The sequence below is a fragment of the Gemmatimonadetes bacterium SCN 70-22 genome (assembly GCA_001724275.1).
Classification (GTDB): domain Bacteria; phylum Gemmatimonadota; class Gemmatimonadetes; order Gemmatimonadales; family Gemmatimonadaceae; genus SCN-70-22.
Window position 1 is genome coordinate 57,672 of sequence record MEDZ01000012.1, and the last position, 57,671, is coordinate 115,342.

A 57,671-nucleotide genomic window follows, 5' to 3' on the forward strand; every position below is an offset into this window, starting at 1 on the left:
ACGCGACCTCCATCGAGGTGCGCAAGCTCGACTTCGTCGGCAACCACACCTTTCGCAGCAGCGAGCTCGCCGACGGCGTGGCGACGACCCAGTCGTCGTTCGCCCGCCGCTACTTCCGCTTCTTCGGCAAGCGCTACTGCCTCGATCCCGCCACCGTCACCCAGGACTCGTTGCGCCTGATCCTCTTCTACCGCAACGCCGGCTTCTCGTCGGTCACCGTGGGGAAGGAGATCACCATGCACGGCCCGCGCGCCGCGCACCTGCGCTTCGTCATCACCGAGGGGCGGCCGATCCTGGTGGACAGCGTCACCTACCAGGGGTTCGAGGGCGTCCCGCAATTCGACCGGCTCGTGCGCGGCATCGAGATCAAGGTGGGCCAGCGCTTCGACAAGTCGGTGGTGCTGGCCACGCGCGACTCGCTCGCGCGCCGCCTCCGCGACCGCGGCTATCCGCTCGCCGAAGTCCTGCGGAGCTTCGACACCGATACCGCCAGGCGCACGGCGAGCGTCGAGTTCAGCGCCGCCACCGGCCCGCGCGCGCGCCTCGGCGCCGTCAACGTCAACATCGAGGCCCCGCCGGGTGAGCACCCGCGCATCGACCCGCAACGCGTCAGGTCGGTGCTCGGCATTCGTGAGGGCCAGCTCTATCGTGAACGCTCGCTCGAAGCGGTCAAGCGGAGCCTCTACCTCTCGGAGGCATTCCGCCACGTCGACGTCCAGGTGGACTCCGCGTCGCTCGTGGACGCGGTCGACTCGCTGGTCACCGTCAATGTGCAGCTGACGGAAGGCGACCTGCGTGCCGCGCGGGCGTCGATCGGATGGGGGAATCTCGACTGCCTGCGCACGCAGGGGAGCTACTCCAACTACAGCTTCCTCGGCGGGCTGCGGCGGCTCGACCTCAACGGCCGCCTCTCCAAGATCGGGGTCGGCAAGCCGTTCGACTTCGCCAGCGGCTTCTGCCGCAGCGAGGTGCAGAACGACATCTTCAGCGACACCCTGAACTACTATGCCGGGGTGACGCTCTCGCAGCCCTCGCTCTTCGGGCTGCGCACCGTCCCCACCATCACCCTCTACAGCGAGCGCCGCTCCGAATTCCAGGCGTTCCTGCGCGACACCCCCTTCGGCGTCCTCGGGTCGGTGCAGCAGGGAATCGACGGCCCCCTCCCCCAGAGCTTCTCCTACCAGCTCGAGTACGGGAGCACGTTCTCGTCGCCGGCCTTCTTCTGCGCCGTCTTCAACGTCTGCGAGCTCGAGGTGCAGGAGCGCCTCCTCGCCCGCAACCGCCTCGCGGTGGGCGGCTGGAGCCTCACGCGCAACCGGGCCGACGACTTCGCGAATCCCACGCGGGGGTCGGTCCTGCGCTTCGAGCTGCGCCACGCGTCGCGCGCCATCGGCTCGAGCACCGACCAGCAGTTCAATCGCGCGGTCTTCGACGGCTCCTTCTACCGCCCGGTCTTCGACGGCGGCGTCTTCGTCATGCGCCTCCGCGGCGGCACCGTGCTGGGGCGCCGCCTCTCCGTCGGCGGGAGCCGCAGCTTCGTCCCGCCGCAGGAACGCCTCTACGCGGGCGGGCCCACCACGGTGCGTGGCTTCCGCCAGAACGAACTCGGCCCCTCCATCTACGTCGTGGAAGACACGTTCACGGTCGTCCCGGGCGCCGGCGACACGTCGTACTTCCGCATCGACCAGTCGGGCGGGCGCCTGCGCGTCGTCCCCTCCGGCGGCGACAACGTGGTGATCGCCAACGCCGAATTGCGCCTGCGCTCGGTCTTCCTCCCGGAGCTCATCCAGTACGCGCTCTTCGTCGACGCCGGCGAGGTGTGGAACCGCGGCGGCAACACCGCCAGCCAGACGCAGGTGCGCATCAAGATCACCCCGGGGGTGGGCGTGCGCGTCTTCACCCCGATCGGACCGGTGCGCGTCGACATCGGCTACAACCCGTACCAGGCGCCGAGCGGGCCGGCCTTCTACAGCGCCTCGCAGCGCGTGGGCGACGCCGTGGAGCGGGCGCTGTACTGCGTCAGCCCCGACAACCTCCTCCCCGTCGTCCCGGGCGAGGCGCGGCCCGGAGGGGGAACCGCCCTTCCGGTGCAGGCGCGCGGCGCCTGTCCATCGACGTTCCAGCCCGCCCGCCGCACGAGCTTCGGGAGCAGGCTGACGTTCAACTTCTCGATCGGGCAGGCGTTCTAGCCATGTCGCGCCGCCGCACCGTCGTCCTCGCCTCGGCCGCCACGCTGTTCGTGCTGGGCGGGCTGCTGGCGGCCGTCGTCGCGGCCATCACGCAGACGCGCTGGGGGCGCGACCAGATCCGCGAGCAGGCCATGTCGTTCATCAACGCCCGGATCCAGGGCAAGATGTACATCGGCCACCTCCAGGGGTCGCTCTTCTCCGAGCTGGTCGTCGATTCCTTCGCCATCCGAGAAAAGAACGACTCGCTCTTCGTCTCCACCGGGCCGATTGCGATCCGGTTCGACCCGCGCGACCTCCTCGACCGGCGCATCGTCGCCTCGGAAGTCATCGTCGAGCGCGCGGTGGTGCACATCCTCGAGGATTCGACGAAGACGTGGAACTTCCGGAAGATCTTCCCGCCAGGGCCCAAGGGAGCGCCGAAGCCGCCGGGGGTGCACAACTTCGGCGATTACATCTTCATCAACGCGGCCCGGATCAAGGACGGAACCTTCCTCCTCACCATGCTGTGGCACCCCGACGATTCGCTGCGCGGCGCCAGGCGCGACAGCGCCGTCGCCCATGCGCTCGGGCGTCGTGACAAGCGCATCCGGCAGGTGGGGAGCCACTACCAGACGGAGCGCAGCTGGACGAACCTCGCGCTCGAGCTCGGACCGTCGCGGATCGACGACCGCAGCGCACTCGGGCGGCAGTTCGACGTGCAGCGCCTCGACGCCGACGAGTTCGACCCGCCGTTCCAGTTCCGCGACCTGCGCGGGAAGGTGCGAAACAAGGGCGACTCGCTCTGGGCCGACGTGCCGCACTTCCGCCTTCCCGGCTCCCGCGGGTCGATGCGGGGGAAGGTCTGGTGGGGGAGCGACCTCCCCACCCGCTACGACCTCACCTTCGTTGCCGACACCCTCGCGCTGGCCGACGTGGCCTGGGTCTATCCCACCCTCCCGACCAAAGGCGGAGGGCGGGCCACGCTGCACATCGGGAACGCGGCCGACCTGCACGTCCTCGAGTATGCGCTGCGCGACGTCGATGTTCGCACCATGAACTCGCGCCTGCGCGGGACGATGACGTTCGGCGTCGGTGGTCCCGTTCTCGCCGTGACGGACATCGACCTCCGGGCCGACCCCATCGACTGGATCCTGATCGAGCAGTTCACGGGCGAACCACTCCCGTACCCGTTCAAGGGGACGATCGACGCCACCGTGAAGGCCACGGGGGGGCCGGTGAACCGCTTCAAGGTGGATGACGGCCGGTTCTTCTTCCGCGATGCGAACGTCCCGGGAGCAACGGCGCGGGGCCAGGTGCGAGGGGAGCTGGACATCCTGTTTCCCGCCCTGACGAAGTTCCGCGGGTTCGACGTCGCCCTCGACCACTTCGACCTGCGGACCATGCAGTTCGTGAACCCGTCGTTCCCCAGGCTCTTCGGGCTCGTGTCGGGGACGGCGCGGCTGGATTCGCTGTGGACCGACCTGCGCTTCCGCGATGCGGACATCACGCACCGATTCGAGGACGGCGAGCCGTCGCGCTTCACGGGCAACGGGCGGGTGACGATCGGGGAGCAGTTCCTCACCTACGACCTCGCCCTCGATGCCAAGCCGCTCGCCCTCACGACGGTGGCGCGCGCGTATCCCGAGGCGGAACTGATCTACCGCGGTTCCTACGCCGGGCCACTGCGGGTCCAGGGACAGGCCGATGACCTCGCGATCGTCACCGAGCTGACCGGGGCGCCGGGGACGCTCGCCTACGACGGCCGGGTGGATGCCGACTCCGTCGGGGGCTACGGCTACCACGGAACGCTGCGGTTCGCCGATCTCGACATGCGGCTCCTCCTCGACACGGCGGCGGTGCCGCACACGCGGCTCAACGGGACCGCCGATCTCGATGTCGTCGGCGACTCGCTGGCCAACTGGGAGGGGCCGGTCGATGTGGCGCTCGACCGGTCGCTCGTCGATTCGGTGCGCATCTACACGGGAGGCCGCGCGCGCATGCGCTTCGGCGGGGGACGCGTCCGCCTCGACACCCTCCACGTCGAGACCGCGCTGGCCTCGATGGCCGGTCGTGGCGGGCTCGGCCTCTTCCCTTCGGAGCGCGACTCGCTCGCGTTCACGGTCGCGGCCGACTCATTGGGCGCGCTGCGCTATTACCTCGTGCAGGCCAGCGGCAGCGACAGCGTGGCCCTCGATCGCGCACGGCGTGATTCGCTCGGCGCGGTGGTGACCGGTGGCGGGGTCCTCTCGGGGTCATTGGACTCGCTCGACGTGCGCGCGGCGCTCGACGTCCGTGGGCTGACGTACGGAACCGTCGGCGCCAGGGTGGCGCGCCTCTCGGCGGACTTGCAGCACGTGATGCTCCCCGGCATCAGCGGGAAGGTCACCGTGAATGCCGACACCATCGCGCTGGGCCCGGTCTCCGTGGCGAACGCGGGGCTCGACCTGGCCGTGCGCAGTCGCGAACAGGTGGGCTTCGGGGTGCTGACGACGCTGTCGAACGGCCCGGTCCTCGAGTCGCGCGGGGCGTTCGGGATGCAGGGTGACACCACGCGGGTGTCGCTCGACGCCCTGCACGTGGGACTGGAGGGGCGCGATTGGACGCTCGCGCACCCGGCCGGCCTGTGGTTCACTGGCGATGCCTTCGCCATCGACACGTTGCGGCTGTCGGGGAGCCGCGGCGGGCGGATCGTGCTGGCGGGAACGGCGCCGGCCGACGGCCAGGTCGCCTTGCGCCTCGCGATGGACAGCGTGTCCCTGGCCGACCTGGCCAACCTGGCGCAAGCCAAGGGGGTGCTCGGCGGGTGGTTGGCGGCGCGCGTCGACGTCGCCGGAACTCGCGAGCAGCCGACGATGGTGCTCACGGGCTCCGTGACCGGGGCCAAGGTCGGAGAGGTGAACGTCGCCCGCGCCGCCCTGCAGGGCGCCTACGCCGACCGACGGCTGCGCCTGGGGGTGGACGTGCTGCGCCACGACACCAGCGTCGTCTCGATTCGCGGCAACCTTCCCGTCGACCTCGCGCTCGCCTCCCGCGACCAGCGGCTGCTGCGCGATACGCTCCGCGTGTCCGCGCGATCCACCGATCTCGACATGGCCGTCGTGGAGAGCTTCATCCCGGCCATGAGTGACGCCCGTGGGCGCCTGTCGGCGGACTTCTCGCTCGCCGGGACGACGGACCATTCGGCGCTCGAGGGGTTCCTTCGCGTCGACTCCGCCGCGGCGACGATCCCCGACCTCGGGATCCGCCTGCGCAACGCCAACGTCGATCTCGTCGCCTCGCGCGACACCATCCGTGTGCGCCGCCTCTCGATGGTGAGCGGCGAGGAAGCGCGCGACTCGCTCTGGGTCACCGGGTGGGTGGCGCGGAGCGAGCGGGAAGGGGCGGCCTTCGACGTCTCGCTCGGCGCCCGCGAGTTCCAGGCGATCGCCAACCGACGCGTCGCCGAGCTCTCGCTCTCGGCCGGACTGAGCCTCAGCGGTTCGCTCGATCGGTCGCGGTTGTCGGGGAGCGTGACCGTGAACCGCGGCGTGATCGTCATCCCCGAGTTCACGGGGAAGAAGCTGATCTCGCTCGACGATCCGGAGCTGTACAACGTCGTCGATACGACGGTCTTCGCGAACCGGGCGCTGCTCCCGAAGGCTCCGCCGGCCTTCGTGAACAACCTCACCGTGGAGAACGTGCGCATCGCGATGGGCTCCGACGTGCGCGTCCGCTCGGAGGAAGCCGACATCAAGCTGGGCGGGGCGGTGAACGTCACGGTCGGGGCCCGTCGCGAGGGTGATGCCCCGCAGCTGGCGCTCGACGGCGCGCTGCAGACGGAGCGCGGCTACTACCGGCTCGACCTCGGGGGGCTCGTCCAGCGCACCTTCAACGTCGAGGGGGGAGAGCTGCGCTTCCTCAACGAGACCGACCTCAACCCCATCCTCAACATCAGCGCCCTCCATACCGTCCGGCAGATCTCGAGCACGTACGGCGGGCGCAACGACGTGCGCATCCGCGTGCGCGTGCAGGGGACGCTCATCCAGCCGCGCTTGCGCCTGGAGAGCGCCGACTCGCTGCAGCTGTCGGAGTCCGACCTGATCTCGTACCTCGTCGCCGGTGTGCCGTCGTTCGGGATCGGCGGCGGACTGGCCGAGAACCGCCTGACGGCCTCGTCGATCGCCCTGAGCACGCTGTCGAGCTACATCTCGGCCAAGTTCTCGGGCGGGCTCTTCGACTACGTGAGCATCCAGACCGCCTCCGACCAGCTGCGGCAGTCACGCCAGGGGCTCCTCAATGGCGTACAGTTCGGCATCGGAAAGCAGCTGGGTGAACGGACCTTCCTCTCGCTCACCACGGGGTTGTGCCGGCTGGGGGCCTCGGGTGGGCAGCTCAACCCCGTCGACCTCGCCAACTCGATCGGCGTCAAGCTGGAGCAGCGCCTGACGGCGGGCTACGGCTTCTCCTTCTCGCTCGAGCCGCCGCTCAACGAGCTGTTCTGCGGTACCGGGACCGACCGCAGCTTCACCACCACTCGCCGTCAGTACGGCTTCGACATCTTCCGCGCGTGGCGGTGGTAGCCGTCAGGCGGGCCTTGGTGATCGTGAACCCGGGTTCACGGCGCGGGGCATCGTCGCTGGACGCCGCGACCCGCGCGTTTGCGCGCGCGGGCGTCACCTGCACCGTGCACGCCACCGCGCATCCCGGGCACGCCGAGCAGCTGGCGCGCGCCCACGCGCACGGTCATGACGCGGTCTTCACGCTCGGCGGCGATGGGACGGTGATGGAGGTGCTCCACGCCCTGCAGGGGAGCGGCCAGCCGGTCGGGGTCCTCCCCGCCGGCACCGGGAACCTGCTGGCCCGCGCGCTGGGCATCCCGATGTCGGTCCGCAGGGCGGTGGCGGCGCTCGTGGCGGGTGAGACGACGCGGATCGACCTGGGGCGGCTCGAGGATGGCCGCGTCTTCGCGATCGCGGCCGGAGTCGGGGTGGATGCGGCGATGGTGCAGGAGACGAGCGCGCGAGCGAAGCGCCGGTTCGGGGTGCTGGCTTACGTCGTGACCGGGACGCGAGCGGCGCTGCGGATGGACGCGTTCGCCTTGCGCGCGACGGTGGATGGCGTCGCGCACGAGTTTCGGGCCACGGCGGCGCTGGTGGCGAATTTCGGCACCCTCCTGGGCGGGCTCATCCGTCTGGGTCCCGATGTCCGGGAGAATGACGGAATGCTCGACTTGTGCGTCTTCTCCCCGGCGAGCGTGCCCGACGCGCTGCGCCTGGGATGGCGCCTGATGCGCCACGATTTCCGGCCTGACCGGTCGATGCATTTCCTCAGGGGACGGACCATGCACCTCGAGACTTCTCCCCGCCGCGCCACGCAGGCCGATGGCGAGCTCCTTCCGGGCGCCACGCTGCACGTGACGGTGGCCCCGCGGGCCGCGTGCGTGCTGGTCCCCTCCGTCGCGCGTTAGGCAGGCGACCGGGTGCTTCCCGCCGACGTGCGCGATCGCGCCACCCCCCCCGACCTCCCGGAGCGGGACGAGCTGGCGTCGCTTCTGGCAGCGCTCCCCCCCGCGTCGGCCGAGCGCGTACGCGCCCTGGTCGAGCGCGGGCGCCGGCACGAGCGGCGCCTCCAGCTCTTGCAGCAGGCGGCCGGCTCGCTGGCGCGCACCCTCGACGAGGACGACATCCTGGTCGAGTTGGCCCGCGTGGTCCGGCGGGCGGTGGCGTGCGAGGGGGTGATGGTGGCGCGCGTCGACCTGGACCGGGCGCTCGTCGAGGTGGTGCACCACGTCGTCGACGATGCGATCCTCCCCCCGCGCGCGATGCCGCTGGGGAGCGGTCCGGTGGGTCAGGCCGCGCGCAGCGGGACGCCGGTGCATGTCGCCGCCTACGCGTCGGGGCGCCTCGCCCTCTCCGAGGCCGGTGACGTGCTGGTCGATGGCCTGGCCGCCGCGGCGGTCCTGGTGGTCCCGATGATGCACGGACGGCGCCTCCTCGGCGTCGTGGCGCTGCACGACCTGCGCGAGGACGCCTTTGGCGTCGAGGCGCGCGAGGTGGTGGCGATGCTCGTCCGCCACGCGGCGGGCGCGCTCAGCAACGCGCAGCTCTTCGCCGAAAGCGAGCGCGAGCGGCGGCAGAGCGAGGCGATGGCCGAGATCGCGCGGGCCGTGGGCGAGTCGCTCAAGATGGGCGAGGTGCTGCGCCTGATCCTCCGGCACGCCATCGCCCTGCTGCAGGCCGAGGGGGCGACCGTGGCACTGCGCGAGGGCGACTACCTGCACTTCGTGTCGGCACTGGGGAGCACGGAGCTCCTGTCGGGGGTGCACGTGCCGGTCTCGGGGAGCCTGTGCGGGCGCGTGGTCACGAGCGGCGTGGCGGTCGTCTCCAACGACATGCACGCCGAGACGGGGGTGCACCGTCCCACGCTGCGCCTGGTGTCGACGCGCAAGTCGGTCATCGTCCCGCTGATGACGGCGCGCGGGATTCTCGGGGTCATCGGCGTGTACGACCGTGAGGCCGACTTCACGACCGACGACGCGCGCGTCCTGCAGCGCCTGGCCGACCAGGTGGCGGTGGCGGTGGTGAACGCGCGCCTGTACGAGGAGGTGCGCGAGGCGACCCGCGAATGGTCGGCGGCCTTCGAGTCCATCGGCCTCGGGATGTGCCTGGTGGATGATGAGCAGCGCATCACGCGGTCGAACGGGCGGGCATTGCAGCTCACGGCCGACGACGCGTTGCTCACGTTGATGGGGCGTCCCTTCCACGAGACGGTCCTCGGCGCACGCCCCGATCCGTCGCATGACCCGCTGGCGCGCGCCCTCGCCGACGGCGTGCATGCCCGCGCGGCCTGCGAGACCGCCGACGGGCGCTGGTTCGACGTCCTGGCCGTCCCGCACCCCAACGGCGGCGCCATCGTCACCTTCGATGACGTGAGTGCCCAGCGCTCCATCTGGGACCGCTACCGCGACGCCGCGTCCGCATCGGAAGCCCGCTACCGCCACCTCTTCGAGCGCGCCACCGACGTGGTCGTGACCGTCGGGATGACCGGGGCCATCACGTCGGCGAACCCGGCGGCGTGCGAGGTCTTCGATGCGCCGGGCGAGCTGCTGCTCGGCCGCGCCTTCCACCCCCTCGTGGCGCCCGCCGATGTCGACCGGGTCGTCGCGGCCCTCGGCGAGGCGCGCCAGGGCGGCGCGCAGGAGTTCGAGTGCCAGATCGTCAGGCGCAATGGCGCCACGCGCACCCTCGACGTCTCGGCCACGCCCATTCGCGAGGAGCAGGCGATCGTCGGCGTCCTCCTCGTCGCGCGCGACATGACCGCCGATCGCGCCCGCGCCGACGTGCTGCAGCGCAGCGAGGCCCGCTATGCCCTGCTGGTCGAGGCGGCGTCGGATGCCATCTTCACCGTCGACGAGGAGGGGAACTTCACCTCCGTCAACCGGGCCTTCGAGGCGGCGACCGGGCACGGGCGCGACGCCGTGGCCGGGCAGCACTTCTCCCTGATGCTCGATCCGCGCGATCGCGAGGCCACCTGGGAACTCTTCGTCGCCGCGCTCCACGGTCACCGCGGATCCCGCGAGGTTCGCTACCTCGACGCGGCCGGGCGTGCCCGCTGGGGATCGCTCGTGGCCTCGCCCATCGTCGAGCGCGGACGCGTGACCGGGGTCATGGGGGTCGTGCGCGACGTCACCGCCGAGAAGCGCCTCCTCGACGAGCTCCTCCGCCGCGAGCGCCTCGCCAGCGTCGGGCACCTCCTTGGCGGCGTGGCGCACGAGATCAACAACCCCCTCTCGGCCGTCCTCGCGTTCAGCGAGCTGCTGCTGGAATCGTCGGCCGACGAGCGGCGGACGCACGAGGGGCTGGTGACGATCCGCGAGGAGGCGCGCCGCGCCTCGCGCATCGTGCGCAACCTCCTCGACCTGGCCCGCGAGCGCCCCGTGCAGCGGGCGCCGTTGCGACTGGCGGACGTGGTGGCCAATGCCCTCGCCGTGCGCCGCTACGCGCTGGGCGTCGCCGGCGTGGCCCTCGACGAGGACCTCCCCACGGACCTCCCCACGACGTACGGCGACGCCGGCCGGTTGCAGCAGGCGGTGCTCCACCTCATCACCCGCGCCGAGCACGCGCTCCGCGGCTGGGGGGGCGAACGGCGTCTCTCGCTGCAGCTCTCCCGCGTCGCCGACGCGCTCGTCCTCGTGGTGCGGAACACCGGCCCGGGGATCGCCGCCACCGAGATGGAGCACCTCTTCAGCCCGCGCATCCCCTCGCGCGACGGCGCCGACCTCGCCGGGCTCGGGCTCGCCGTGGCCGAGGGGATCATCCGCGAGCACGGTGGTCGGGTGCACGTCGACTCCACCCCTGGCGAGGGCGCGACCTTCGTCGTGCAGCTCCCGATCGTCGCCCCGCCTGACGAGGCCGCGCCCGCCGCCCCCGCGCCACGCGAGGACGGCCGCGCCCTCCTCGACGTCCTCGTCATCGACGACGAGCCGACCATCCGCGCCGCCCTGAAGCGCGCCCTGGAATCGCTGGGACATCGCGTATCCCTTGCGGCCGACGGCGAGGAGGGACGGCGCGCGCTCGCCGAGTCCGACTTCGACCGCATCCTGCTCGACCTTCGCATGCCCCGGCTCGGGGGCGCAGCCCTGCTGGCGGAGTTGCGCGAACGCCGCCCCGAGCTAGTCTCCCGGGTGATCATCCTGACCGGGGACCTGGAGGGTGAGGACACCCACCCGATCGTTCGCGAGAGCGGCTGCCTCACGCTGCACAAGCCGTTCGCGCTCGAGGACGTACGCCAGGCGCTCGTCGCCACACCGATCCCGCACCGCTGACCCGATGGCCGATCTCCTGATCGTCGACGACGAATCGCCGCTGGCGATGAACTTCACCAGGTTCTTCGAGCGCAAGGGGCACACCGTGCGGCGAGCGGCATCGGGCGAGGCGGCGTTGGCCCTGTGGCACGAGCGACGCCCCGACGTGACGCTCCTCGACCTGCGCCTCCCCGACATGTCCGGCTTCGACGTCTTCGCGCGCATCCGGCACGAAGACCCGATGGTGATCATGGTCTCGGGCTACGCGGACATCTCGATGGCGGTGCGCGCCGTGCAGGATGGCGTCGAGAACTTCCTCACCAAGCCGGTCGAGCTCTCGCACCTCGGCGTCGTCGTCGATCGCGCCCTCGAGAAGCTGCGCGTGCGCCAGCTGTCACGGTACCTCACGGCGAGACGGGCAAGCAGTCGCCACATCGCCATCGGCAGTTCCCCGCGCATGCAGGAACTGGCCCGGCAAGTCGACCTCCTGGCCGCCAGCGACCGGACGACCGTTCTCCTGCTGGGAGAGAGCGGGACGGGGAAGGGGAGGATCGCGGAGATCATCCATGCCAACTCGTCGCGCGCCCCTGCCCCGCTCCTCGAGGTGAACTGCGCCGCCCATGCAATCGAGTCGCTCGACGCGGAACTGTTCGGCGCCGACGAGCCCAGCCGCGGTGCGGTGCGGCCGGGCGTCCTGGAGATGGCCACGGGGGGGACGCTCTTCATCGACGAGATCGGCGCCCTCCCCCAGCCGCTCCAGCCGAAGCTGCTGCGCGTGCTCGAAGGGAAGCCCTTCCGGCGCGTCGGGGGGACGCACGAAGTGACCGTCGATGTGCGCGTCATCGCCGCCACGAACGTGGATCTCGTCAGCGAAGTCAACGCGGGTCGCTTCCGCGAAGACCTCTACTACCGGCTGAGCGTCATGCCCCTCACGCTCCCGCCGCTGCGGGCATGGGCGCGTGAGGACCTGGTGGAGCTGCTGGCGCGCCTCATGGAGGAGCTGGCGCCGCACCTGCCCGGCGCCCCGCGCGAGATCGCCGAAGAGGCGCTCGATGCGCTGCTGCGCTACGCGTGGCCCGGGAACATCCGCGAGTTGCGCAACGTGCTGGAGCGCGGGATGATCGTGGGACGCGGCGAGCCGCAGCTCGCGCTGCATTCCCTCCCCCCTGAGTTGCGCGCCCCCTCCCACGCCGGTGCGAATTCCGAGCGCCACGAGGGACGGTCGCTCGCCGAGGTGGAGCGCGAGCACATCGAGCGGACGCTGCGCCGGCACGACGGGAATCGCACGCACGCTGCCCGCGAGCTCGGGATCTCGCGGGCCACGCTCATCAAGAAGATCAAGGAATATCGGCTCCCCAACGGGGTGAGCTGACCACCATGGGGAACGCGTGAACAACGCGTGAACAACGCGCGAGGATGGCGATGAACACGCCCCACGAACACGACGCGATGACCTGCCGCGCCTGCGGCAACGAGGAGCGTGCCTCCGAGGGGTACCCGTGCAACGGATGCGGCACCTTCATCTGCGTGATCTGCAGCATGAAGGGGGTAACCCTCTGCCGGAAGTGCGCCGCCGCCGGGCCGATCGCGAATCCGCCGCCGCCGCGTCCCTGAGCGCGGCGGTCGGGACGCGAGTCGGCCGCGCCCCCGGGCGCGGGCTCAGGACACGAGTCCGCCGCGCGGTGCGACGAACTGCGGCGGGGCCGCGCGCACCAGCAGCGCGACCTCCGCGTGCGGCGTCGCGTCCAGCGCGATGCGCATCGTGTATGCCCCCGATTCGTTCAGGGGGAGGTCGATCGCCGCGATGAGCGGCAGGTCCATCTCGGTCGCCATCGGCGGGATCCCCTCGACCTCGATCTCGCCGTCGGACGACCAGAGCTCGACCCCGCTGGGGTTCACCCAACGCAGCGATACGGTGTGGCGGCCGACGTCCGCCGCACCGCCCTTGAGGCGCACCACGAGGTGGGCGCGGGGGTGGAGTGCCGGGAGCTGTCCCACCTGCACCGCGTCGAAGACGCCAAGGATGTTGAGCTTCCCTTCCTGGGAAATGTTGGCCGCGTCGGCGAAGAGTGCGAAGGAGACATGCATGCCCAAAGCTACCCGGGCCATCTAGCTTTGGGCATGGCTGTCAGTGCTGCGGAAATCGTCGCCCCGGGCGACGCCCCATCGCGCGAGAGTGAAGCGCGCTGGACGACCGACATTCTTCTCCTCCTGATGGCGACCATCTGGGGGATCAACTTCTCCGTCCTGAAGTACGGGACGCAGTTCGTCGCCCCCCTCGCCTTCAACGGGACCCGCATTCCCATCGCCGCCGCGACCCAACTGGGGATCGCGAGGGCGATGGGACTCCCGCGCGTCCCGACCCGCGAGGCCCGGGAGCTCATCCTGCTCGGGATGCTGGGCAACGGGGTCTACCAGATCCTCTTCATCCTTGGGGTCGTCCGGTCGCGCGTGGCCACGGCAGCACTCATCGTGGCATCCACCCCGGCGTTCATCGCGATCCTCGGCCGGATGCTGGGCACCGAGCGGCTCACGCGCCGGCAGTGGGTCGGGATCGTCTTCCAGATCGTGGGGTGCTCGAGCGTGGTCCTCGGCTCGGCACGCGGGGGATCCGGGGCCGACTCGGCCCTGGGCGTCGTCCTCCTCCTGGGGGCGTCGGTGAGCTGGGCGGTGTACTCCGTCGCCCTCCGTCGCGTGGCCCAGCAGGTGCACGCCTTGCAGCTGGGTGGGCTGACGATGCTTGGCGGGGCAGTCGTCACGACGCTCGTGGCCATCCCGGCACTCGTCGCCACCCCCTGGCTCGCCCTCCCCGCCGGGGCCTGGGCCGCGATTCTCTACAGCGCCCTCATCGCGATGGTCTTGGCCTATCTTTTCTGGTATCGCGGCCTGCGCATCCTCGGCCCCACCCGCACGGCGGTCTACTCGAACCTCCAGCCGGTGATCGCGGCCATCGTGGCGTACTTCGTGTTGCGTGAGGTGCCGACCCTCCCCCAGGTCGTCGGCGCCGCCTTCGTGATCTCCGGACTCCTCCTCACCCGCCGCTAGCGCGTCGCGGCCGCCCCGCTCGCCGTCTCGTCTTCTCGTCTTCTCGTCTTCTCGTCTTCTGCCTTCATGAAGCTCGTCCTCTTCGACATCGACGGCACCTTGCTCTGGACCGACGGCGCGGGGCGCCGCGCGATGGAGGGTGCCCTGATGGAAGTCTTCGGCGCCACCGGGCCGAGCGCGTACCGGTACGACGGCAAGACCGACGTCCAGATCGTTCGCGAGCTGATGCGCGAAGCCGGGGTGCACGACGCGCTCATCGACGAGCGGCTCTCGGAGGTGCTCGAGCAGTATCTCGCACGCCTGGACCACGAGTTGGCGCAGCACGAGCCGGGGGCGCACCGTCTCGAGGGAGTGCTCGAGCTGCTCGACGCCATCGAGGCGCGCACCGATCGCGTCCTGGGGTTGCTCACCGGTAACCTCGTGGGTGGTGCGCAGCGCAAGCTCCGCGCGGTCGGGATCGACCCGGCCCGCTTCCGGATCGGCGCGTTCGGCTCGGATCACGAGCACCGCCCCGAGCTGCCGGCCATCGCCCTGGAGCGCTCGCGTGCATCGTTGGGCGACATCCTCACCGGCGATCGGCTGGTGATCATCGGCGACACGCCGTCGGACATCCACTGCGGGCGCGGCGTCGGGGCGCGGGCCATCGCGGTCGCGACGGGGCGCTACTCGGTCGACGATCTCTCGGCGCACCAGCCGGCCGCCGTCTTCTCCGACCTGCGCGACACGACCGCCGTGATGCGCGCCATCGACGAGGCGTGAGGTGGAGGGGGAATCGCTCGCCCCCCGGCGACTCGGCGCCGTCCGGTCGTGCCGCCGATGACGCCTGAGCCGGCGGCTCGTCTCGCCTTCACCTCGCTTCACGCCGCCGGACGTTGGCGAGGGCGCGCGTTGCACGAGTCGGTCACGGTGTTCATCGAGGCCCGGGAGGTGGTCGTGCGGCTCGAGGCGACGGGCGAGGAGCTGGCGCTCGCGCTCCCGTCGCTGACGGGCGCGGCGTGGCGCGCGGGCGTCCTGTCGGTGCATCAGGGCGGCGAGGAGTTGCAGCTGGCCGGGGGGGATGCCCTCGATCGGGCCTGGCATGCGATCGCCAAGCGTGCGTGCACCCTCCCCGAAGTGGCGCGCGCCCTTCGCGCACTCGGCACGCGTCCCGCCGGGGGCGCGCGGCCGGATGAACTCGGCGAGGCGCGTGCGCGCTTCCTGGCCCCGCTCATGCAGGCGCGTCGCCGTCTGGAGGGCGACGAGCCCGTGGAGTGGCTGGTTGCCGGCTTCGATGCCGCCGCGCTCGCCGAGCGTGTTCGCGGGGCGGTCGCGGCCATCGCCCGCGAGCGACACGAGGGACGCCCCGCCCACCGTCGTGCCCTCGAGGCGCGCCTCCTCGATGCCTGCGAACCACTCATCGCAGCGCTCGACGGCGTCCGGGAGGCGGCGGCTGCCCTCGAGACGGGCGGCGACGCCCAGCGCTTCGTGCATTGGCGCCGATGGGCCGCCCAGCTGCGTGCCCTGTTTGCCGAGGCAGACCGCGCCTGGCGAGCGATGACCACGGTGCTCGCGGGAAGCGATCGCCCCTCTCCTCCGGCCGGGTCCGGCAGATGAGCGTGGGCGTCCCCCCCCTCTCACGATGACGGCCCCGACCGTGCATCATTGCCCGTCATGGTAGTCGGACTAGGGCTGGATATCGTCGACGTGGAACGCGTCACCCGCATGCTCGAGCGCGAGGGCGAGCGCGTGACGTCGCGCCTGCTGACCGAGCGCGAGTGGGCGTATTGCGCCGGGATGCATACGCCGGCGCAGCACGTGGCCGCCCGGCTGGCGGCGAAGGAGGCGGCGTTCAAGGCGCTCGCGGGGACGGAGGAGGCGCGGGGGATCGGGTGGCGCGAGATCGAGGTGGTGCACGATGAGCATCGCCGTCCCTGCGTCGTGCTGCACGGGCGAGCCGCCGAACGCGCGCGCGAGCTGGCGGTGAGCCGGACCCTGGTGACGCTGTCGCATTCCCGGCAGACGGCGGGGGCGGTGGTGGTCCTGGAGCGCGACGACTAGCCATCGATGGAAAGTGCCGATAACTTCACTCGGGATAGCAATGAGAATGACTCTCAATCGTATGAGAGCAGCCTCACCGGACGCCCGGAACACACCGGTGCCCGGTTTCCTTCCCGAACGCACGCGCCGCCTTGCCGCGCCGTGGTAGCCCGGTGCTGTCGCACCGACCATATGCCCATCACTCCGATCGTCGTGCCTGGTTTCCGTCGTTGGTCTTCGATGTTCGCGGTCGTGATGGGCATTTTGGTCGCCACGGCGAGCGGCGCGCCGGCGCAGGAGCGCCCCGCCAAGCGCCTCGCGAGCATCGTCGGTGTCGCGGTCGAGGAGTACGCCAAGGCGGTCGACGCGAACGGCCGGATGATCTCGGACATGGAGTACGAGGAGGCGGTCTCGTTCCTCGGCGATGCCCGCGACGTGGCCCAGCGCCTCAGCGGCGACAAGGCCGCCCAGGCCCAGGCGCTCCTCGATTCGCTCGCCGGCGTCGTGGCCGCCAGGCGCCCGCCGGCCGACCTGGCCGCCCTGCATGGGCGCTTCATGGCATCGTTAGGCGCCGATGCGGCCCTCGACCTCCCCACGCGCCGCGTCGACCTCGCGGCGGGGCGCGCCATCTACCGGGAGCACTGCGCCGCCTGCCACGGCGCCACCGGGGGGGGCGACGGGCCCAACGCGGCCGGGATGAATCCGCCGCCGCCGGCGGTGGGGGACGCCGCGACGATGGCCGACGTCTCGCCGGCGCTCATGTTCCGCATCACCAGCGTAGGCATTGCCGGGACCCCGATGGCCGCGTGGGCCGACAAGCTCACCCCCGACCAGCGCTGGGACGTCATCAGCTACATCAACACGCTGCGCGCGCCGAAGAGCCACGCCCCCGGTGAGGGGATCTACGCGCAGCGCTGCGCGGGATGCCATGGCGCATCCGGCGCGGGCGACGGTCCGCTGGTCGCCGCGCTCACCAAGATCCCGGTCGAGCTGAACGCATTCGCCTGGCAGGCGGAGCGTAGCGATGCCCAGATCATCGAGGCCATTCGGGCGGGGGTGCGCGGGACCGCCATGCCGCCCACGCGCGACCTGGAGGACGAGGAGCTCGCGCAGCTCGTCGCGCACGTGCGCACGCTGGCCCTCGACGATGTCCCCGTCGCCTTGGCGACGGGAGACGAGACCCAAGACGCCGACAGCGTGGCGAAGCGGGTCATGGCGATCCTCGACGAGGCGCTCTCGGCGGCCCGCGCCGGGCGGCGCGCCGATGCCGGCGATCGCGCCTTCGATGCGTACATCGCCTTCGAACCGCTCGAGACCCCGGCGCGGGCCCGTAATCCGGGACTGGTCGCCACCATGGAGCGCCACTTCGCCGACTTCAAGGGGGCGGTGAAGGCGGACGATTTCCGTTCGGCCGAGCGCGCCCGCGATGCGATCGCCGCCGGCATGCCGGCGATCGTCGAGCTCACCCGTCCGGCTTCGGGCTTCTGGGGCGCCTTCCTCCAGTCGTTCCTGATCATCCTGCGCGAGGGGTTCGAGGCGATCCTCGTCATCGGCGCGATCGTCGCGTTCCTCGTCAAGACCGGGAACCGGGAGCGCCTCCGTGACATCTGGCTCGGTATCGGCGCCGCCCTGGTCGCCAGCGGGGTCACCGCCGTCATCCTCGCCACCGTGCTCAAGGCCCTCCCGGCCACGCGGGAGGTCATCGAGGGGGTGACGATGCTCATCGCCGTCGCCGTCCTCTTCTCCGTCTCCTACTGGCTCGTCTCGAAGGTCGAGGCGGCCAAGTGGCAGAAGTTCATCAAGGACAAGGTCACCACCGCGCTCAGTGCGGGCGGCAGCCGTGCCCTCGTCGCGGTCGCCTTCCTCGCCGTGTACCGCGAAGGCGCCGAGACCGCGCTCTTCCTGCAGGCACTCTTCGCGGAAGGAGCCGCCCTGCCGATCACCGCGGGGATCGCCGTGGGCTTCGCCGCCCTCGTCGTCGTCTTCATGCTCTTCCACCGGTACGGTGTGAAGATCCCGCTGCGCCCGTTCTTCGGGGTGACGAGCGCCCTGCTGTACTACATGGCCTTCGTCTTCATGGGCAAGGGGATCCGGGAGCTGCAAGAGGGAAATCTCGTCCCCATCACGATCCTCCCGGGCTGGCCGTCGTTCGAGGCGATGGGGATCTTCCCCAGCGTCGAGACGCTGCTCGCGCAGTTCGCGCTGGTGGCCCTGTTCGTCTTCGCGCTCGCCAAGACCTTCTGGCCCAGGCGCTCGGTCGCGCTCCCCACGATTCCCCCGCCGCGGCACCCCGTCCCGGAGCCCATCGAGGACCGCGTGCGGGCCCTCGAGGAGAAGGTCGAGTCCATGAGCCAGGTGGCGGGGAGCGAGGGCATCACGCGTTAGGCCATGGCGTGGATCCCCGGGCGCCCCGGACCGGTGCGGTTGCGGGCGGCCATGACGGCGAACCCGGCGGCCGCGATCGCCAGCCCGATGACCTGCGCCGCCGTGAGCGGCCCGAAGAAGCGATCGTCCTTGGCCCGGAAGAACTCGACGATGAACCGCTCGATCCCGGCCAGCACGCAGTACATCCCGAACAGCCACCCCTCCGCGTGCTTGTGGTCGCGGAAGCGCCACAGGACCAGGAACATGACGAGCGCCATCCCGGTCTCGTAGAGCTGCGTGGGGTGCACGGTGAGGACGGTGTCCGGGGTTGCGCCTGGCGGAATGGGGGTGCCGAACACCTGGTTCATGATCCCGGCCGTACTGGGCGGCGAACCCTCGGGGAAGGCCACCGCGAAGCGCGAGGTCCACGGATGGCCGTAGTCGTCGCCCACCGCCCAGCACCCCGTGCGCCCCACCGAGTACGCGGCGGCAATGGCCGGACCGGCCACGTCGGCGAAGCGCGCGAACGAGATCTTCTTGCGCGTGATGTACAGCCAGTTGAACAGCACCCCGCCCATGAGCCCCCCCCAGAACACGAAGCCGGCCCGGGTCAGCAGGTCGCGCCAGTCGTGGGAGATGACCAGGATGTAGTACAGCTTCCCCCCGACCAGCATCCCGAGCACCGACGCGAAGATGAGGTCAGGGATCGCCTCCGCCTCCACCGCATGCCCCCGGCGCGTCAGCTCGCGCTGCGAGATGATCTGGGCGATCACGAAGGCCATCAGCACGGCGATCCCGAAGCCGGTCAGCGCAAGCGGTCCGAGCTTGATCTCGAACGGGTGGTGAATGATGTGGTCCATGCGGTGAAGGGCTCGTGGCGGGCGAGGGTGGCGTGCGGTGAAGCCGTGCGAGGGTGCTGATGCGCGGTGCGGGGTGCTGGTACTGCTGCGATCGGTGCTGCTGCTATCGGTGCTGCTGCTATCGGTACTGCTGCTGCCGGTGCTGCTGCGCCACGTCGCTTACGGACGCAGTCCGGGCATCGGGCGCGAGGCGTACGCGTTGAGGGTCCAGTCGCTGGCCGCGCCGCGCTCGGCATGGAAGAGCGCGGCCCGGGCGATCATCGCCGCATTGTCGGTGGCGAGGCGCGGCGACGGGGCATGCACCTCCGCCCCGAGGTCGCCCAGCCGACGACGCATCGCCGCTTCCAGCGCCCGGTTGCACGCCACTCCGCCCCCGAGCACGACGCGCCTCCGTCCATGCTGCCGTGCCGCACGATACGTCTTCTCCACCAGCGTGTCCACCAAGGCGTCCTGGAAGGCGCGCGCGATGTGCGGCGCATCGTCCGCCAGGTCCGCACTGCTCCGCACGGCGTGCAGTACCGCCGTCTTCAAGCCGCTGAACGAAACGTCGAAGTAGTCGGCGTCGCCCGGCTGCTGGTCGCGGCGCAGCATGGGGCGCGAGAAGCGGAAGCGCGACGGGGTGCCGGTCGCGGCGAGCGCCTCGAGCGCCCAGGGGAGGCCAAGGAGCTTGGCCACCTTGTCGAAGGCTTCGCCCGCCGCATCGTCGCGCGTGGCGCCCAGGACGCGGTACTCCCCCCACGCCGCCACGTCGAGGAGGAGCGTGTGCCCGCCGGACACCAGCAGGGCGGTGAACGGGGGGACGGCGCCGGGTGCCTCGAGCGACGTCGCGAAGAGGTGCCCTTCCATGTGGTGCACCCCTAACAGCTTCTTGCCTGCGCCGAACGCCAGCCCCTTGGCATAGCTCACCCCCACCAGGAGCGCCCCGACGAGTCCGGGGGCATGTGTCACGGCGACCACGTCCACGTCGGCCAGGGTGCAGTGCGCATCGCGCAGCGCCTGCCGCACCACGGGGACGACGGCGGTGAGGTGGGCGCGCGAGGCGATCTCGGGCACCACGCCGCCGAACACCCGGTGGATGTCCTGCGAGAGGATGACGAGGGATTGCAGCTGCACCCGGTCGCCCGCTCCCTCCACCACGCTGGCCGAGGTCTCGTCGCAGGACGTCTCGAGCGCCAGGACGCGCATCAGTCCGTCGCCGGGCCGCCCGCGCCGAGCAGTTGCGCGACGACCGCACGGTTGGCGGGCGAGTCCCAGTCGGCCGCCCCGAGGTTGAGCTTGCGAATGCGCCCGTCGCGGCCGACGAGGAACGTCGCCGGGATGCCCTGCGTCTGGAAGGCGGCCTCGATCTTTCCCGTCCCTTCGTGCAGGATCTCGAACGTCAACCCGTGCTCGGCGACGAAATCGAGGATGCGCTGCTCGTTGCCGGGGTCGTCCACCGCGACGGCGACGACCTTGAGCCCCGCCCCCCGGTAGCGATCGTAGAGGCGCTGGATGCTGGGCATCTCGATCACGCACGGGCCGCACCACGTGGCCCAGAGGTTGATCAGGACGACGTCGCCCTTGTAGTCGGCGATCCCCTTGATCCGCGCCGTGCCGTCGAGCGTGGCGGCGCGGAACTCGGGAACGGGTGAGCCGACGCGAACCTGGTGCAGCGTGCTTCCGCCGAGTTGGGTCCCGGCGTACAGCGCGGCGCCGAGGATGGCGACGACCCCCGCCACGAGCGCCCACTGGCGCGCGGTGCTCATACCCGCTCCTGGCACAGCGCGCGAAGGGTGGCGATCTCCCCGCGCGGGTCGCGGGCCGCGAAGATCGCGTTGCCGGCGACGAACGTGTCGGCCCCGGCGCGCCAGCAGCTGGCGATCGTGTCGCGGGCGATCCCCCCGTCCACCTCCAGCACGGCCCCCCGATTCCCGGACTCGTCCAGCAGGGCCCGCGCCTGCCGCAGCTTCTCGATCGTGCGCGGAATGAACGTCTGCCCGCCGAAGCCGGGATTCACCGACATGATGAGGATGAGGTCCACGTCCGGGGCAATGTCGGCGAGCGTCGCGACGGGCGTCGACGGGTTGATGGTGACGCCGGCCAGGCACCCCAGCTCGCGGATGCGCGCGACCTGCCGGTGCAGGTGCGGCGCGGTTTCCTGGTGGATGGTGATGACGTTGGCCCCGGCCTTGGCGAACGCGTCGAAGTACTTCTCGGGCTCGACCACCATCAGGTGCACGTCGAGCGGAAGCGTCGTCAGGCGGCGGACCGTCTCGATGACCTTGGCCCCATACGTCAGGTTGGGGACGAAGCAGCCATCCATGACGTCGATGTGGATCCAGTCGGCGCCCCCTTCCACGCACATCGCGATCTCGTCGCCAAGCCGGGCGAAGTCGGCACTCAGGATGGACGGGGCGATGCGAACGGTCATCGGGTTCCTGCAATGCGAAGCGTGACGATGGTGCCGGCGGCGACGGCCGAGCCGGCCGCCGGCGTCTGGGCGACCACCGTCCCGGCGGGGAAGGTGGCCGAGGGGTCGTACTCGAGGGGGCCCGTGGGGAAGCCGAGCTGCGCGAGCAGCGCGTTGGCCGAGGCGAGGTCGTGCCCCACGACGTCGGGCATCGTGAGCGACGCGGGGCCGGCGCTGACCACGAGGTCCACGCGCGTCCCCTGTGGCACGACCTGCCCTTCGGACGGGTTGCTCGCGATGACCAGTCCGCGGGCCGAGTCGCTCGGCTGCGTGGTCACCTGCCCCAGCTGCAACCCGGCCTGGGCCAGCTCCCCTTCGGCATCGCGCCGCGACAAGCCGGCCAGGGGCGGGATGGTCGCGCGCTGCTGCCCGGCGCTGATGTCCAGCGTGACCGCCGTCCCCGGGGGAACCGTCGTCCCGGACGGCGGGTTCTGGGCCAGCACGGTCGACTTGGGGGCATCGGCCGAGTAGCGCGACTCCCCCGTCTTCGCCTCGAGACCGAGCGTCGTCAGGCGGCGCTGCGCGTCGGCCTGGGTCAGTCCCACCACCCCAGGCACGGTGACGTCGCCGACCGCGACGTCATCGGGGAGGATCACGAACGCGACGAGCAGGTAGGCGAGGAGGCTGGCGGTTCCGGCCACCACGAGGTGCTCGAGTACCGTCCGGAGCCGGGCGGGGCGCTTCATGCCGCGCTCCGTCCCGCGCTCCGTCCCGCGCTCCGGCGCAGGCGGGCGGCGAAGGCGCCGTCCACACCATGCCGCTGCGGGAGGACGCGCAGCATCCCGCCGTCCAGCACCGCGTCGGCGACCGTCCCGCCCGGCGGAGGGTCGAGCGTCCACTCCGGATGCGCGGCCAGGAACGCCTCCACCTGGCGTTCGTTCTCCTCGGCCTCGAGCGAGCAGGTGCTGTAGATCATTAGTCCGCCCGGACGCACCAGCGACGCCGCGGAGCGGAGGATGGCGCGCTGCGCGGCGGCGCTCACCGCCAGGTCCGAGGCCTTGAGGCGCCAGCGGGCGTCCGGGTGGCGGCGAAACGTCCCCGTGCCGGTGCACGGGGCGTCGACGAGGACGGCGTCCACCGGTGAAAGCGCGGTCTCGCGCGCGTCGGTCGCCACGAGGACGACGTTGCGGGCGTCCAGGCGCTCGACATTCTGGCGCATGCGCTCCAGGCGCGCGGGCGAACGATCGCACGCGATCACCAGCGACGCGACGCGCGAAAGCTCCAACGACTTGCCCCCCGGCGCCGCGCACAGGTCGATCACCGTCGCCCCCTCGGGAACCGACGCGTACTGCGTCACGAGGGTGGCCGCCGGATCCTGCACGAAGAAGAGTCCCTGGCGGAACGCCCCGAGGTCGGCCAGCGCCGGGTGGCTGGTGATGCAGAGGCCGTCGTGGACGAATGGGGCGTCGTCCACGTGCACGCCCGCTTCTTCGAGCATGGCCTCGAGCTGTTCGTGCACGATGCCATATGGGCGGATGCACAGCGGTGCCTCGGTGTTGTTCAGTTCCACCAGGCGCGTCGCCTCCTCGAGTCCCCACCGCGCCGCCCACCTCGCCACGAGCCACTGCGGATGCGATCCCGCCAGCGCGAGCGCCTCGACGGGATCGGGAGGGCGCGGGAGTGCGGTGAACGCATCGTCTCCGCGTTCGCGATCCACGCGCCTCAGCACGGCGTTGGCGAGCTTGCTGGCTCCGATGCCATGGCGCCGCTTGGCCAGCTCCACGCTCTGGGCAATTGCCGCGTACGGGGGGACCGACCCCATGTGGAGGAGCTGGTAGATCCCGAGGCGGAGGATGTCGGTCAGGTCGGCATCGAGCCGCGCCAGCCCGCCTCGCACGCGCTCAGTGAGGATGGCGTCGAGGACGCCGCGCCGGCGCAGCGTCCCGTACACGAGCTCCTGGGTCCAGCGGCGGTCGCGCGCATCGAGCTCCCGCACGCGGCGGTCGAAGGCGGCGTCGAGGAGCTCGCCGCCGCGCAGGTCGGCCAGGATGTCGGCCGCCGCCACCCGAGCGTCGGTCACGCCGCCCTGGACGAGCGTGGCCCCCCTGGTGCGCGCTCCATCTCCCGGAATCATGGATGGAAAGATAGTCGGTGCCGGCGGCGTCGCCCCTCGCCCCTCACTCAGCGGCCCCGAGGATATCGCCAGCGGCAACCCCGCGTCCCTGCGCCCAATCCAGCGCGGCCAGGCGCCGCTTCCCGGCGGGCTGCACGTACGCCACCCTCACGCCGCCGGTCCTGCACGCCACCAGCATCCCCCCCTCGTCGATGGCGAGGACGAGCCCGGGGTCGCCTTCGGCGTCCGGGGCGAGGCGGACGCCGGAAAGCTTGACGTCGACGCCTCGCAGCGTGGTGTACGCCCCCGGCCGCGGATCGTAGGCGCGGATCTGGCGCGCCACCTGTCGTGCGTCGCCGGTCCAGTTCACCAGGGTGTGCTCGCGCTCGACCTTGCCGGCGTAGGTCGCGAGCACCTCATCCTGCGCGTCCTCCTGCGCCGCGCCCATGGCGATGAGGGTGAGCGCCTCCACGATGGCGAGGGCCCCCAGCTCCGAGAGCCGCAGCTGCAACTCGCCGTAGGTCTCGTCCCCGAGGATCGGCGTCGGCGCCTGCAGGATCACCGGGCCGGCATCCATGCGCCGGACCATGCGCATGATGGAGACCCCGGTCTCGTCGTCGCCGGCAAGGATGGCGGCCTGGATCGGGGCGGCGCCGCGCCAGCGCGGAAGGAGCGAGGCGTGGATGTTGAGCGTGCCTAACGGTGGCAGGTCGATGACCGACTGCGGGAGGATGTGCCCGTAGGCGACGACGACGGAAATGTCGGGAGCCAGTGCCCGGAGCGCGCCCTCGAACTCCTCGCCGCGCGGCCGCTCGGGCTGCAGCACGGGGAGCCCCTCCTCGAGGGCGATGACCTTGACGGGCGACGGGACCAGCGTCGAGCGGCTGCGTCCCTGCGGCTTGTCCGGCTGGGTCACGACGCCCACCACCTCGTATCCCTCGCCGAGCAGCGCACGCAGTGGGGGAGTGGCGAACTCCGGTGTTCCCCAGAACAGGACCCGCATCTACAACCGTTCGTCGGGGTGGTCGCCCTGCTCGCTGAGATGTCGCACGACCTCGGGGGTGAGGATGCGCACGAGGTTCGGGTACTTCGTCTTCTGCACTTCCCACCTGGCCATGATGGCGCGCTTCTTCAGGAACGACATGTAGTCGATGAACAGCTTGCCGTGCAGGTGGTCGATCTCGTGCTGGAGGCAGCGGGCCATGAGCCCCTCGGCCTCGATCTCGAACGCCTCCCCCTCGCGGTCGGTGGCCCGCACGGTCACCCGCGCCGAGCGCTCCACGTCACCGTAGATGTCGGGAATGGAGAGGCACCCTTCCTCGGCCTTGTCGCCCCCGCTCTCGTCGACGATCTCGGGGTTGATGAGGACGAGACGATCGCCCTCGATCTCGACGACCGCGAGTCGCTCGGAGCGCCCCACCTGCGGCGCGGCCAGCCCGATTCCCTGCGCCGCGTGCATCGTCTCGAACATGTCGTCGATGAGGCGCTGCAGTTCGTCGGTGATCTCGGTCACCGGCGTCGTCTCGACCCGCAGGATGGACGAGCCGAGGACCTGGATCGGGAGGAGGCTCACGTATTCGGTGCGGTGGAGGGTTCGCCCGAGAGGACACGGGCAACGCGTCCGCGCTCGACGACCACGCGTGATTCGCCGGACTTGATGGTGATGTGATCGTCCATCGACTTGTCGGCGCTGCCGTCCTTCGGGGACTCCTTGAGGTGCACGACCTCGCCCACCAGTCCCCCCGCGGTGACGACCGTGTCGCCGCGCTTGAGGTTGCGCAGTCGAGCCTCGTGCTGCTTCCGCTGCTTCTGCTGCGGCCGGATCATCAGGAAGTAGAAGATCCCGAAAATGGCCGCGATCTGGAACAGGAACGGGAGCAGGGGCGAGCTCGCGCCGCCGGCGGCCTGCAGGAGGAACGGGGCGGGGAGGAGGGTCGCGGTCATTGCGAAGGCGTGGCGCGGGAGGTGAGGCGAAGGAGCCAGTCGCTGCTCCACGACTCGAAGCGCTGCTCGAGGATCGCGAGGCGCGCCTGGCGCATCAGGGTGATCAGGAAATGTACATTGTGCAGCGAGAGGAGGCGGAGTCCCAGGATCTCGTCGCTCACGTACAGGTGGCGGAGGTAGGCCCTCGAAAAGCGGCGGCAGGTGCTGCAGTCGCACGCCGGGTCGAGGGGGCGAGGGTCGGTCCGCAGGTCGTTGCGCTTGACATTCAGGCGCCCCTCGCTGGTGAACGCCGTCCCGTTCCGCCCCATGCGGGTCGGGGCGACACAGTCGAAGAGGTCCACGCCGCGCCTGACCCCCTCGATGAGGTCCTCCGGAAAGCCGACTCCCATCAGGTACCGCGGCCGGTCGGCCGGGAGCTCGGGATCGACGACGTCGAGCATCGCGTACATGTCGGGCTTGCCCTCGCCCACGGAGAGCCCGCCGATGCCATACCCCAGCCAGTCGCCCGCGTCGCGAATCGCTCGGGCCGCCTCGCGCCGCAGCTCGGCGTGGATCCCGCCCTGGACGATGGGAAAGAGCGCCTGCGGGGCCCCGCGCGGGTCCCCCTGTTCGCGGCGCAGGCGCTCGAACTCGCCCTGGCAGCGCTGCAGCCATCGGAGGGAGCGTTCGCTCGCATCGCGCGCGGCCGCCGCCTCCGACTGGCCGGGAATGACGTGGTCGAACTGCATGATGACGTCGGCGCCCAGGTTGCGCTCGATCTGCATCACGCGTTCGGGGGAGAAGAAGCGCTTCGAGCCGTCGATGTGCGAGCGGAACTCCACGCCCTCCTCGCGGACCGTGCGCAGCGTCTCCAGCGAGAAGACCTGGAAGCCGCCGGAGTCGGTGAGGATCGGCGCGTCCCAGTGCATGAAGCGGTGCAGGCCCCCCAAGTCGCGCACGAGCTCGTCGCCGGGGCGGAGGTGCAGGTGATAGGCGTTGGCGAGGATCATCTGCGCGCCGGCGCCGCGCACGTCGTCGGGGTCGAGCGCCTTGACGGTGGCCAGCGTCCCCACGGGCATGAACACCGGCGTCTCGACGATGCCGTGCGGCGTGCGGAAGGTCGCGGCGCGCGCGCGCCCGTCGCGTGCGACGAGGTCGAACCGGAAGGCCGGGCCCGGTGGCACGCGCTACTGCCCTCCCGCCTTCACCGCGACGCGTGCGTCGTCCCCCTCGCAGCGATAGCCGATGTCGACGCCTTCGTGCCGTGCCCGTGGGGCCTTGGCGAAGGTGAGTTGGGCCGAGACGGTACCGAAGACGCCGTCGAGCGTCTCGTCGCCGGTGCCGCGCACCAGCGTCGCGCGCGTGGCAAAGCCGCTCGTGTCGACGTCCACCACGAAGCGGGCCGTGCCGGAATCGGGGCGCTGCGCCTTGCGCAGGGCCCCGCATTGCAGCCGCAGGTACTCGGCCAGCACCGGCTCGGCCGTGGCCGGGGTGTAGATCGGGTTCTGCGGCGAGGGGAGGAAGCTGCGCGTGCGCGACGTCACGCAGGCGGCCGTCGAGAGGAGCAGGAACGCCAGGGAAGCGCGGCTCGCCGGCACCGTGACGCTACAGGATGACCATCGCATCGCCATAGGAGTAGAAGCGGTAGCCTTCGCGGACGGCGGTGCGATAGGCGTCCATGATGAGCTCGTAGCCGGCGAACGCCGCGACGAGCATGAGGAGGGTGGAGCGGGGGAGGTGGAAATTGGTGACCAGGCGGTCGACCGCACGGAAGGTGTAGGGCGGATAGATGAAGATCGAGGTCTCCCCCTCGGCGGGGTGGAATCGTCCGCTGGCGTCGGCATTCGACTCGAGCGTGCGAACGGAGGTCGTCCCCACGGCCCACAGGTGGGCCCCGCGCGCCCGCGCGGCGTTGAGCCGGTTCGCCGTCTCGGCGCCGACCTGGTACCACTCTTCGTGCATGACGTGCCGCGCGGGGTCGCTCACCTCCACCGGCTTGAACGTCCCCGCCCCGACGTGCAGGAGGACGTCCGCCAGCTGCACCCCCTTGGCGGTGAGCGCCTCGAGCAGGGCCGGGGTGAAGTGCAGCCCGGCGGTGGGGGCGGCGACCGACCCGGCCTCGCGTGCGTACACCGTCTGGTACCGCTCCGCATCGCCGGCCGCGTCTGCACGGTGGATGTAGGGGGGGAGCGGGATGTGTCCGTGGCGGTCGATGGCCTCGGCGTCGTCGCCCGGTCCCTCCAGCCGTACGACGCGGGTGCGGCGCTCCGTGACCTCGAGGATGCGGACGTCGAAGCCCGGGGCCACGTGGACGACGCGTCCCGGGCGCAGCTTCCCGCCGGGGTGCACCATGGCCTCCCAGCGGTGATCGCCGAGCGGCTTGAGCAGCATCACCTCGGCCGGGGCGCCCGAGTCGCGCACCCCGAGCAGGCGCGCACGGATGACGCGGGTCGTGTTGCGCACCAGGACGTCGCCGGGGGGGACGAGCTGGACGAGGTCCGCGAACGTGCGATGCGCGATGGTCCCGGTCGCGCGGTCGACCACCATGAGGCGCGAGGCGTCGCGCCTCATGGTGGTCGACTGGGCGATGGACGCGTCCGGGAGGTGGAAGTCGAAGGCGGAAGTGGGGTAGGAGGGGGCAGTCATCGACGGATGACGAGGCGAGGTGGGCCGGACGCTGCGTCGGAACGACGCGCGCGCCCGGCCCTGGCCCGTCGGCTCACGGTTCCTGCAGGAGCTTCAGCAGCGCGTCGGTCGAGGCCTTGGCGTCGCCGTAGAGCATGCGCGTCTTCGGCTTGAAGAAGAGCGGATTCTCGACCCCGGCGTACCCGGCGCCCCGGCCGCGCTTGAAGACGATGCAGCTCCCCGCGTCCCAGGCCCGCAGCACCGGCATGCCGGCAATCGGGCTGGACGGATCGTCGAGGGCGCTCGGGTTCACGATGTCGTTGGCGCCGATGACGAGGACCACGTCGGTCTCGGCGAAGTCGTCGTTGATCTCGTCCATCTCGAGGACGATGTCATACGGGACGTTGGCCTCGGCGAGGAGGACGTTCATGTGTCCCGGGAGGCGTCCGGCGACCGGATGGATCGCGAAGCGCACCTTCGCCCCCCGCTTGCGGAGCGTCTCGACGATGGCACGCAGCGGGTGCTGCGCGTGCGCCACGGCCATGCCGTAGCCCGGGACGATGATGACCGACTGCGCCTCGCGCAGCTGGTCGGCGACCTCTTCGGCGGTCGTGGCGATCATCTCGCCCTCCACCGGGGCGCCCCCGGTCGGGGCGGCCCCTTCTTCGGCGCCGAAGCCCCCGAGGATGACCGAGATGAACGAGCGGTTCATCGCCTTGCACATGATGTAGCTCAGGATCGCGCCCGACGAGCCCACGAGCGCGCCGGTGATGATCAGCAGGTCGTTGGAGAGCATGAAGCCCGCTGCCGACGCCGCCCAGCCCGAATAGCTGTTGAGCATCGAGACGACGACCGGCATGTCGGCGCCGCCGATGGCCATGACGAGGTGGATCCCCAGGATCCCCGAGATCGCGGTCATGATGACCAGCGCCTGCATGGCGTGCTCGCCGCCCTGGACGAAGACCACGCCGAGCCCGACGCACGCCACCAGCATCGCGAGGTTGAGAAGGTGCCGCGCCGGGAGGATCAGCGGCTTGCTGCGGATCACCCCCTGCAGCTTGCCCCAGGCGATCACGGAGCCGGTGAAGGTGAGCGCGCCGATGAAGACACCGATGAACGTCTCCACGGCGTGGACCGTCTTCTCGGCCCCGGTGAGCGTCACGTGGGCGCCGAGGTGGCTGCTCATCCCCACCAGCACCGCCGCTGCTCCAACGAAGCTGTGCAGGATGGCGACGAGCTGCGGCATCGCGGTCATCTCGACGCGCGAGGCGAGGACGGCGCCGATGCCCCCGGCGACCAGGATGGCGCCGATGAGGATCGGCGAGGTGATGAGGTGCGCCTGGATGGCCACCGCCACGACGGCGATGATCATGCCGATGGCGCCGAACAGGTTGCCGCGGCGGGCCGACTCGGGGTGCGACAGCCCCTTCAGGCTGAGGATGAAGAGGATGGCTGCGCCGAGGTACGAAGTCGCGAGGAGGGAGTCGGTCACCGGTGAAACATCCTCAGCATGCGCTGCGTGACGAGGAAACCGCCCGCGATGTTGATCGTGGCGAGGACGATGGCGGCGATGCCGAGGAGGCTGGCGGTGGAGAAGCCTCGCACCTGCAGCATCCCGCCGATGACGATGATTCCGCTGATGGCGTTGGTGACGCTCATGAGCGGCGTGTGGAGGGCCGGCGTCACGCTCCAGATGACCTGGTAGCCGATGAAGCAGGCGAGGACGAAGACCGTGAAGTGCGTCAGGAAGGTCGCGGGCGCGGCGAGGCCGATGCCGAGGAGGGCGAGCCCGACCACCAGGAGCCCCCAGCGCGCGAAGGCCGACATGCGCTCGGCGGTCGGCGGGCCGTGCTCGATGCTGTAGATCGGGGCCTTGGGGGCCGGGCGCGATGCGGGGGGCGGCGCGGCAGGGGGAGGCGGGGGCCACAGGAGCGCCCCTTCCTTGAGCACCGTCATCGGCCGCACGATGTCGTTGGCCTCGTCGACCGCGAAGTTGGCGGCGCCACCCATTTCCTCGAGCAGGTGCACGACGTTGGTTGCGTAGAGCGTGGAGGCCTGCTGTGACATGCGCGACGGGAGGTCGGTGTAGCCGACGATCGTCACACCGTCCACCACCGCGGCCTCGTCGCGGCGCGTGAGCTCGCAATTGCCGCCCTGCTCGGCGGCGAGGTCGACGACCACCGAGCCGCGCTTCATCGACCGGACCATGTCGGCGGTGATGAGCGTGGGGGCGCGCTTGCCGGGGATCAGCGCGGTCGTGACGATGATGTCCACTTCGCGCGCCTGGGCGGCGAAGAGCGCCATCTCCGCCTCGATGAACGCGGGGCTCATCTCCTTGGCGTAGCCGCCCGTTCCGCTGCCGTCTTCCTCGATGTTGACCTCGAGGAACTCCGCTCCCATCGACGTGACCTGCTCCCGGGCGGCAGGGCGCGTATCGAAGGCCCGGACGATCGCACCGAGCGCACGCGCCGTCCCGATCGCGGCCAGGCCGGCCACGCCGGCGCCGATCACGAGGACCTTGGCGGGATGGATCTTCCCCGCGGCGGTCGACTGCCCGCGCAGCGGGCGCTGCATGACGTTGACCGCCTCGATGATGGCGCGATAGCCGGACAGGTTCCCCATCGACGAGAGGGCGTCGACCTTCTGCGCGCGCGTGGTGCGCGGGACCTGGTCCATGGCGATGGCGGTGACGCCGCGCGCCGCCAGCTGCTGCACCAGGGCGTCGCTGAAGGCGGGGTAGAGGTAGCTGATCAGCGTCTGCGACGCGGAGAGCCGCGTCACCTCGTCGTCGCCTGGGGGGCGGATCTTGGCGACGACGTCGCTGGTCCAGACGTCGCCGGCGGGGGCGATGGTCGCGCCCGCCGCGACGTAGGCGGCGTCGTCGAAGCCGGCCGCGAGCCCCGCGTCGGACTCGACCCGCACGCCGAAACCGAGCTTCAGGAGCTTCTTGACAGAATCAGGGGTGGCGGCGACCCGGCGTTCGCCGGGGAAGCGCTCCCTGGGGATTCCCACGTTCATGTTGATCCTCTTGGTGCGTTCGGAAGCCGCGCGCGTGCGCGGGGGTGGCGGAGCGTCCTGGCTAGAACAGTTCGGGCTGTGCCTCGGCGGCCGATGGCGGCGAGAAGCCGAAGTGGCGGTAGGCGAGGGCGGTGGCCATGCGCCCGCGGGGGGTGCGCTGGAGGAAGCCGTTCTGGACGAGGAACGGCTCGTACACCTCCTCGATCGTCCCCGTGTCCTCGGCGACGGCTGCCGCGATGGAGCCGACGCCGACCGGCCCGCCCTCGAACTTCTCGATGATGGTGCGGAGGATGCGGGCGTCCATGTCGTCGAGGCCGAACTCGTCGACGTCCAGCAGCTGCAACGCCTGGTTGGCGACGTCGCGGGTGATGGCGCCGTCGGCGCGCACCTGCGCGTAATCGCGCACGCGGCGCAACAGCCGGTTGGCGATGCGGGGCGTCCCGCGCGAGCGGCGCGCGATCTCGTGCGCCCCCTCGTCGTCCACGGCGACCCGCAGCACCTCGGCCGTGCGCCTGACGATGTGGCCGAGGTCGTCGGCGGGATAGTAATTGAGCCGCTGCACGATCCCGAAGCGCGCGCGCATCGGTGGCGTGAGCATCCCCTGGCGGGTGGTGGCGCCGATCAGCGTGAAGCGCTCGATCGGCATCGTGATGGTCTGCGCCTTGGGCCCCTCGGAGAGCCGGATGTCGATCCGGTAGTCCTCCATGGCCGGGTACAGGAACTCCTCGATCACGGGGCGCAGGCGATGGATCTCGTCGATGAAGAGGATGTCGCCTTCGCGCAGGTTGGTCAGGGTGCCGACCAGGTCACCCGGCTTTTCCAGCGCGGGGCCGGAGGTGGTGCGGATGTTGACGCCCAGCTCGCGCGCGATGAGCTCGGCCAGCGTCGTCTTGCCCAGCCCCGGCGGGCCGAAGAAGAGCGTATGGTCGAGCGGCTCCCGCCGGCTCAGCGCAGCGTCGATGTAGATGCGCAGGCTCTCCTTGACCTTCGACTGCCCGATGAACTCGGCCAGCCGCTGTGGACGCAGCGAGAGCTCGACCGGTCCTTCCTCCGGGAGTTCGTCGGGGGTCGTGATTTCGCGGGGCACGCTCGAGACGGGAGGCGGGAGTCGGAAGACGGGCAGGTCGCGTTGCGCGACGACGCGCCCGTCCGTGGCGGCGCACGGCACAGTCTCTCGGACGCCGTGGCCGCCACTGCAGGGGGAGAATATAGCCCGAAAAAAGGCCGAAATCGAACCGTGAGCTTCGGTGACCTCGGGCGACGGCGCGCGTCGTTGTCTTGTGAACTTCGTCGCACTTCTCGTGGTCGCGCTGGCAGCCTCGCTGACGGCGGTGGCGATCCTTGCCTGGCGCGTCCGGCGGGTGCGGGGGGACGTGCATGCCCTCCGGCGGAGTGAGGCGCGCTTTCGCTCCCTCGTCCAGCTCTCGTCCGACGTGACGCTGATCGTCGGGGGCGACGGGGAGATCCGCTATGCGTCGCCGGCCGCGCAGCGGACGTTCGGCCGGCGGGCCTCGTCGCTGGAGGGGATCAAGCTCCTGTCGCTGGTGCACCCCGACGACGTGACGCAGGCGGGACGGCTGCTCGGGGCGCTCGCCGGGGAGCCGGGACGCACCTCCTGCGAGTGGCGGGTGCGCGGCTCGACGGGGATGTGGCAGTGGACCGAGAACACCACGACCGACCTGTCGCACGAGCCGTCGGTGGGCGGGGTGGTGATCAACGTGCGCGACATCTCCGAGCGGCGGACGCTCGAGTCGCGCCTCACGCACCAGGCATTCCACGACGCCCTGACGCGCCTGGCCAACCGGTCGCTCTTTCTCAATCGCGTGTCGCACGCGGTGGCCCGGGCCCCGCGCAGCCAGCGCCCGTCGGTGGTGCTCTTCCTCGACCTCGACGACTTCAAGAAGGTCAACGACTCGTTGGGTCACGGCGTCGGCGACGAACTGCTGATCGCGGTGGCCGGGCGCCTCTCCACCTGCGTGCGCCCGGGCGACACGATCGCCCGGCTCGGGGGCGACGAGTTCGCGATCCTCCTCGAGGAGCTCGACGACATGGGGCACGCCGTGCAGATCGCCGAGCGGATCTCCACCGCGCTGCGCACCCCGTTCCGGATGCAGGGGCGCGACGTCTTCATCGGCGTGAGCATCGGCATCGCCACGGTGGCCGCCGGCGACTCGCCCGAGGACGTGCTGCGCAACGCCGACCTCGCGATGTACTTCGCCAAGGGGAGGGACAAGGGACGCTGGGCCATCTACGCCCCGGAAATGCACCAGCACGTGATGGATCGCCTCGAGCTCGAGGCCGACCTGCGCGCGGCGGTCGACGCGGGGGACATCCGCGTCGAGTACCAACCCATCGTGCACCTGGAGTCGGGGGACATGTATGGCGTCGAGGCGCTGGTGCGGTGGCACCATGCGGCGCGGGGGCACGTGGCGCCGTCCCGCTTCGTCGGCATCGCCGAGGAGACCGGGCTCATCGTCCCCATCGGCCGCCACGTCTTCCACGAGGCGTGTCACCGGGCGCGCGAGTGGCGCATGCACCGCAACGGGGCGCGGCCACTGTGCATCTCGGTCAACCTGTCCGGGCGGCACTTCCAGGAGGCGTCGCTGATCGACGACGTTCGGGAGGCGCTGCGCGCGTCGGGGCTGGAGCCCTGGGCCCTGACGCTGGAGATCACCGAGTCGGTGCTGATGCAGCGCTCCGACGCCACGCTGGACAAGTTGCGCGCCCTCAAGGCGCTGGGGTTGCGCCTGGCGATCGACGACTTCGGTACCGGATACTCCTCGCTCGGCTACCTGCAGCAGTTCCCCATCGACATGCTCAAGATCGACCGGACCTTCGTGGACCCGGTCGCCATGCCGGGCAGCGACCCGGTGCTGGCGCGGGCGATCATCGCCCTGGGCAAGACGCTGGGGATCGAGACGGTGGCCGAAGGGATCGAGCGTCCGGAGCAGCGCGAGGGGCTGCGCGCGATGGGATGCACGCTCGGGCAGGGCTATCTCTTCGCCCGCCCCATGGCGGCCGACGAGCTGGCCGCCTCGCTCATCGAGCCGCAGCGCGTCCCGTCGGTCGCGGAGGCGCACGCCTCCGATCGCCCCCCGATCTTCCCGCCGTCGCTCCTGCTGCCCGAATTCTAGGAATCGGGCAGCTGGGAGCAGGCCACCCGTGAATTCGACGGCGTCGCCAGCAGTCGGGGCGCCCGCCCGCTTCCCGCCCTAGGCCTTCGCCGCGACGGTCGCCAGACGCTCGGCGGCGGCCGTGAGCGTCTCGGTACGCTTGCAGAACGCGAAACGGACGTAGTGGCGCGGCGGCCCCCCGGGCGCGTGGAACGACGAGCCGGGGACCGTCGCCACGCCCACCTCCTTGGCCAGCCAGCGGGCGAAGCTCACGTCGTCCAGGTCGCTGATCGCCGAGTGATCGGCCAGGATGTAGTAGGCGCCTTCGGGGGAGGTGAACCGGAAGCCCGCGGAGCGGAGCGCCTCGCACATGATCTCGCGGCGAGCGCGGTAGTCGAGCGCCATGTGGTTGTAGTACTCGGCGTCGAAGGCCATCCCGACGGCGGCCGCCTGCTGCAACGGTGCCGGCGCGCCGACGGTCAGGAAGTCATGCACCTTGCGGATCGCGACCGACTCGGCCTCCGGCGCGATGGCGTAGCCCAATCGCCATCCAGTGCAGCTGAAGGTCTTGGACAGCCCCGAGATCGTCACCGTGCGCTCGGCCATTCCCGGCCAGGTGGCCAGGACGTGGTGGCTCCCCGCGTAGCGGATGTGCTCGTAGATCTCGTCGGTGAAGGCCCACACGTCGTTGCCGATGCACAGCTCGGCGATGAGGTCGAGCTCCTCGCGGGTGAAGACGCGTCCGGTGGGGTTGTGCGGGGTGTTGACGATGATCGCCTTGGTGCGGTCGGTGAAGGCGTCGCGCAGCCGCTGCGGGTCGAAGGTCCAGTTGGGGGGCTCGAGGGGGACGAAGACCGGGGTGGCGCCGGCGAGGATCGCGTCGGGGCCGTAGTTCTCGTAGAACGGGTCGAAGATGATCACCTCGTCGCCCGGATCGATGAGGGCCAGGAAGACCGCGGCCATCGCCTCGGTGGCGCCGCAGGTGACCGTGATGTGCCGGTCGGGATCGACCGTGTGGCTGTACCACCGGTGGTACTTCTCGGCGATCGCCAGCCGCAACGCCGGCGCCCCCCAGGTGATGGCGTACTGGTTCACGTCGCCTTGGATCGCGGCGCAGGCCGCGTCCTTCATCGCCTCGGGCATGGGGAAGTCGGGAAACCCCTGCGCGAGGTTGATGGCCCCGTACTGCTGGGCCACGCGTGTCATCTCGCGGATGACGGATTCGGTGAAGGTCGAGGTGCGTACGGCGGGCATGGGGCGGGCGAAAGACTGGAGACGGGAGTTGGGAGACGGGCGGTTCGGTGGCGCCTAACGCGTGCACCCTACCGTCGTCCAACCAGCGGGAGGGCCGCCCGGACAAGTTCCGCCGTGGACGGCGAAGCGCCAGTGGTCTCGCGTGCGGCGCGCACCGCCTTCTCGGCATCGGGCGCCGCGTAACCGAGGGAGACGAGGGCGCGGATGGCGTCGGCGTCGGAGGCGCCGGCGGGGCGCGCCCCGTCCACCGGGGCCGCCGCGACCTCGTCGAGCTTGTCGGCCAGGTCCAGGATCAGCTGCTCGGCCTTCTTGCGCCCCACGCGCGGCACCTGCTGCAGCGTGGCCACATCCTTCTCGCGGATGGCGCGCACCAGACGCTCGGCCGAGAGCGTCGAGAGCATCCCGAGCGCCAGCGCGGGGCCGACCCCCTTGGCGGTGAGGAGCTTGCGGAAGACGGCGCGCTCGAAGGGGGTGGCGAAGCCGTACAGGAGCCACTCGTCTTCGCGCACCACGAGCGCCGTGTGCAGCCGTACCGGTTCGCCTGCCCGCGGAAGCGCCTCGTAGGTGCCGAGCGGGATGAACAGTTCGTAGCCGACGCCGCCGTTGGTCAGGATCTCGGCGCGGTCGAGGTCCTTGGAGACGAGGGTGCCGGTGACGAGGGAGAGCATGGAGGGAGACGGGAGACGGGAGTTGGGCGACGGGCGTTGGGGAGTGTGCGGGGCTGGACGTCGTGCGCGGGAGCGCCCTCACTCTCGCCTCAGCGACGCCTTCCCGCCAGCGCGTCGATGCGCGCGGTCATCAGGCAGGTGAGGGCAGCGGCGACCCCATCGGCGGCGTCGGCAGGCGCTGGGGGAGCCTTCAGGCGCAGCAGGCGGGCCACCATGAATTGCACCTGCTCCTTGGTCGCGGCCCCCGTCCCGGCGATCGCCTTCTTGATCTCCGACGGGGGGTATTCGTGGATCGCGAGCCCGGCGCGCTGCCCGGCGAGGAGGATCACGCCCCGGGCGTGTCCGAGCGCCACCGTCGTGCGCACGTTGCGGGCGTAGAAGATGCTCTCCACGGCCATCGCCCGAGGGTGATGGCGGGCAATGATCTCGCTGATGCCGTCGAAGATCTCGCTCAGGCGCGAGGGGAGGGGGTCCTTGGCGCGGGTGCGGATCACGCCGCACTCGACCAGGGTATTCACCCCGCGCTCGCCGGGGCGCACCACGCCGTAGCCGGTGACCGCCGTCCCCGGGTCGACGCCGAGCACTACCACGCGCGCCAGATGGTCGAGGCGCGCGTGGTCTGGTCAGGCATTCTCCAGCTCCGCGTCGTCCATCTCGAAGTTGGCGTCGACCTTCTGGACGTCGTCCAGGTCGTCGAGCGCCTCGATGAGCTTGAGGAGCGTCTGGGCGTTCTCGTGCTCGACGCGGACCGTGTTCTTGGGGATCCACGACAGCTCGGTCTCCTCGGGGACGAGCCCGGCCTGCTCCAGCGCCTGCTTGACCGCATGCAGGTCGGCGGGGGCGGTGGAGACGATGTAGGTGTCGTCCTCGCGGGCGAAGTCCTCGGCGCCGGCGTCGAGGGCCTTCTCCATCGCCGTGTCCTCGTCCATTGCAGCTGCCGAATAGTAGAGCTGTCCCTTGCGGTCGAACATGAAGGCGACCGAGTTGGTGGCCCCCAGGTTGCCGCCGCCGCGCGAGAGCTTGGCGCGGACTTCGGCCACCGTGCGGGTGGGGTTGTCGGTGAGCGCCTGGATCATGAGGGCAACGCCCCCCGGGCCGTAGGCCTCGTACAGGACCTCGACGTAGTCCACCCCTTCGAGTTCGCCCGTCCCCTTCTTGATGGCGCGCTCGATGTTCTCCTTCGGCATCGAGGCCGCCTTGGCGGTGTCGATGGCGGTGCGGAGGCGCGGGTTCCCCCCCGGGTCACCCCCGCCGGCCTTGGCGGCGACCGTGATCTCGCGGATGAGCTTCGTGAACTTGGCGCCGCGCTTGGCGTCGGTCGCGGCTTTGTAATGCTTGATCTGCTTCCACTTGCTATGGCCGGCCATGTCTCGCGTCCCGTCGGGTCCTTGGGGTCAGGGCGGGAAATATAGGGGCGAGGGGGGGATGGAGTCAGGATGGGCGCCCCGGTGGTTGTCTCGCGCCCTGTCCATCCGGCGCCATCGGTACGCGGGGCGATATTCCCCGGGGACATCCACCGCCGGCACGACTCCGGACTCGTCGACCAACGGACTCCCTCTCAGGCGCGCCACGATCGAGTGCAACCGCTGGAGCGTCGGCCGGGGCACGATGCGAAAGTAGTAGAAGCCGGTGGTTGCCGATGTGCGATCTCCGCCGATGACCGTTCCTCCGATGCTGTCGATCAGGGCGCGTCGCGCCGCCACGGTCGCTGCCGGCGCGAACTCGATCGTCAGGACGTCCTTCAGGATTGGACCGCCCGTGAAGGCTGTGTCATCGACGATGTTCACGCTGGAGTAGAGGCCGACCGGAACGGAATCGGGGGGGATGGCTTGAACAAGGTCTGACGACGAGAGCGCCGTCGTCGACAGCGTGATCCGTCGCGATGGCATCGACGTTCCGACACCTGCGTCGCCCGGGCGCAGGAGCGAGGGCCGCGTGTAGTTCCGGAGAATCAGGTTCGCTTCGTCGACCCAGGCTGACGCGCGAAGTCGGTTGCGAATCGCTAATGAGTTGGGCGATCGACGCGGCAGACGAAAACTGAAGGTAGTAGTCGCCGTCGGAAGCTGATGTGCGCGCTCCTCCCACCACGACCCCGCCCAGGCTGTCCATCAGGGCCTGGCGTTCGCTGGCACGGGCGCCGGTTCGGAATACGACTGCCAGGACGTTGCGTTGGATTGGCACTGCGGATACGGAGGTGTCGACGACGAAGTTGGCCGAGTCGTGGACCCATGCGGGCACCGTATCCGGAGGGGCGGTGGGAAGCATTCGCGACGGAGTGCGCCTCACCGCGGATACGTGATATCGCGACGCGAGTCTCACCTCCGGCCGGGCTGTCAACAACCTCACCGCGGCATCGACGGTGGCCGCTGACGAGTCTGCTGGAACGCGCACCAAGTAGCATCCGTCACCCGTCGCATTCCGCGCTCCTCCCACGACCACACCGGTTAGGGCGGCGATGGCGGACTGTCGCTGAGCCTGAGTCGCCCTGTCGTGAAAATACACCAGGAGGTGGTGTCGAACGTACGGTAGTCCGCCAGATGAGTCGTAAGCGACATTCTTGTAGTCGCTGAGGCCCGCGGGCAGAGTGTCCGGCGCCACTGCCGGCACTGCCGGCACTGCCGGCACTGCCGGTGCCAATGTCGAAATCGCCGGGAGCTTGATCCGAATCGCCCGGTTCAAGTCGCTTCCGCTGAACTCCAGCCACTTGCGCCGCGAAACGCCGTTCGGCGGGAGCGTCTGGACCTGGCCGGCCGGCGCCAGCAGCGTGTCGTAGCGCCACAGGCCGCTCCGCCCGTTCGCGCTCGCCGAATCGTAGTTGGTGGCCACGATGTTCGGCGTCCCGGCCATGACGTTCCCGCGGTTGTCCAGGAAGTGCGCACTATCGGCGAGGAAACGCACTCTCGTCGGGGCCACGATGGCCGTGCCGCCGAGGTTCCGGATCACCAGCGGGACGCGAAGCGTCGCCGTGGACGCGTCGTACACGGCGGCCGTATCGGTCTCCAGCCGCAACGAATCGCTCTGGCATCCGGTGCTGTTGTAGAGCGGCTCCACCGTGGCCGTCCCGTTCACGACCTTGAGCGCAAAGCGGGTGCACCCATCGGTGGCCTGCTGGCTCACGAGCGCTTCAGGCATGAGCAGGCGCTGCTTCGCGGTCACGACGTCGTCGAGCGCGCAGCTGGCGCACGCCGCCCCCAGTACTCCGATCAATCCCAGCATCCGTCCCCCACGGTCGTTGTTCCCGGCGCCACGTCCTCACCTCGCACCGCCAGCGGATGCCCTACCGATCCGGCTCCACCATGTCCTCGAAGCGCAGCCAGCGCTTGTAGAAATACAGGTCGGCATACCCCACTCCCCCGTTCCGCTGCTTCAGGACGTGCACTTCGGCGGCTCCCTCCACGTCGCGCGAGGTCTCGTACAGCTCCTCGCGATACAGCCCCAGCACCGTGTCCGCCAGCTGCCGCAGCGCGCCTAACGCGCCGAAGTCGTCGAGGCGGGGACGGGGGTCGTCGCGTTCGCGTACCGGGACGGCCAGGTGCGACACGAGGAGCACCGCGCAGTCGCGACGCACCGCCATCCCCTTGAGGTCGCGCACCACCTGCGCCAGCTCCTCCTCCATCGGGAGCGCGCCGCGCGCCAGCGACTGGAGCGGATCGACCACCAGGAGGTCGAGCCCGAGGTGCTCGATGAGGAGGTCCGACATCCCCGGGAGCCCGTTGGGGGGCATGTGCGAGAGGAGAGCCGGGTGCTGCCGCATGGCGAGGGCGGCGGCGGCAACCGCGGCGTAGGCCTCCTCGCCGAGTCGTCCATTGCGCAGGTCGTCGAGGGCAGCGCGCCCCTCGACGGCGAGGGCGCGCTCGAGGAGGCGCTCGCCCGACAGCTCGCCCGAGAACAGGGCGACGCTTCTTCCCGCCTCGGCGGCCCGGAGCGCCATGGCCAGGGCCAGCGCCGACTTCCCGCACCCGACGTCGCCCCCCAGGACGACCAGGTCGCCGCGACGTAGGCCGCCGCCTAACAGTGCATCGAGCGAGGGGAAGCCGGTGGAGAGGGTATCGCCGGCCCCTCCCGCCGCGGCGAGCCCCTCGAGGTAGGCCGCGGCGTCGAGGACGCGCGCGGGGACGTCGCCAGCGGGGGCGTCGTCGGGCGCACGATCGGGGGAATCGGCGGGGAGGGTGTGTTCGGGTGGCATGCGGCGAGGGCGATGGGCGAGCCAGCGCGGGGGCGCCCGGCTGCTACCCGGCACGCAGTGCCGAAAGCAGTTGCCGGAGCTCCGCCCGCGACGGGGGGTCGAGGAGCGGCGCCGCGATCGCGATGAGGCGGTCGAGCGCGGCCGCTACCCCCTCCATCGACTCTCCAGCCGATGCTTCGGCAACCTGAAGGGCGGCGCTCCGCGTGGCGGCAGGAAGCGAGAGGGCGCCGATCCAGTGCCGTGCCCCGGCGGCCCTTGCCCGGCGCTGCTCCACCGGGAACCCCTCGCGCGCGGTGCACCCGTCGGCCAGGCGCGCCCCCATGAGGAGCGTCATGGCCACCTCGCGCTCGCCGCCAAGCGGGAGGCGCCCGGCCAAGGCGGCCAGGGCGCGAAAGCGGAACACGACCGGGGCGACGGCGTACGGCGGTTGTGACAGCACGCCGGGAATCTACGGCGTGCACGTCACTCGGCAAACGAAACGCTCGCCCATACATTCCACGCCATGCCGCCGCTCCCGAAAGTCGGTCCGCCGCCGCGCAGCGTCCTCTGGGTCGACGACGAGGCAGAGCTGCTCGAGCCGCACCGCCTCTTCCTGGCCGACAAGGGCTACGACGTCACCGTCGCCACCAACGCCGACGACGCCGTGGAACTGCTGCGCCGGCGTCCGTTCGACGTGATGCTGCTGGACGAGCAGATGCCGGGCAAGCGCGGGCTGGAGGCCTACCAGCAGGTGCGCGACATCTCGCCCGCGCTCCCGGTGGTCATGGTGACCAAGAGCGAGGATGATGCCACGCTCCGCGAGGCGTTAGGCGCGAACGTGCGCGACTACCTCGTCAAGCCGGTCTCGCCGCGCCAGGTGCTCACCGCCGTCACCAAGATCCTCGAGGGGACGAAGATCCGGCGGCAGGCGGTGGCACGCGCCTTCGTCGACCGCTTCCGCGCCATCGAGCACGAGCGCCACGGCGCGCTCGACTGGCGCGGGTGGATCGACCGCTTCGACGAGATGATGCGCTGGGACGTCGACCTCGCCGACGCGGGGGAGACGGGCCTGTACGAATCGCTGCGCGGGCTGTACCCGGACCTGCATCGCGAGTTCGCCACCTTCATGCAGCGCGAGTACCCGCGCTGGCTGCGCGACCTCGAGGGCGACCGTCCGCCGCTCTCCATCGACGTGGTCCCCGAGTTCGTCCTCCCGGTGTTGCAGCGCGACCGGCGGGTGGTCCTGGTCGTGGTGGACTGCATGCGCGTGGACCAGTGGCGCATCCTCGAGCCAACGCTGGCGCCGCTCTTCGACGTGGAGTCGACGCACTACTACGCGGTCCTCCCGACGGCGACCCCGTACTCGCGCAACGCCCTCTTCAGCGGGCTCTTCCCGGGCGAGATCGCCGCCCGCTTCCCCGACTGGTGGGGGGAGCGCGACGACGAGACGCTGAACGCCCACGAGCGGGAGTTGCTGGAGGCGCAGTTCCGTGAGATGCAAGTCTCGGCCAGCGTGCGCTACCAGAAGATCTCGACGCCGCACGACTCGGAGGAGCTGGAGCGCCACCTGGCGACGGCGATCGCTCCGGAGGGGGTGAGCGCCTTCGTCTTCAACTTCGTGGACCTCCTGACGCACGGGCGGTCGGAGTCGGCCATCCTCTACGAGGTCGCCCGGGACGAAATCGCCCTCCGCCAGCTCACGCTGCAGTGGTTCCAGCGCTCGGCGCTGTACTCGCTGCTCAAGGAGGCGGCGCGGAAGAAGGTCACCGTCGTCCTCACCAGCGACCACGGCTCGATCCACTGCACCACGCCGGCCACGGTCTTCGCCAAGCGCGACGCCACCCAGAACCTGCGCTACAAGTTCGGCGAAGACCTGCGCGCCGAGCGCCCGGAGCAGGCGCTCCTCTTCCCCAACGAGGACGCGCTGCGCCTCCCCAGGCGGGGACTCGGGGCCAACACCCTGCTGGCGGTCGGAAACACCTTCTTCGTGTATCCCACCAAGCTGCGGGAGTACCAGAGCCGGTACCGCGGATCGTTCCTGCATGGAGGGGTGACGCCGGAGGAGACGATCGTGCCGCTGGCCCTGCTGACGCCGAAAGCGTGACGCACTCGAGCGACGCGAGACGGGAGACGGGAGACGGGGCATGTACCGGCGACTGCTAGTCTTCCTGCGCCCGCATGGCGGGCGGATGGCGGCGACGATCGCCTGCAACATCGGGGCGGCGCTCCTCGACGTCTTCTCGTTCACGCTCCTGATCCCGTTCCTCGACGCACTGTTCGGGACGCGAACCGTCGGGACGGTGACCGCGGTGCAGCAGAAGATCGTCGGCGCCTTCCTCGCCTCCGGCGACGCCATGGGGTCGCTGCGCAACATCATCATCGTCATCCTGGTGGCGGTGACGCTCAAGAACCTGCTCGTGTGGCTGAGCGGGCAGTCCGGCGCCGCGCTGCAGGAGTACGTCACGCGCGACCTGCGCAACACGCTCTATGCGCACCTGCAGCGGCTCCCGCTGGCGTACTTCACGCGCACCAGGGCCGGGCAGCTCCTGGCACGCGTCCTCACCGACACGCAGCAGACCAAGCAGGTCATCACCGAGGCGGTCACGCGCTCGATCCAGAGCGCGGCGATGGTCCTCACGGCGATCGCCGCGATGTTCGCCATCTCGTGGCGCCTCTCGCTCCTCGCCCTCGTCGTGGCCCCGCTCCTCATCGGGCTCCTGCAGCCCATCCTGCGCAAGCTGCGCAAGGGGCACAAGCGGCTGGGGAACCAGTACGGGGACATGACGGCCGTGGTGCAGGAGGCGGTGAGCGGGATCCGCCTCGTGAAGTCGTACCGGGGCGAGGGCTACGAGGAGGCGCGTTTCCGCGAGGCGAGCGACCGCTACTCGCGCGGAATGGTGAAGGTGAACCGCATCGCCTTCCTGGCCCAGCCGATCACCGAGACGGTGGCGACCGGGATCGCGATGGCCATCCTCCTGGTCGGCGCCCGGCAGGTGCAGCTCGAGCGATCGATGAGCGGCTCCGAGCTGATCGCCTTCCTGGCGATCGTGATGCGCATGTTGCAGCCGCTCAAGCAGCTGTCGCAGGTCCCCACCGTCGCCCAGCAGTCGCTGGCGGCGGCCGAGCGGCTGTTCGAGGTGCTCGACCACCCCACCGAGGTCGCGCGCGACCGGGGGACGCGCTCGGTGGCGACGTTCCAGGGGACGGTGGCCTTCGAGCACGTCGGCTTCGCCTATGACGACGAGCCCGTCCTGCGCGACATCTCCTTCACCGCCCGGCGCGGCGAGGTGGTGGCGCTCGTCGGCCCCAGCGGGGCGGGGAAGAGCACGCTCGTCGACCTCATCCCGCGCTTCTACGACCCCACCGGCGGGCGGATCCTGCTGGATGGCGTGGACACGCAGGAAATCACGCTCGCGTCGCTGCGCGCGCTGGTCGGGATCGTCTCGCAGGACACCGTCCTGTTCAACGACACGGTGCGCAACAACATCGCGTACGGGGCCCCCGGCCGTTACACCGGCGAGCAGGTCGAGGCCGCGGCGCGGGCGGCCAACGCGCATGGCTTCATCGCCGAGCTCCCCGAGGGGTACGAGACCGTCCTCGGCGAGCGCGGGACGCGGCTCTCGGGGGGGCAGCGGCAGCGCCTGGCGATCGCCCGGGCCCTCCTTGCCGACCCGCCGATCCTCATCCTCGACGAGGCGACGTCGGCGCTCGACACCGAGAGCGAGCGGCTGGTGCAGGAGGCCATCGATCGCCTCCTGGCGGGGCGGACGGTCTTCGTGATCGCGCATCGCCTCTCCACCATCCAGCACGCCTCGCAGATCCTGGTCCTCGAGCGCGGGCGGATCGTGGAGCAGGGGACGCACGAGTCGCTGCTGGCGCTTGGGGGCGTGTACCACCGCCTGCACGCGCTGCAGTTCGCCGAGCGGGCGGTCGCGGCTGGCGCCTGACGATGCGGGCGCTCTTCGTGCACGGCGATGCGGCGTGGGGGGGAGGGGCGCGCGTCTTCGCCTCGGTGGCCCGGGCCCTCGCGGAGCGCGGGCACGAGACCTGGTTCGCCGCGCCGTCGGGGAGCGAAGCGGCGGCGGAGGCAGCGGGGCGAGGCGCGAACGTCATCGGCCTTCCCGCCCGGCGGAGCGCCCGCGGCGATGCCCGGCGACTGCGCGAGCAGCTCCCGCGCGACTTCGTCGATGTCGTCTTCGTCCACGACGACCGGGAGCAGCTGGCGGCCGCGCTCGCGGTGCGCGGCGCCGGGCGCGGGAGCGTGGCGCGGCGCGTTGCGGCTGGCGGCCTCCTCTCCCGCACCTGGCGCGGGCGAGGAACCCCCCGCCGGGCACGCGGCCCCCAGCGGGGCGCTCACCCCGATGCGCGCCGAACTGGGGGTCGAGGAGGGGGGGCGCGACGGATCGGCGGCGCCCCACGCCGAGGCGGGCGACCTGGGCGACGCCCCGATCCTCGCCTTGATCGCCACGCGCGAGTCGCTGCGCCGCGCCACCAACGTCGTGCGCATGGCGGCCCTGCTCGCGCAGCGCCACGCCGGCCTGCGGCTGAGGGTCATCGGGTCGGTGGCCCACGACGAGGAGCTCAAGCTCCTGGCCGCCGCCCGCGGGATCGCCCGGCGCGTGGAATGGCTCGGCCACCCGCGTCACCTGTCCCGGGTGCTCGACGGCGTGGCGGCGGGGTGGGTGATCGCCGACGGCGACGATGCGGCGTTAGGCGCCCTCGACCTGATGGCGCACGGCGTCGCCGTCCTGGCCGAGCGTGCGTCGATCAGCGCGCGGTACGTGAGCCACGGGATTCAGGGGATGCTCCTGGCAACCCTCGACCCCCCGTTGATGGCGGCCGAGACCGCGATCCTCCTGGCCGACCGTGAGCGACGCCTGGCGATGGGGGCGGCCGGGCGCGCACGCGTGGAGCGCGAGTATCCCTTTCGCGACATGCTGGCCGCGTTCGAGCACGCGATGCGATCGGCGCGCGAGCGCGCGACGTCCCGTGGCTGATCGCGTGAACGGCTCCCCCCCGGCTCCCGGCTCCGTCCCCGTCACGGTGGTGATCGCCGCGCATGACGAGGAGGCGGAGATCGGCGATTGCGTGCGCAGCGTCGCGTGGGCGCGGGAGGTGCTGGTGGTGGAGAACGATTCCACCGACGACACCATCGCCCGGGGACGCGCTGCCGGGGCGACGGTCTTCAGCCACCCGTTCCGGTCGATCGGGGCCCAGCGCAATGCGGCGATCGCGCGGGCCACGCAGCGCTGGATCCTCGTGGTCGATGCCGACGAGCGGGGGACGCCGGCGCTGGCCGCCGAGGTGGCGCGCATCGTATCGGGCGCGGCGACGGCGGCGCCGGCCGAGCGCGCGTACCGCGCGCCACGTCGGAACTTCTTCATGGGGCGCGAGATCGCCCACGGTGGCTGGGAGCGCGATCGCCCGGTGCGCCTCTTCGAGGCGACCTTGCGGTACGACGAGCGCCCGGTCCATGAGCACGTCATCGTCGAGGGGGCGATCGGGACGCTTCGCGAGCCGCTGCTGCACACGCCGTACGCCTCGCTCGACGAGTACTTCGAGAAGCTGCGGCGCTACTCGCGGTGGTGGGCGGTCCAGAACCTGGCGCGCGGACGGCGCGTGAGGGTGAGCGACCTGGTGCTGCGCCCCGCCGCACGCCTGTTCAGCATGCTCGTCCTGCGCGGAGGGTGGCGCGACGGAATGCACGGGGTCGTGGTGGCGTCGCTGGCGGCGGTGAGCGTGGCGGCGAAGTACGCGCAGCTGTGGGCGCTGCAGCTGGAGGGCGCGGGCGGGACGCGGGGGGCCCCCCCCGATCAACAACACTAACCGCGTGCGTCACCTCTTCGTCACGCAGGACTACCCCCCCGACCTCGGCGGGATGGCGCGCCGTCACGTCGAACTCTGCCGGCGTTTCGCCCCGGAGTCCGTCGTCGTCTCGACCGTCGCCTCGCCCACAGCCGCCCCCTTCGACCGCGGCGAGCCGTATCCCATCGTACGAGAGCCGTTTCCCTTCGCGGCCGCCAAGCGATTCGCCAACGAGGTCACCTGGGCGCGCCACATCGCAAGGCTCTGTCACGACAACATCGACGTCATCCACCTGGGCAACATCCGCCCGTGCGGCTACGCGGTGGCCATCGCGACCCGGCGTACCGCGACCCCCTACCTCGTCTATGTCAACGGCGGCGACCTCCTGCGCGAGCGGCAGAAGGCCGCCACGTCACGCACCAAGCGCTGGTCGGCGCGCGACATCCTGGCGCGTGCCGCGGGGATCGTCGCCAACTCTCAGTGGACCGCGACGCTGGCGGCCGACGTGATGCATGCCGTCGGCGTCCGTCGTGCGCCCCCTGTCGCCGCGATCGACCTCGGCACCGACCCGGTGCAGTTCTCCCCCGGGCGCGACCGGCGCACCCTGCGCTCCCGGCTCGGCGTCGACGAGGCCCCGATGGTGCTGAGCGTGGCCCGCCTGGTCCCGCACAAGGGACAGGACGTGGCCATCCAGGCCATCGCCTCGCTCGACGCCTCGCTCGACGCTTCGCTCGGCGCTTCGCTCGACGCTTCGCTCGACGCCTCGCTCGGGCGCGTGCACTACGTGGTCGTGGGGGAGGGCCACGACGCCGCTCGCCTGCGCGCACTCGCCGCGTCGGCGGGACTCGGCGACCGCGTGCACCTGACGGGACCGCTCGGCGACGAGGAGGTCGCCGAGGCCTATGCCACGGCCGACGTCTACATCGGGCTGTCGCGCGTGGACAGCGCCATCAACGCCGAGGGGTTCGGGATCTCGTTCGTCGAGGCGGCGGCGAGCGGGACCCCCTCGGTTGCCGGCGACTCGGGAGGCGTGCGCTCCGCCGTGCGCGACGGCGAGACGGGATTCGTGGTCGATCCCACCGACGTGGCGGCGGTCGCCGCCGCGCTGCGACGCCTGCTGGCCGATCCCGCACTCCGACGGCGGATGGGCGAGGCGGGGCGACGCGCGGTCGAGGGGCATTACAATTGGGATCGTGTGGCGCGCGAAACGCTCGACTTCACGCGCCGCTGCCTCGCCGCTCCCCGCTCCCGATGAACGCCCCGACCCCACGCCCAGCGCCGACCCTCGCCCACCGCGCCCAGTTCGCCCTCCTGCGCGGCGTCGTGGCGTGGCTCTCGCGATTCCCCCTCGACGCGGCACGTCGCATCGGCGAGCGGATCGGGATGCTGGGCTACTTCCCGTTAGGCATCCGCCGCCGCGTCGTCGTCCGGCAGGTCGCGGCCGCCTTTCCCGAGCTGGATGAGCGGCAGGTGCGCGCCCTCGCCCGCCGCGCCTATGCCCACCTGGGGCGCGTGGCCATCGAGACGGCGCTCGTTGCCCGCCTCGGCCGCGACGGGGTGCTCTCGCTCTTCGAGGAGCAGGAGGACGACTTCGCCCTGGTCCAGCGCCGGATGGCCGAGGGCCGGGGGGTGATCGCCTTCACGGGGCACGTGGGGAGCTGGGAGCTGGCGGGCGCCTACCTCGCCGCGCGCGGGATCCCGATCGACGCCGTGGCGCGGCGGATGAACAACACGCTCTTCGACGCCTACCTGAACCAGGCGCGTACCGACGTGGGGATGACGGTCGTGTACGATGACGAGGCCGTCCGCCGCATTCCCCGCGCGATGAAACAGGGGCGCCTGGTGGGGCTCGTCGCCGACCAGGGGGTGATGGGACTCGCCTCCACCTTCGTCCCCTTCTTCGGTCGCCCGGCCAAGACCCCACGTGGACCGGCGGTCTTCGCCCTGCGCTACAAGGTCCCGATCCTCTTCATCTCGGCGCTGTTGCAGCCGAGCGGGAAGTACCGCCTCTTCGTGGAGGAGATTCCCGCCGTCGACACCGGCGATCGCGACGCGGACGTGGACGCGACCGTGGCGCGCTTCACCGCGTCGCTGGAGCGGATGGTGCGGCGGTACCCCGAGCAGTACTTCTGGCACCATCGGCGCTGGAAGCGACAGCCCCCCGATACACCCCCGGAACTGCGGGAACCCACCTGACATGCACGCACCGCTATCGCACCACGCCACCGCCGCGGACTTCGCGCGACTCGAGGTCGTCGCCGAACGCGAGTTCCCCCTCGTCAGGCGCCCCGGGATCGCCTACCTCAACAATGCCTCCACGGGCCCCCTCCCCGAGTCGGCGCGCGCGGCGCTGGCCCGTTTCGACCTCCTGCGGGCGGAGCCGTGGAGCATCACGCAGGAGTTCCAGTTCGGGACGGTGGCGCGCTCGCGCGAGCTCCTCGCCCGCCTCACCGGGGCGTCGGCGTCGGAGATTGCGCTGATGACCAACACCAGCTACGGGCTCAACCTGGCCGCCCGTGCCCTTCCGTTGCGCGCTGGCGATGTCGTCCTGACGAGCGATCGCGAGTTCCCCTCCAACATCTACCCCTGGATGGCGCTGGAGCGGTCGCGCGGGGTGAGCTTCCAGCGCGTTCCGTGTGCGGGGCGTCTCGTGGACGAGGAGGCCATCCTCGCCGCCCTCGACCGTCCAGGCGTCCGCGCGCTCGTCCTGTCGTGGGTCTCCTTCGAGACCGGCTTCGCGGTGGACCTGGCGCGCATCGGGCGGGCCTGCGCCCAGCGCGGGATCTTCTTCGTCGTCGATGCCATCCAGGGGTTGGGCGCCTTGACGCTCGACCTCTCGACGCTGCACGTCGACGTCCTGGCCTGCGGATGCCAGAAATGGCTCGTCTCCCCCTGGGGGACCGGCTTCGTCTATGTACGCCGGTCGCTGATCGCCGCCCTCGAGCCGAACGACGTCAGCTGGATGGCGGTGCGTGATTCCGACGACTTCACGCGCATGCTGGAGTACGACTTCACCTACCGCGAGGATGCGCGCCGGTTCGAGGTGGTGACGCTCCCGTTCCAGGAGTTCGCGGGGATGAACGCGGCGGTCGAGCTCTTCTTCGAGGTCGGCCCGGCGACCGCGGCCGCCCGCATCGGCGAGCACGTGGCCGACATCCTCGAGTGGGCGGCCGGACGGCGCGACGTTCGCCTGGTGTCCCCGGCCGAGCCGGCGCGTCGCTCGGGGATCGTGACGCTGCTACCGCCCGACGCCGAGCGGGCGTCGGCGGCGCTCGGCGCCGCCGGCGTGGCGCACTCGCTGCGGGAGGGGGCGATCCGCCTGTCGCCGCACTGGTTCACGCCGCGCGCGCACGTGGCGCGGGCGCTGGAGGTGCTCGAGGGGGCGGCGCGTTAGGCGCTCGCGCCCCCGCCGCGCGTCAGCGCCACCTCGCGTCCCCCCTTCCGCACCAGGAAGTACCCGCCGGCCAGGGCGTCGCCGCGCGGGACCTCCACCTCGTCGGCCGCCAGCTTGCGCCCGTTGACCGTGACCGCCCCTTGTTGCAGCTGCCGGCGTCCGTCCCCCCTGGACTTGACCAGCCCGGTGGCCACCAGGACGTCGAGCACCGGCAGCGCCGCGCCGTCGTCCGGGAGCGTCGTGCGGGGGAGCTCGTCCCACAGCATCGCCAGCACCGCCTCGGAGAGCCCGCGGGGGTCGACCTTGCGGTCGAAGACCACGCGCGACGCCTCGCGCGCCGCCTCGGCCGCGGCCGCCCCGTGCACCCGCGTGGTGACGTCCATCGCCAGCGCCCCTTGTGCCTCGCGGCGCTCCGGGTGGGCCCCCTGCGCCGCGTCCAGCGCCTCGATCGCCTCGCGCTCCAGCAGCGTGAACATCCGCAGGTAGCGCCCGGCGTCACGGTCGTCGGCGTTGATCCAGGACTGGTAGAACCGGTAGGGCGACGTGCGCGTGGCGTCGAGCCAGACGCTCGTCCCCGCCGCCGTCTTCCCGAACTTGCTCCCGTCGGCGTTGGTCACCAGCGGGAGCGTCACGCCGTGCGCCTCGACCCCCGCGTGCTTGCGCAGCAGCTCCGTCCCGGCGGTGATGTTTCCCCACTGGTCGCTCCCTCCCAGCTGCAACGTCACGCCGTCGCGCCGGTTGAGCTCGAGGAAGTCGTACGCCTGGAGCAGCATGTAGCTGAACTCGGTGTACGAGATCCCCGTCTCGAGCCGCGACTTCACCGAGTCCCTGGCCATCATCTGATTGATGCTGAAGTGCTTCCCCGTGTCGCGCAGGAAGTCCACCAGCCGCAGCGACATCAGCCAGTCGGCGTTGTTGCGCATGCGGGCCGCGTATGCCCCCGAGAAGTCGAGGAAGCGCTCCAGCTGCTTCCGGAGCGCCGCGGCGTTCTCGGCCACCTGCTCCAGCGTCAGCAGGTTGCGCTCGGCGCTCCTGCCGCTCGGGTCGCCGATCATCCCGGTCCCGCCCCCCACCAGCGCCACCGGGTAGTGCCCGGCGCGCTGCAGGTGCACCAGCCCCATCACGGGGAGGAGGTGCCCGATGTGAAGGCTCGACCCGGTGGGGTCGAAGCCGCAGTAGCCGGTGATGCCGGTCCCCGCGAGCGCCTGCGGGGCGCCCTCGGTGTGCTGGAACAGGAGCCCGCGCCAGGCAAGCTCCTCGAGGAAGGTGCGCGTCATGGCGGAAACTTACTCGCTCCCCGTGCCCGGGCCCACTGCGCCGTCCTAACGACACGCCGGCGGCGCGTGGCCCGGTCGCGGGCGCGGGCCCCCTCCGCTGAATTGCCCCTCCCCCGCCGCGGACGTTACCTTCCACCGCCCTCCTTCGGCCGGCGCGAGCACTTCGGTGTATACAGGCAGGTCGCCGCCACGCCGTCCCCGAACCCCCCGCATGCCGAGCTCCCCACCCCGCCGCACGCCCCGCCGCACGCGCCGCTTCGCCTGGTTCACGCGTCACCCGCAGCTGACGCGCGCCCTCGCGCTCGGCACCACGTTCGTGGTCGCCGCCGGCATGGGGGGGGCGTTCGGGATGTGGCACCTCATCTGCCGCGGCAATCGCTGCCCCTCGATCGCGGTCCTCGAGAGCTACCAGCCCAAGCAGACCTCGAAGCTCTACGCCGTCGACGGCCGCTTCGTCGCCGAGCTCGGGCTCGAGCGCCGGACGCTCGTGGGCATCGGCGACATCCCGAAGGTCGTCCGCGACGCCTTCGTGATCACCGAGGACAAGCGCTTCTACTCGCACGCCGGGATCGACTGGTTTCGCATCCCGGGCTCGATCGTGAGCAACCTGCGCGCCGGCTACTTCAAGGAGGGGTTCTCGACCATCACCATGCAGCTGGCGCGCAACATCTTTCCCGAGCACCTCTCGCGCGAGAAGTCGCTCATCCGGAAGATCAAGGAAGCGCGCGTGGCGCGTGACATCGAGCGCCGCTATTCCAAGGACAAGATCCTGGAGCTCTACCTCAACCAGATCAACCTGGGGAGCGGGGCGTACGGGGTGGAGACCGCGTCCCAGCGCTACTTCGGCAAGCACGTGGCCGACCTCAACGTCGCCGAGGCGGCGACCCTGGCGGCGATGCCCAAGGCGCCGGGGCGCTACAACCCGCGGCGCTTCCCCGAGCGCGCGGTGCAGCGCCGCAATACCATCGTCGAGCTGATGCGGCGCAGCGGCGCCATCGGCGATGCCGATGCCTCGCTCGCCAAGGCCTACCCGTTGCAGCTGGCGCGACGCGTCGAGTCGGGCGACGTCGCCCCCTACTTCGTGGAGTGGGTGCGGCAGCAGCTGGAGAAGAAGTTCGGGGCCCGCCTCTACGACGAGGGGCTGAAGGTCTACACCTCCCTCGATCTCGACATCCAGACCGCGGCCGACCGTGCCCTCGAGGCGCAGCTGCGCGCCATCGAGGGAGGGAAGTACGGCAAGTGGACCCACACCACCTACGAGCAGTACCTGGCGCGCAGCGCCGATCGCGATGACGCGGCGAGCGCCGAATCGCCCTACATCCAGGGGGCGGTGGTGGTGGTCGACCCCCGCACCGGCGCCGTGCGCGCCATGGTGGGGGGGCGCGACTTCGACGACTCCAAGTTCAACCGCGCCACGCAGGCGCTGCGGCAGCCCGGCTCCACGTTCAAGCCGATCGTCTATGCCACGGCGATCCAGAGCGGGCGCACCCCCGCGACCGTCATCGAGGACGTCCCGGTCTCCGTCCCGCAGGTCGACGGGTCGCTGTGGACCCCCCAGAACTACGACATGAAGTTCGAGGGGGCGATGACCATGCGGCACGGGCTGGCGCAGTCGCGCAACCTCGTGGCCATCCGCATGGGGATGGAGCTGGGCGAGCAGGCCGTGATCGACGAGGCCCGGCGCTTCGGCATCACCACCCCCATCCCGCCCTATCCGTCGATCTTCATCGGCTCGGCCGACGTCTATCCGCTCGAGCTCATCGGCAGCTACTCCACCTTCGCCAACCTCGGCTCGCGCGTGGCGCCTAACGCCATCCTCCGCGTGGAGAACCAGGAGGGCGAGGTCCTGTGGGCGCCGCGCCCCGCCCGCACCCAGGTCCTGTCGCCGGGCGAGGCGTGGCTGATGGTGAGCATGATGAAGGACGTCGTCCTGCGCGGCACGGCCGCCGGGAGCGTGTGGGGGGCCGGCTTCCGCGTCCCCTCGGGGGGGAAGACGGGGACGACCAACGACGGCGCCGACGTCTGGTACGTCGGCTACACCGCCGACCTCGTCGCCGGCGTCTGGATGGGATTCGACAAGCCCCGGAAGATCATGGCGAATGCGCAGGGCGGGCGCCTGGCCGCCCCCGCCTTCACGCAGCTCATGATGGAAGTGTACCGGCGCAAGCCGACCCCGCCCGACTGGCCCCGCCCGGAGTCGGTGGTCGTCGCCGCCGCCTGCGGCGCCAACGGCTTCTACCAGGAGTACTTCCTGGCCGGCACCGAGAGCGACAACGGCTGTGGCGGCATCTCGCCCGACGTCTTCCACATCCCGACGGCCGCCGATTCGGCGGCGATTCGTCCCAACGCCACCGGTCGCCCCACCCCGGGCGTGCTCCCCAACGCCAAGGGGAAGGCGAAGGCCGATACCGCCAATCCCTTCAAGATCCCCGACTGATCCGATGTCGGCACGGGTCTACGCCGCCCGATGGGTCGTCCCGGTCGCCACGCCGCCCATCCCGCACGGCGCCGTCGCGGTGCGCGGTGGGCACATCACCTGGGTCGGGCCGAAGGACGACGCCCCGCCGGGCGAGCGGCTCGACCTGGGCGACGCGGTGCTCATTCCCGGGCTGGTGAACACGCACACCCACCTCGAGCTCACCGCCATGCGCGGCTTCCTCGAGGAGCTCGACTTCCGCCCGTGGATCGTCCGCCTCACCCGGGCCCGTCAGGCGGTCCTGACGCACGACCTCCTGCTCGCCTCGGCCAAGGTCGGAATTGCCGAGGGGCTCCTCGCCGGCGTCACCACGTACGCCGATACCTGCGAATCCGGGGTCGCCCTGCAGGCCATGGCGGAGATGGGGGTGCGCGGGATCATGTACCAGGAGGTCTTCGGCCCCGACCCGTCGCAGTGCGCGGCGTCGGTGCGGGGGCTGCGTGAGCGGCTCGCGTCGCTGCGGCACTGGGAGTCGCCGCGCGTTCGCCTCGGGATCTCGCCGCATGCCCCGTACACCGTGAGCGACGAGCTGTTCGTGGCGGCGGCGCGGCTCGCCGAGAGCGCCGGGTGCCCCATGGCGGTGCACCTGGCGGAGAGCGAGGCGGAGTCGCGGCTGGTGCGCGATGCGATGGGGGTCTTTGCCGACGGACTCCGGGCGCGGGGGATCGCCGTGGCGCCACGGGGGGATTCTCCGGTCGCCCTCCTCGACCGCCTCGGCGTCCTGGGGGCGCAACCGCTCCTGATCCACTGCGTGCGCGCCACCGCCCCCGACATCGCGCGCATGGCGCATCACGACTGCGCCGTCGCGCACTGCCCCGCCTCGAACGCCAAGCTCGGGCACGGCATCGCCCCGCTCCTCGACATCCTCGCCGCTGGCGTGCGGGTCGGGATCGGCACCGACTCCGTCGCCGCCAACAACCGGCTCGACATCCTCGACGAGGCGCGGGTTGCCCTCCTGATGCAGCGTGCCGCCACCCGTCGCGGCGATGCCCTCACGGCCGCCGACGCGCTCGCCCTCGCGACGCGAGGCGGGGCGCTGGCCCTCGGCCTGGGACAGGAGGTCGGGACGCTCGCGGTGGGGAAGCGCGCCGACCTGGCGGTCTTCTCGTTAGGTTCGCCGCGCACCACCCCCGCCTTCTCCCCGGAGGACGCGCTGGTCTGGGCGGCGGCCGGCCGCGAGGCCTCGCTGGTCCTGGTCGACGGTGAGGCCCGGGTCCGCGACGGGCGGCTGGTGGCCCCCCCCGCCGACGCCCATGCCGCGCTGCGCGACGCCGCCGACGCCCTCGCCACGTGGCGCGACGCGGGCGGCGGGGGATAGCGGCGCACACCCCGCCGGACCCTCCCCCCGCGTGCGCCCCGCCGTTATTCTTGAAGGGTCCCAGCTGGAGCATCGCATGGCGGACGCCTCGTCCGGACGTACGGAAAAGATCTGGCGTGACGGCGAACTGGTGAACTGGGAAGACGCGACCCTCCACGTGATGTCGCACGTGGTGCACTACGGGTCGTCGGTCTTCGAGGGGATACGCTGCTACGACACGCCCAACGGTGGCGCGGTGTTCCGGCTGCGCGAGCACATGCGGCGCCTGCTCGATTCGGCGCGCATCTACCGCATGCCGCTGCGCTACACGGTGGACGAGCTGGTGCAGGCGACGGTCGACACCGTGGCCGCCAACGACCTTCGCGAGTGCTACCTCCGTCCCATCGTCGTCCGCACCGGGCAGCAGATGGGGTTCTACCCGGTCGGCGTCCCGGTCGAGTGCTTCATCATCGCCTACAAGTGGCCCACGTACCTCGGGCATGATGCGCTGGAACAGGGGGTCGACGTCTGCGTCTCGTCGTGGCGTCGCGCCGCCCCGGACACCTTCCCCACGATGGCCAAGGCGGGGGGGAACTACCTCAACTCGCAACTCTCCAAGCTCGAGGCCAAGCAGAACGAGTACAGCGAAGGGATCATGCTCGACGCCTTCGGCTACGTGGCGGAGGGAAGCGGCGAGAATCTCTTCATCGTTCGCGATGGCGTGTTGTACACGTCCGGGATCAGCTCCGGGATCCTGCACGGCATCACGCGCGACACGGTGATCACGCTGGCGCGCGACTTCGGCTACGAGGTGCGCGAACAGCAGATCCCGCGCGAAATGCTCTACATCGCGGACGAGATGTTCTTCACCGGCACCGCCGCCGAGCTCACCCCCATCCGCTCCGTCGATCGGGTCGACGTGGGGGAGGGAAGGCCCGGCGAGATCACGAGGAGGATCCAATCCGAGTTCATGGGGATCGCCAAGGGGCGCCTCGCCGACCGGTTCGGCTGGCTCACTCCGGTCCCCGCCACCGCGCTGAGCCGGTGACCATGCGGTCGTCGGTGCTCGCGATGCAATGCTTCGAACTGTTAGGCTTTCCGAGTAGACGGAGGCCCTGTCGTGTCGCGCGGCCGGACCTCAGGCGGTCCATGTCCCGCATCGTCGTGCCATAGTGTGTCCGCGACTCCCGCCCGTACCTTCGGCGGGAGTTCGCATTCCTACCGTGAGGGAGGGCAGCGTGATTGTCGGTTGTCTCGCACTGAACGCCTCGTTCGAGCCGCTCACCATGGTTCCCCTGAAGCGCGCACTGCGCCTCGTGATCGACGGCAAGGCCGAGATCGTCGAGGCGGAGCAGGGACGCATCGTGCGCTCGGAGAAGCTGACCGTGCCGCGGCCCGCGGTCATCCGACTCACGAAGTTCATCCACGTCCCCCGCAGGTTCCGCCGCCAGGTGACCAACACCTTCCTCTTCGCGCGCGACCAGTACAAGTGCCAGTACTGTGGTCGGACGGGGGCGGAACTCAAGCCGCGCGAGGCGCTCACGCGCGATCACCTGATCCCGCTCTCGCGCGGTGGGCTCAATGAGTGGACCAACGTCGTCACGGCCTGCTCTTCCTGCAACACGCGAAAGTCCAACCGGCTCCCGAGCGAGATCGGGATGTATCCGCTCCACGCCCCCGTCGAGCCCCACTTCGTGCACCTGAGCTGGGCGGTGCGGCGCCTCACGCCGATCCAGGCGCGCTACATTCGCGTGTTCTACGGCGAGGCGACCCTGCACCAGCTGGAAGAGCTGGAGGCGCGCGCGCAGGCCAGGGCGCACGCCCACGGGCATCCCCACGGACCTGCGCATGCCCATCCGCATGCCCACCCACAGGGCCACGCCCACGGCTAGACGTTCCAGCGCGCGGGGACCGGACGGGGCGCACCTGGCGGTGCGCCCCGCTGGCATCAGGGGCGGAACGTCCGGCTGCGCGCCTGCAGCCGCCGCATCTCGCCTCCCAGCACGCGCGCCAACAACGTGCGCATCCCACGTCCCACCGCCGTCCCGGGATTTCGCTCGCCCCGGACCGCCGGCTTGAGCTCCCCGCGCAGCCACCGCTCCACCTCGTCGAGGTCCGAGACCGACAGCATCTCCAGTTCGAGCGTGACGTTGTAGTACTGCAGCTTCCGCTCGCGCAGCGGGGCAATCGGGGCCCGCATGGGGCGCTCGACGTCGGCCACCACGTCGGCGAACCGCGAGAAGTGTCCGGTGGCCGTCGCCGAGTCGCGCACGACGCGCACCACGTCATACTCCTGTCGCAATGCGTCGAATCGCACGAGGACGTCCCACTCCGCACGCCGCTGCAGCGCGTCGAAGAGCCCGCCCGACGTCCAGAGCTCGGCGCGGAAGTGGATCCGCGCGGGGAAGCCGTTGCGCAGCAGGTCGGTCACGTAGCGCTCGCTCAGCACGTTGCGCACGCGAACCGTCGGCCCTTCCTCGCCGAGCATCGCCCGCGACGGGAGCATGACCTCGAGGCGGGGACGTCCCTGCGCCGCGACGGGTCCCCCCGCCGCGGCCACCATGAACAGCACCAGCACGGACCGCCAGCGCACGTCCTAGAAGCGCGGCCGGAGCCGCACGAAGACGTTCACGGGCGTCGAGCGATCCGACAGCGACTTGGCCACGTATACCCCCACGTCATCCAGCACCAGCCCGAGGCCCACGTCGGTGCGGAACGTCGAGAGCGGAGGGAGCGAGCGCCTGCCGTACGACAGCCCGCCATCCTCCGCCCCCACCAGCCACCCACGCCCCGCGTCGGCGAACACCACCCACTGCGTTCCATGGCCCCACCCGGCCTTGCGGTACTCGCGCTCCTCGTCGAGCACCCCGAACGGGTCCAGCTGCAAGTCGCCCCGGAACTCGAGCTGCGCCATCGCGA

General features: G+C 71.0%; 48 protein-coding genes and 1 pseudogene (2 of these 49 cut by a window edge). 23 read left to right on the forward strand and 26 right to left on the reverse strand.

Annotated elements, in window-relative coordinates; all coding sequences use genetic code 11:
- The 5 genes in view from ABS52_08100 to ABS52_08120 are tightly spaced (at most 12 nt apart) and all read left to right on the forward strand, a layout consistent with a single transcriptional unit that may run on beyond the window.
- Positions 1 to 2,189 carry the 3' portion of a hypothetical protein gene (locus ABS52_08100; protein ID ODT03710.1) on the forward strand. Its footprint begins 82 nt before the window's first position, so 2,189 of the gene's 2,271 nt are visible here — the last part of the coding sequence; the start codon falls outside the window, past its left edge; it ends in the stop codon at positions 2,187 to 2,189.
- A gap of 2 nt (positions 2,190 to 2,191) precedes the next feature.
- Positions 2,192 to 6,727, forward strand: coding sequence for a hypothetical protein (locus ABS52_08105; protein ID ODT03711.1), 4,536 nt, complete (start codon positions 2,192 to 2,194; stop codon positions 6,725 to 6,727).
- On the forward strand, positions 6,715 to 7,614 hold the full coding sequence (locus ABS52_08110) for a hypothetical protein (GenBank protein ODT03712.1): 900 nt from the start codon (positions 6,715 to 6,717) through the stop codon (positions 7,612 to 7,614). Before ABS52_08105 ends, ABS52_08110 begins: the two co-directional genes overlap by 13 nt.
- A gap of 12 nt (positions 7,615 to 7,626) precedes the next feature.
- Entirely contained in the window at positions 7,627 to 10,971 is a 3,345-nt protein-coding gene (locus ABS52_08115; GenBank protein ID ODT03713.1) for a hypothetical protein, read from the forward strand.
- 4 nt (positions 10,972 to 10,975) lie between these two features.
- Positions 10,976 to 12,322 (forward strand): hypothetical protein, encoded by a 1,347-nt coding sequence (locus tag ABS52_08120; GenBank protein ODT03714.1) that lies wholly within the window; start codon positions 10,976 to 10,978, stop codon positions 12,320 to 12,322.
- Positions 12,323 to 12,609: 287 nt separating this feature from the next.
- On the opposite strand, the gene ABS52_08125 is transcribed toward ABS52_08120, so the two are convergent.
- Positions 12,610 to 13,038, reverse strand: coding sequence for a hypothetical protein (locus tag ABS52_08125; GenBank protein ID ODT03715.1), 429 nt, complete (start codon positions 13,036 to 13,038; stop codon positions 12,610 to 12,612).
- A 33-nt stretch (positions 13,039 to 13,071) separates the two neighbouring features.
- On the opposite strand from ABS52_08125, the gene ABS52_08130 reads away from it, so the two are divergent.
- From ABS52_08130 to ABS52_08150, 5 genes are all read left to right on the forward strand, one after another.
- Positions 13,072 to 13,995, forward strand: coding sequence for a hypothetical protein (locus ABS52_08130; protein ODT03716.1), 924 nt, complete (start codon positions 13,072 to 13,074; stop codon positions 13,993 to 13,995).
- A gap of 66 nt (positions 13,996 to 14,061) precedes the next feature.
- Positions 14,062 to 14,754: a hypothetical protein gene (locus tag ABS52_08135; protein ID ODT03717.1), complete on the forward strand. Its 693-nt coding sequence runs from the start codon at positions 14,062 to 14,064 to the stop codon at positions 14,752 to 14,754.
- Between the two features lie 129 nt (positions 14,755 to 14,883).
- Positions 14,884 to 15,588: a hypothetical protein gene (locus ABS52_08140; protein ODT03718.1), complete on the forward strand. Its 705-nt coding sequence runs from the start codon at positions 14,884 to 14,886 to the stop codon at positions 15,586 to 15,588.
- A 57-nt stretch (positions 15,589 to 15,645) separates the two neighbouring features.
- Positions 15,646 to 16,032, forward strand: a complete 387-nt coding sequence (locus ABS52_08145; protein ODT03719.1) for a holo-[acyl-carrier-protein] synthase — start codon at positions 15,646 to 15,648, stop codon at positions 16,030 to 16,032.
- A gap of 219 nt (positions 16,033 to 16,251) precedes the next feature.
- Positions 16,252 to 18,396, forward strand: a complete 2,145-nt coding sequence (locus ABS52_08150; protein ODT03720.1) for a hypothetical protein — start codon at positions 16,252 to 16,254, stop codon at positions 18,394 to 18,396.
- Here ABS52_08150 and ABS52_08155 read toward each other — a convergent pair.
- The 15 genes from ABS52_08155 to ABS52_08225 form a co-directional block, all read right to left on the reverse strand.
- Positions 18,393 to 19,235 carry a hypothetical protein gene (locus ABS52_08155; GenBank protein ID ODT03721.1) on the reverse strand — a complete coding sequence of 281 codons (843 nt, stop codon included), beginning with the start codon at positions 19,233 to 19,235 and terminating at the stop codon, positions 18,393 to 18,395. The two genes, ABS52_08150 and ABS52_08155, sit on opposite strands and share 4 nt — an antisense overlap.
- Positions 19,236 to 19,394: 159 nt before the next feature.
- Positions 19,395 to 20,420 (reverse strand): tRNA (adenosine(37)-N6)-threonylcarbamoyltransferase complex transferase subunit TsaD, encoded by a 1,026-nt coding sequence (locus tag ABS52_08160; GenBank protein ODT03722.1) that lies wholly within the window; start codon positions 20,418 to 20,420, stop codon positions 19,395 to 19,397.
- Complete coding sequence (locus ABS52_08165; GenBank protein ID ODT03723.1) at positions 20,420 to 20,980, reverse strand: hypothetical protein; 561 nt, start codon at positions 20,978 to 20,980, stop codon at positions 20,420 to 20,422. Before ABS52_08165 ends, ABS52_08160 begins: the two co-directional genes overlap by 1 nt.
- Entirely contained in the window at positions 20,977 to 21,645 is a 669-nt protein-coding gene (locus ABS52_08170; GenBank protein ODT03724.1) for a ribulose-phosphate 3-epimerase, read from the reverse strand. Before ABS52_08170 ends, ABS52_08165 begins: the two co-directional genes overlap by 4 nt.
- Entirely contained in the window at positions 21,642 to 22,328 is a 687-nt protein-coding gene (locus ABS52_08175; protein ID ODT03725.1) for a hypothetical protein, read from the reverse strand. Before ABS52_08175 ends, ABS52_08170 begins: the two co-directional genes overlap by 4 nt.
- Positions 22,329 to 22,366: 38 nt before the next feature.
- Positions 22,367 to 23,662 (reverse strand): 16S rRNA (cytosine(967)-C(5))-methyltransferase, encoded by a 1,296-nt coding sequence (locus tag ABS52_08180; GenBank protein ODT03767.1) that lies wholly within the window; start codon positions 23,660 to 23,662, stop codon positions 22,367 to 22,369.
- 139 nt (positions 23,663 to 23,801) lie between these two features.
- Complete coding sequence (locus ABS52_08185; GenBank protein ID ODT03726.1) at positions 23,802 to 24,740, reverse strand: methionyl-tRNA formyltransferase; 939 nt, start codon at positions 24,738 to 24,740, stop codon at positions 23,802 to 23,804.
- On the reverse strand, positions 24,741 to 25,310 hold the full coding sequence (locus ABS52_08190; GenBank protein ID ODT03727.1) for a peptide deformylase: 570 nt from the start codon (positions 25,308 to 25,310) through the stop codon (positions 24,741 to 24,743). It lies immediately after the preceding gene.
- Positions 25,307 to 25,681, reverse strand: coding sequence for a preprotein translocase subunit YajC (locus tag ABS52_08195; GenBank protein ODT03728.1), 375 nt, complete (start codon positions 25,679 to 25,681; stop codon positions 25,307 to 25,309). The genes ABS52_08190 and ABS52_08195 overlap by 4 nt, the downstream gene beginning before the upstream one ends.
- Positions 25,678 to 26,844: a tRNA guanosine(34) transglycosylase Tgt gene (locus ABS52_08200; GenBank protein ID ODT03729.1), complete on the reverse strand. Its 1,167-nt coding sequence runs from the start codon at positions 26,842 to 26,844 to the stop codon at positions 25,678 to 25,680. The genes ABS52_08195 and ABS52_08200 overlap by 4 nt, the downstream gene beginning before the upstream one ends.
- A gap of 3 nt (positions 26,845 to 26,847) precedes the next feature.
- Positions 26,848 to 27,258, reverse strand: a complete 411-nt coding sequence (locus ABS52_08205) for a hypothetical protein (protein ODT03730.1) — start codon at positions 27,256 to 27,258, stop codon at positions 26,848 to 26,850.
- A 7-nt stretch (positions 27,259 to 27,265) separates the two neighbouring features.
- The gene (locus ABS52_08210) at positions 27,266 to 28,306 is read right to left on the reverse strand and encodes a tRNA preQ1(34) S-adenosylmethionine ribosyltransferase-isomerase QueA (GenBank protein ODT03731.1); all 1,041 of its coding nucleotides are present in this window, start codon (positions 28,304 to 28,306) and stop codon (positions 27,266 to 27,268) included.
- 73 nt (positions 28,307 to 28,379) lie between these two features.
- Positions 28,380 to 29,777 carry an NAD(P) transhydrogenase subunit beta gene (gene pntB / locus ABS52_08215; protein ID ODT03732.1) on the reverse strand — a complete coding sequence of 466 codons (1,398 nt, stop codon included), beginning with the start codon at positions 29,775 to 29,777 and terminating at the stop codon, positions 28,380 to 28,382.
- Positions 29,774 to 31,303 carry an NAD(P) transhydrogenase subunit alpha gene (locus ABS52_08220; protein ODT03733.1) on the reverse strand — a complete coding sequence of 510 codons (1,530 nt, stop codon included), beginning with the start codon at positions 31,301 to 31,303 and terminating at the stop codon, positions 29,774 to 29,776. Before ABS52_08220 ends, pntB begins: the two co-directional genes overlap by 4 nt.
- Before the next feature lie 61 nt (positions 31,304 to 31,364).
- Complete coding sequence (locus ABS52_08225; protein ID ODT03768.1) at positions 31,365 to 32,378, reverse strand: Holliday junction DNA helicase RuvB; 1,014 nt, start codon at positions 32,376 to 32,378, stop codon at positions 31,365 to 31,367.
- A gap of 205 nt (positions 32,379 to 32,583) precedes the next feature.
- Between ABS52_08225 and ABS52_08230 the strand changes: the two genes are divergently transcribed.
- Positions 32,584 to 34,437: a hypothetical protein gene (locus ABS52_08230; protein ID ODT03734.1), complete on the forward strand. Its 1,854-nt coding sequence runs from the start codon at positions 32,584 to 32,586 to the stop codon at positions 34,435 to 34,437.
- Positions 34,438 to 34,515: 78 nt separating this feature from the next.
- On the opposite strand, the gene ABS52_08235 is transcribed toward ABS52_08230, so the two are convergent.
- The 5 genes from ABS52_08235 to ABS52_08255 all read right to left on the reverse strand — a co-directional run bounded on the left by ABS52_08235 (position 34,516) and on the right by ABS52_08255 (position 38,227).
- Positions 34,516 to 35,670, reverse strand: a complete 1,155-nt coding sequence (locus ABS52_08235; GenBank protein ODT03735.1) for an aminotransferase — start codon at positions 35,668 to 35,670, stop codon at positions 34,516 to 34,518.
- 68 nt (positions 35,671 to 35,738) lie between these two features.
- Positions 35,739 to 36,338, reverse strand: a complete 600-nt coding sequence (locus ABS52_08240; protein ID ODT03736.1) for a Holliday junction DNA helicase RuvA — start codon at positions 36,336 to 36,338, stop codon at positions 35,739 to 35,741.
- 89 nt (positions 36,339 to 36,427) lie between these two features.
- Positions 36,428 to 36,928, reverse strand: coding sequence for a crossover junction endodeoxyribonuclease RuvC (locus ABS52_08245; GenBank protein ID ODT03737.1), 501 nt, complete (start codon positions 36,926 to 36,928; stop codon positions 36,428 to 36,430).
- Positions 36,929 to 36,961: 33 nt separating this feature from the next.
- On the reverse strand, positions 36,962 to 37,705 hold the full coding sequence (locus ABS52_08250; protein ID ODT03738.1) for a transcriptional regulator: 744 nt from the start codon (positions 37,703 to 37,705) through the stop codon (positions 36,962 to 36,964).
- A gap of 27 nt (positions 37,706 to 37,732) precedes the next feature.
- Positions 37,733 to 38,227: a hypothetical protein gene (locus ABS52_08255; protein ID ODT03739.1), complete on the reverse strand. Its 495-nt coding sequence runs from the start codon at positions 38,225 to 38,227 to the stop codon at positions 37,733 to 37,735.
- A 938-nt stretch (positions 38,228 to 39,165) separates the two neighbouring features.
- On the opposite strand from ABS52_08255, the gene ABS52_08260 reads away from it, so the two are divergent.
- Positions 39,166 to 39,378 (forward strand): hypothetical protein, encoded by a 213-nt coding sequence (locus ABS52_08260; GenBank protein ODT03740.1) that lies wholly within the window; start codon positions 39,166 to 39,168, stop codon positions 39,376 to 39,378.
- Between the two features lie 237 nt (positions 39,379 to 39,615).
- On the opposite strand, the gene ABS52_08265 is transcribed toward ABS52_08260, so the two are convergent.
- Both ABS52_08265 and ABS52_08270 read right to left on the reverse strand, forming a co-directional pair.
- Complete coding sequence (locus ABS52_08265; GenBank protein ID ODT03741.1) at positions 39,616 to 40,524, reverse strand: hypothetical protein; 909 nt, start codon at positions 40,522 to 40,524, stop codon at positions 39,616 to 39,618.
- 43 nt (positions 40,525 to 40,567) lie between these two features.
- Positions 40,568 to 40,963 carry a hypothetical protein gene (locus ABS52_08270; GenBank protein ODT03742.1) on the reverse strand — a complete coding sequence of 132 codons (396 nt, stop codon included), beginning with the start codon at positions 40,961 to 40,963 and terminating at the stop codon, positions 40,568 to 40,570.
- 63 nt (positions 40,964 to 41,026) lie between these two features.
- Between ABS52_08270 and ABS52_08275 the strand changes: the two genes are divergently transcribed.
- The 7 genes from ABS52_08275 to ABS52_08305 all read left to right on the forward strand — a co-directional run bounded on the left by ABS52_08275 (position 41,027) and on the right by ABS52_08305 (position 49,702).
- Entirely contained in the window at positions 41,027 to 42,607 is a 1,581-nt protein-coding gene (locus ABS52_08275) for a hypothetical protein (protein ODT03743.1), read from the forward strand.
- A 40-nt stretch (positions 42,608 to 42,647) separates the two neighbouring features.
- Positions 42,648 to 44,450: a hypothetical protein gene (locus ABS52_08280; protein ID ODT03744.1), complete on the forward strand. Its 1,803-nt coding sequence runs from the start codon at positions 42,648 to 42,650 to the stop codon at positions 44,448 to 44,450.
- 414 nt (positions 44,451 to 44,864) lie between these two features.
- Positions 44,865 to 45,500 carry a hypothetical protein gene (locus ABS52_08285; protein ODT03745.1) on the forward strand — a complete coding sequence of 212 codons (636 nt, stop codon included), beginning with the start codon at positions 44,865 to 44,867 and terminating at the stop codon, positions 45,498 to 45,500.
- Between the two features lie 4 nt (positions 45,501 to 45,504).
- Positions 45,505 to 46,329: a hypothetical protein gene (locus tag ABS52_08290; GenBank protein ODT03769.1), complete on the forward strand. Its 825-nt coding sequence runs from the start codon at positions 45,505 to 45,507 to the stop codon at positions 46,327 to 46,329.
- 4 nt (positions 46,330 to 46,333) lie between these two features.
- Entirely contained in the window at positions 46,334 to 47,563 is a 1,230-nt protein-coding gene (locus tag ABS52_08295) for a hypothetical protein (GenBank protein ID ODT03746.1), read from the forward strand.
- A complete protein-coding gene (locus tag ABS52_08300; protein ODT03747.1) occupies positions 47,560 to 48,504 on the forward strand; it encodes a hypothetical protein in 945 nt (314 codons plus the stop codon). Before ABS52_08295 ends, ABS52_08300 begins: the two co-directional genes overlap by 4 nt.
- Position 48,505: 1 nt before the next feature.
- Positions 48,506 to 49,702 carry a hypothetical protein gene (locus ABS52_08305; GenBank protein ID ODT03748.1) on the forward strand — a complete coding sequence of 399 codons (1,197 nt, stop codon included), beginning with the start codon at positions 48,506 to 48,508 and terminating at the stop codon, positions 49,700 to 49,702.
- Here ABS52_08305 and ABS52_08310 read toward each other — a convergent pair.
- Complete coding sequence (locus ABS52_08310) at positions 49,699 to 50,979, reverse strand: tyrosine--tRNA ligase (protein ID ODT03749.1); 1,281 nt, start codon at positions 50,977 to 50,979, stop codon at positions 49,699 to 49,701. The genes ABS52_08305 and ABS52_08310 overlap by 4 nt on opposite strands.
- Before the next feature lie 211 nt (positions 50,980 to 51,190).
- Here ABS52_08310 and ABS52_08315 point away from each other — a divergent pair, with 211 nt between their 5' ends.
- From ABS52_08315 to ABS52_08330, 4 genes and pseudogenes are all read left to right on the forward strand, one after another.
- Positions 51,191 to 53,416 carry a hypothetical protein gene (locus tag ABS52_08315; GenBank protein ID ODT03750.1) on the forward strand — a complete coding sequence of 742 codons (2,226 nt, stop codon included), beginning with the start codon at positions 51,191 to 51,193 and terminating at the stop codon, positions 53,414 to 53,416.
- A 4-nt stretch (positions 53,417 to 53,420) separates the two neighbouring features.
- The gene (locus ABS52_08320; GenBank protein ID ODT03751.1) at positions 53,421 to 54,773 is read left to right on the forward strand and encodes a hypothetical protein; all 1,353 of its coding nucleotides are present in this window, start codon (positions 53,421 to 53,423) and stop codon (positions 54,771 to 54,773) included.
- 76 nt (positions 54,774 to 54,849) lie between these two features.
- Positions 54,850 to 55,800, forward strand: a complete 951-nt coding sequence (locus ABS52_08325) for a branched chain amino acid aminotransferase (protein ODT03752.1) — start codon at positions 54,850 to 54,852, stop codon at positions 55,798 to 55,800.
- A gap of 190 nt (positions 55,801 to 55,990) precedes the next feature.
- A pseudogene (locus tag ABS52_08330) lies at positions 55,991 to 56,548 on the forward strand (HNH endonuclease).
- A gap of 152 nt (positions 56,549 to 56,700) precedes the next feature.
- On the opposite strand, the gene ABS52_08335 reads toward ABS52_08330, so the two are convergent.
- Positions 56,701 to 57,345, reverse strand: a complete 645-nt coding sequence (locus ABS52_08335) for a hypothetical protein (GenBank protein ODT03753.1) — start codon at positions 57,343 to 57,345, stop codon at positions 56,701 to 56,703.
- A 3-nt stretch (positions 57,346 to 57,348) separates the two neighbouring features.
- On the reverse strand, positions 57,349 to 57,671 hold the final stretch of the coding sequence (locus ABS52_08340) for a hypothetical protein (protein ID ODT03754.1). The gene runs 1,384 nt beyond the window's last position; 323 of the gene's 1,707 nt are visible here — the last part of the coding sequence; the start codon falls outside the window, past its right edge; it ends in the stop codon at positions 57,349 to 57,351.

Bases quoted from the DNA above. Each gene is read 5' to 3' on its own strand.
- ABS52_08105 (ODT03711.1), top strand. From the start codon at position 2,192: ATGTCGCGCCGCCGCACCGTCGTCCTCGCCTCGGCCGCCACGCTGTTC.
- ABS52_08120 (ODT03714.1), top strand. From the start codon at position 10,976: ATGGCCGATCTCCTGATCGTCGACGACGAATCGCCGCTGGCGATGAAC.
- ABS52_08125 (ODT03715.1), bottom strand. From the start codon at position 13,038: ATGCATGTCTCCTTCGCACTCTTCGCCGACGCGGCCAACATTTCCCAG.
- ABS52_08130 (ODT03716.1), top strand. From the start codon at position 13,072: ATGGCTGTCAGTGCTGCGGAAATCGTCGCCCCGGGCGACGCCCCATCG.
- ABS52_08135 (ODT03717.1), top strand. From the start codon at position 14,062: ATGAAGCTCGTCCTCTTCGACATCGACGGCACCTTGCTCTGGACCGAC.
- ABS52_08145 (ODT03719.1), top strand. From the start codon at position 15,646: ATGGTAGTCGGACTAGGGCTGGATATCGTCGACGTGGAACGCGTCACC.
- ABS52_08150 (ODT03720.1), top strand. From the start codon at position 16,252: ATGTTCGCGGTCGTGATGGGCATTTTGGTCGCCACGGCGAGCGGCGCG.
- ABS52_08155 (ODT03721.1), bottom strand. From the start codon at position 19,235: ATGGACCACATCATTCACCACCCGTTCGAGATCAAGCTCGGACCGCTT.
- ABS52_08160 (ODT03722.1), bottom strand. From the start codon at position 20,420: ATGCGCGTCCTGGCGCTCGAGACGTCCTGCGACGAGACCTCGGCCAGC.
- ABS52_08165 (ODT03723.1), bottom strand. From the start codon at position 20,980: ATGAGCACCGCGCGCCAGTGGGCGCTCGTGGCGGGGGTCGTCGCCATC.
- ABS52_08170 (ODT03724.1), bottom strand. From the start codon at position 21,645: ATGACCGTTCGCATCGCCCCGTCCATCCTGAGTGCCGACTTCGCCCGG.
- ABS52_08185 (ODT03726.1), bottom strand. From the start codon at position 24,740: ATGCGGGTCCTGTTCTGGGGAACACCGGAGTTCGCCACTCCCCCACTG.
- ABS52_08195 (ODT03728.1), bottom strand. From the start codon at position 25,681: ATGACCGCGACCCTCCTCCCCGCCCCGTTCCTCCTGCAGGCCGCCGGC.
- ABS52_08210 (ODT03731.1), bottom strand. From the start codon at position 28,306: ATGACTGCCCCCTCCTACCCCACTTCCGCCTTCGACTTCCACCTCCCG.
- ABS52_08220 (ODT03733.1), bottom strand. From the start codon at position 31,303: ATGAACGTGGGAATCCCCAGGGAGCGCTTCCCCGGCGAACGCCGGGTC.
- ABS52_08235 (ODT03735.1), bottom strand. From the start codon at position 35,670: ATGCCCGCCGTACGCACCTCGACCTTCACCGAATCCGTCATCCGCGAG.
- ABS52_08240 (ODT03736.1), bottom strand. From the start codon at position 36,338: ATGCTCTCCCTCGTCACCGGCACCCTCGTCTCCAAGGACCTCGACCGC.
- ABS52_08250 (ODT03738.1), bottom strand. From the start codon at position 37,705: ATGGCCGGCCATAGCAAGTGGAAGCAGATCAAGCATTACAAAGCCGCG.
- ABS52_08255 (ODT03739.1), bottom strand. From the start codon at position 38,227: ATGCCATCGCGACGGATCACGCTGTCGACGACGGCGCTCTCGTCGTCA.
- ABS52_08260 (ODT03740.1), top strand. From the start codon at position 39,166: ATGTTCGGCGTCCCGGCCATGACGTTCCCGCGGTTGTCCAGGAAGTGC.
- ABS52_08265 (ODT03741.1), bottom strand. From the start codon at position 40,524: ATGCCACCCGAACACACCCTCCCCGCCGATTCCCCCGATCGTGCGCCC.
- ABS52_08275 (ODT03743.1), top strand. From the start codon at position 41,027: ATGCCGCCGCTCCCGAAAGTCGGTCCGCCGCCGCGCAGCGTCCTCTGG.
- ABS52_08280 (ODT03744.1), top strand. From the start codon at position 42,648: ATGTACCGGCGACTGCTAGTCTTCCTGCGCCCGCATGGCGGGCGGATG.
- ABS52_08285 (ODT03745.1), top strand. From the start codon at position 44,865: ATGCGCGCCGAACTGGGGGTCGAGGAGGGGGGGCGCGACGGATCGGCG.
- ABS52_08300 (ODT03747.1), top strand. From the start codon at position 47,560: ATGAACGCCCCGACCCCACGCCCAGCGCCGACCCTCGCCCACCGCGCC.
- ABS52_08305 (ODT03748.1), top strand. From the start codon at position 48,506: ATGCACGCACCGCTATCGCACCACGCCACCGCCGCGGACTTCGCGCGA.
- ABS52_08310 (ODT03749.1), bottom strand. From the start codon at position 50,979: ATGACGCGCACCTTCCTCGAGGAGCTTGCCTGGCGCGGGCTCCTGTTC.
- ABS52_08315 (ODT03750.1), top strand. From the start codon at position 51,191: ATGCCGAGCTCCCCACCCCGCCGCACGCCCCGCCGCACGCGCCGCTTC.
- ABS52_08320 (ODT03751.1), top strand. From the start codon at position 53,421: ATGTCGGCACGGGTCTACGCCGCCCGATGGGTCGTCCCGGTCGCCACG.
- ABS52_08325 (ODT03752.1), top strand. From the start codon at position 54,850: ATGGCGGACGCCTCGTCCGGACGTACGGAAAAGATCTGGCGTGACGGC.